Below are 57,671 nucleotides of genomic sequence, written 5' to 3'. Positions count from 1 at the left end.
CCATCCCTCTTGGACTGCTTGCCGCCACCGTCTCCGCGGCTACCTCGTTCGGTCCGCTGGTCAGCCCTTCCGAACTGTCGGCCGAGCTGGAGCAAGTCAAGCCGATAATACTGGACATCCGCGGAGACGATTACGCCAAGGGGCATATTCCAGGGGCGATCTCGGCTCCCTACGGGCTGTTTCGTGGACCCAAGGACAACCCGGGGCAGATGCTGGAGGTCAGCGTGCTGGAGGAACGTTTCGAATCGCTCGGCCTGTCGCTCGACAAGCCGGTGGTCATCGTACCGGAAGGCAAGACCGATACGGACTTTGGTGCGGCAGCGCGTGTCTACTGGACACTGAAATCATCGGGGTTTGCCGATCTGTCGATTCTCAACGGCGGGGCCATGGCCTGGGAGTCCGCCGGCCTGGCTACCAGTGCCGATCCGGTGGTGCCACAAGTCACCGAGCTTGATATCCACTTTTCAGATCAGTGGACGGCCGATACCGAAGAGGTCAGCGCCGTGACCCGCGGCGAAGTCGATGCCTTGCTGCTGGATGCCAGGCCTGACGACTTCTATGAGGGGCGCAAGAGCCATGCAGCGGCAGCTCGCCCGGGTACCTTGCCTGGCGCAGAGAATCACGCGTACACCGCGTTCTTCAGCGATGGGGCGTCTGCCATGTCGGAGATTCCGGATTCTGCCGGCTTGCGTGAGCAGCTGGGCATCGAAGACGGGGAAGAGGTTGTATCATTCTGCAATACGGGTCACTGGGCCGCAACCAACTGGTTTGCTCTGTCAGAGGTGGCCGGTATCGACAACGTCAAGTTGTACCCGGGCTCCATGGTTGAATATTCCAATACAGACCACGAGATGGCCAACACGCCCGGTGTCGTCGAGAATTTCCTGAACAAGCTCAAGGGGAACTGATCAACGCCGGAATTCGAGCAGGGAGGATAGGCGTGGGTCATCCGATATTGAAACGCGGCAGTCTGCTGGTCATGGCAGTGCTGCTGGTGCTGGCAGTTGCCATCTTTGCCGGTGTTCGCTACGGCCTGATGCTGATGATCGGCCTCGGCTTCGGTCTGGCGCTGGAGGGCCTGCGGTTCGGTTTTGCCGGACCCTGGCGAGCCATGATCCTGCGTCGTGACCCCTCAGGCCTGCTGGCACAGCTATTGGCCATCGGTGTCGTGGCGACGGTGGCCCTGCCACTGATCGATGCCAGTGGGGGCGAGCTGGTCGGTGCCGAAGCGCCCGTGGGATGGGCCATGGTTGGTGGCGCATTCGTGTTCGGCGTGGCCATGCAGATTGTATTGGGCTGCGGTTCAGGGACTCTGGTCAACGCCGGCTCCGGCAATCCCGTCGGACTGCTGGCATTGCCATTCTTCGCCATCGGTAGTTTTGCCGGTGCCTATCATCTGCTCGACTGGACCGCGCTGGGCGCCTTGCCCATCGTCCGTTTTACCGGTTGGAGCGGAGTGGCGATCACGCTGACGGCGCTGGCCGGACTTGCCTTTTTCTTCCTTCGTCAGGCGGATCCCGAGCACCGCCGCATACCGCGTCGATACCTGGTAGCTGCGCTTGTGATTGCGGCACTGGCCATCGCCAATCTGGCCGTTGCCGGGCAACCCTGGGGTGTCGTGTATGGTCTCGGTCTCTGGGCGGCAAAAGGGGCCACGGCCGCGGGAATGGACCTGTCAGGCTCGAGCTTCTGGGCCGCATCGGATTCGATTGCACGCGTGCAATCGAGTCTGCTGACCGATTACACCTCTCTGACCAACATCGGCATCATGACCGGCGCCTTCCTGGTCGCCAGCTGGCGTAGCGGTGGTCTGTCACAGGGCATGCCGCGATTACCTTTGCGCGCCTGGTTTGCCACCATCGTTGCGGGGTTTCTGCTCGGTTACTCCTCGCGTCTGGCGTTCGGCTGTAATGTCGGTGCGTTCTTCTCCGGCATATCGACGGGCAGCCTGCACGGCTGGGTCTGGTTCATTGCCGCGTTCATCGGTTCGATACAGGGAGTCCGACTGCGGCCGTTGCTCGGACTGGAGGCACGCGCATGACACGACGAACAACGGCTGGCATTGCCATGGTCATGCTGATTCTGCTGGTCGGCGCCGATCTGATCTCGGCACCCCCCAATCCCTACCAGCAGCCAGCCATCGTTGCGCTGGGCTCCGGAGCCGCCAGTGCCGGTGGGTTCTGCGGGGCTCTGCCCGAGTAGTGACAGTGGTCCCCGGCTGTAGTGTCCACAGAGGCGCTGCGCCGGTATGCCCCGGAATCAGCTTCTCCCTCTGCGCAGTTCCCGATTTCTCTGCAGCACATCCAGTCCCTGTTGTTTGAGCCACCAGGGCAAATCGATCAGTATCCAGTTTTCTGCCAGTTTGTCGCCTTCACGTCGGTAGATATCCACGACTTGCATTTGCGTATGTCTGGCTCCACCTGGCAAGCCCAGCCAACCACCCAGCGGGCTGTTGCTGAGATTGGGCCAACCGAAGAAGCAGGCAAAATGGCCCTCGGCAAAGCGACAGACATGGCCTTCGAATTTCTTGTCGCCAAGTTGTTCGCGGAAGGGCAACTGGTGCTGTTCCTGATAGCGTGGGATGGTGTAGCTGGCGCCGATACCTGCCGGGCCATACCAGAGCATGTCCGAATGCCAGGTTCTGGCAAGAATCTCCGGAGGGCAATCCATGGCGCCGCTGTCGTTCAGCTCACTCAGGTCCTTCACCATGGCGTTGATCAGGTCCAGTGTCTGTCTGCTCTCCCGGGGGTTGGCATCCTCATGCAGCAGGCCGTCGTGGTAGCGTGGGCCCGGATAGTTGTAGTAGACTCCGGTGGAGGGTGGCAAGGGATTGACACCGGCTTGCATCATCAGACCAATCAAATCCACGAACAGGCCCGTCTGGCTGATCCTGCCATCCTGCACGCAGCTGAACTCGGCGTAGCGAAGGTTGGCAATGCGGCGCGTAGCCGGTATGTCCAGGAAATCCGCGTCGAAGAGCCCCATGAAGTTGCCAGCACTCATGACCCACACCTCGCCGTCATGCATATTCTCCCCGGCGATGAAGAAGTCCTCGCGTCGTTGCAGCTGATTGAACGATTGCATCAGGGGCTGCCAGAAGGTTTGCGCGGCCGATTCGCTGCTGCTCTGCTCGCGAAACGGATAGACCCCGCGCCAGCGATAAGGATCGCTGGTGTACTCGGCCAGAACCCGAGCCACCGTTGAAGCGGTGGCCGTTTCCATCGCTTGCATGTAACGACGAACACATAGCTTTGCCGGCTGGAATCGGCTCATGACAGTCTCCTGGATTGGATGGGCACTGTGGGTCAGTGGGAAAGGCGATGCAAGGGGATGGCTATTCCATTCGCACCTGGAGTCGAAATATGGATTGTTTTGCATACGAATGCAAAAACTTCTTGCGTTAATCGGTTGTATGGGCGTATGGTTTTGCAAACGTATGCAAAAACCTTGTGTGGCTGAGAGGGAACGGACCTGACCATGGCCGAAATCGAATTACGTAACCTCTGCAAGCGGTGGGGTAGCTTTGTCGGTGTCGACAATTTCAACCTGACCATTGCCGATCGTGAATTCCTCGTACTGCTGGGGCCTTCCGGCTGTGGGAAGACGACCACCATGCGCATGATCGCAGGGCTGGAGGATGTCAGTTCCGGAGAAATTCGCGTTGACGGCAAACTGATCAACGATCTGGAGCCCAAGGACCGGGACGTGGCGATGGTGTTTCAGTCCTACGCGCTGTATCCGAACATGAATGTCTACGAGAACATCCGGTTTCCGCTCAAGGTGCGCAAGATTGACCCCGCCAGTCACGACGAGCGAGTCAGGCGAGCATCCGCGATGGTCGAACTGGATGATTTCCTCCAACGCAAACCTGCAGAGTTGTCCGGTGGTCAGCGTCAACGGGTCGCACTGGCACGCGCCGTGGTACGTGAGCCCAATGCCTTTCTGATGGACGAGCCGCTGTCCAATCTGGATGCGAAGCTGCGCGTTTCCACGCGGGCCCAGATCAAGAATCTCTGTCATGAGCTGGCAGTGACAACCATCTACGTCACTCACGACCAGATCGAGGCCATGACACTGGCCGATCGCGTGGTGGTGATGCAGGCAGGGGTAGTACAACAGGTGGGTACGCCGACGGAGATATACGACAACCCGAGCAATGCCTTTGTTGCCAGTTTCATCGGCTCACCTGCCATGAATCTGATCGATGGTCGGGTGGAAGGAGGCGTTTTCAAGGCCAGCCATATGGCAGTCCCTGTCGATGGCGCGCAGGATGGTCCGATAACGCTCGGTTTTCGCGCCGAAGACGCCAGCCTTGCCGAGGACGGTAGTGGTCAGATCAATGCCCCCGTGTACACGCTGGAGCTGTTGGGCGACGCCACCATGATCTCGGTACGCATCGACGGTGTGCTGGTGTCGGTCAAGGCCGACAAGAACTATCGAGCAGAGATCGGCGATCCGGTGTCGATTGTCATCGAGCCTCGATTCTGTCATCTGTTCGATGCCAGGACCGGCGCCCGTCTATCGAAGCAGTTGTAAGTAGTCCTGAATCAAGGATTGGTGCGGGCGGCAAGCCATCACCATGACCATCAACCTGGAGACAAAACCATGCTCTTGAGAAAACTGATCGTTGCCACCTCCCTGATCCTGTCCGCAAATGCAGCCTATGCGGGCTGCGGTGCGACAGCCGGGCGTGTCAATATCGTCGGCAACGAGTTTCCCGCCATTCACACCGTCGTCAATGCCGCCAAGGCCTGCGCTGACGACAATGTCAGCGTCAGTGCCAATCTCACCGCCGATCATCAGAAAATCAATCTGGCCGGGCTGCAGGGTAATCCGGCCGAGTACACCTCGGCGATCATCGCGAATTCCTCCATTGTGGCGCTCATCAATGAAGACGTGATCCGGCCATTGGATGATCTGGTAGCCAAGTACGGCCAGAACATCCCGAAGAGCAATCTTATCACTGTAGATGGAAAGATCATGGCCGTGGCATTCATGGCCAATGCTCAGCATCTGGTCTACCGCAAGGACGTACTGGCCGAGGTCGGTGTGGAACCACCTGAAACCTATGAAGAGCTGCTGGCCGCGGCGGAATTGATTCGCGAAAAGGGCATCATGCAGAACCCGGTAGGAGGCGCCTTTGCATCGGGCTGGAATCTGGCCACCGAGTTCGTGAATATGTATCTCGGTACCGGCGGTGAATTCTACAAGCCGGGAACCGCGGAAGTCACCATCAACAATCCACAAGGTGTGGCTGCACTGGAGATGATGAAAGCCCTGTCCGAATACATGAATCCCGATTTCCTGACTCATGACTCCAATGCCACGGGTGCCGAGGTCGAGGCCGGGAATGTGGCTCTGATGAATATGTGGGGTTCACGAGTGGGCGTGTTGATGGACGAAGATGGCGCCGAGGAGGTTGTCTACAGCAATGTGGCGGTAGGAGGGCCCATGACGGTAGCCGGCGGTAGTGTGCCAGCCACGACCTTGTGGTGGGACGGCTGGACCGTGGCGAAGAATATCAGCGATGAAGATGCGGAAGCCACATTTCTGGCATTGATGACTGGCACGAGTCCCGACATCCTCAATGATGAAACCATGGCGCAGGCCGTATGGATGATCGACGGTTATGAACCCGCTCCCGTCAATGAAGGCGTCTTCGCCGCCATTCAGGCCCAGGCCAAGCCTTATCCCATGCTGCCCTACATGGGACTGTTGCACACCGCGCTGGGTGACAATCTGTCGGATTATCTGCAAGGCAAGGAAAGCGCCGAGGAAGCATTGGCTGATATAGAGGCCACGTATACCACTGCTGCAAAAGAGAAGGGTTTTCTGAACTAGTCCGCCGTCGTCGGAGCGGTATTTCGTACCGCTCCAGACGATGCCTTCTTGCATCCCCCGGATAGGAACTGATGAAACACAAGACGTTTTTCTGGTTCGTGCTTCCTTCATCACTGGCCATGCTGTTGTTCATCTTCGTACCGATCGTGTCTGTACTGGTGCAGTCGGTATACGTCGATCATGAGCAAGTCATCAAGGAAGTCGAGAACTGTGGCCCTTTCGGGTGCACGACAACGACGGCGGTTGATCAGGAAGCCACCCAGGCATTGCAACAGGCGAGTCCGCTGGGGCGTTTTGCCGGTCTGGATACCTATCTGGATCGCAGCCACCTGGCCCTTGATGAAGTCGGCGCGGCCTGGAACAGCTCGAACGGCATGGCCGAGTTCTACGCCAAGGTGGTCAATCTGCCGTTCTACAAGGCCATGAGCTTTACACTGGCCTATACATTCATCGTCACGCCATTGGTCATCGTCTTCGGTTTCATCATTGCCGTTGCCGTCAACAGCGCAACCCGGAAGATACGGGGACCACTGATCTTCTTTTCTCTGTTGCCGATGATGGTAACGCCTCTGGTGGGTTCTTTGATCATCTTCTGGATGGTGGATGCGCGCGGTGTCATCGGAGCAGCCTTGCAGTATCTGGCTGGCGATCCCGATCTGTCAGTGAAGGCCTCGACGCCACTGACCTGGGTCATGCTGATGGTGTATGGCGTCTGGCATTCGGCTCCGTTTGCTTTCATTGTCTATTACGCCGGCTTGCAGACGGTCAACAGCGATACGCTGGAATCGGCCATGATCGATGGCGCCAGCCGCTGGGAGCAGATCCGCTACGTGATCATTCCGCACCTGCTTCCCTTGACGACGTTCATTGCTCTCATGCAGTTGATGGACAACTTCCGGGTGTTTGAACCGATTGTCAGTTTCTCGGCATCAGCGCACGCCACCTCCTTGTCCTGGGCCATCTACAACGACCTGGGCGGTGAAACGCGCCAGCTGAGCTCGGCAGCCGCAACCTCGGTGCTGACGATTCTCGGTATCGCCATTCTGTTGACGCCGGTGCTGGTACGCACCTGGCGTGACTTTTCACGCAAGTAGGGGGTCTCATGACTGCGCTGACGCAAAGAAGATCCACCGCTCTCAACGTATTGCTGATCGGCATTCTGGTGGCCTGGATGTTGATGGCGGCCTTTCCGTTCCTGTGGACCTTGTGGGGCTCCTTCAAGGTCGAGGGTGACTTCTTCTCCAAGGCCGATTGGATGAACGCGCTGACAGGACCTCTGACACAGACTGAAACGGGTAGCACGTTCACCGGCGCGGGCTATCACGGTGCCTGGGTCAGGGAAGCCTTCGGTCTGGCCGCAATCAATACGGTCATCGTGTGCCTGTTCGTCGTGACCATCTCGCTGACATTCGGCACCCTGGGTGGGTATGCCTTGTCCAGATCCACCTACCGCTATACCTTCTGGTTTCTGATCATTGCGCTGATCTTTCGCGCCATGCCGCCCATCACGCTTGTGTCGGGCTATCTGCCGGTCTTCTTTCAGTGGAACATGTGGGGCAAGCTGTCGACCGCCATCATCGTGCTGGTGGCCATCAATCAGCCTTTCACTCTCTGGATGTTGCACTCGTTCTTCAAGAACATACCCAAGGACCTGGATGAGAGCGCCATGGTTGATGGCTGCAATCGTTTTCAGGCCTTTCGTCACGTGATCGTGCCGGTGATGTGGCCCGGGGTGATCACGACCGGTCTGTTCTCCTTTCTGCTGGCCTACAACGATTTTGCGGTGACCGCCATGATTCTGTCCAAGGAGAATCAGACCATGGTGCCCAAGATTGCCAGCTTTCTGGGGACCACCCAGACCAAGGGCAATGTGATGTTTGCGGTCGCTGCGGTGGTGTCGGTCACCGCGCCGCTGTTCGTCATGATCATGGTTTTTCAACGTCAGATCGTCTCCGGCCTGACCGCCGGTGCCGTCAAGGGGTAGCAATACAGATGAAAGGAACAAGACCGGAACAGGCTGTCTTGAGTCGTGATACCGACATGAGCAAGACCGATCAGACCCGGCAAGTGATCGAGGGCATGGTGGATGGCCTGAATGATCACCGAATCGGCGATATCGGTGAGTTCTTCAGCGAGACCTTCCGCTGGATGGGTAATGCAGGTTGTGGAACCAAGACCGGTTTACGCGAGTTCCAGACGAACTGGCAGCAGCCTTTCCAGGCAGCGTTTTCCGACAAGGTCTGTGTCGATGAGGCACGTTTGTACATGGGGGAGTGGGCCGCTGCCTTTGGTCGCCAGGAGGCGGTACACAGTGGTGATTTCATGGGAGTACCCGCCAGTGGCAAGAAGGTCGAGATTCGTTACATGGACTTCTGGAAGGTCGTCGATGGAAAGATCGTCGACAACTGGGTCATGGTGGATTTCCCGCATGTTCTGGCGCAGCTGGGCAAGGATGTCTTTGATGGCGAAGGCTGGGAGGCGTATGACCGAGGCGAGCGTACCGCGCCGCGAGTCAGCCGCTGATCGGGCTGGTGTTGTAGCAAGTATTTCATTGGTCATGAAGCTCCGCGAGGGGCTTGAATCGGGAAAACAGTATGACGATCGAGTTTTTGAAGCGTGGCAAACCTCAGGATGAGCGCGCCGAGGATGATGCCAGGGTCAGACAAATCGTGGAAACCACGCTGGCAGATATCGAGGCGCGCGGTGACGTTGCAGTGCGCGAACTGGCCGAAAGGTTCGACAAGGATTCGCGCGACAGCTATCGGCTCGGTGATGAGGAAATACAAGAGCTGATCGCTCAGGTGGCACCGGGCGACATTGAAGACATCAAGTATGCACAGGCGCAGGTACGTCGGTTTGCCGAGGCACAGCGAGCCTCCATGAGCGATATCGAAGTGGAGACATTGCCTGGGGTGGTTCTGGGGCACAAGAACATACCGGTACAGTCGGTGGGGTGCTACGTGCCTGCCGGAAAATTTCCGATGGTGGCCTCGGCACATATGTCGGTGCTGACTGCCTCGGTGGCGGGAGTGCCGCGAATCGCTGCGACGACCGCACCGTTTCAGGGGAAACCCAACCCCGCGGTCATTGCCGCCATGCACATGGCTGGTGCCCATGAGATCTATGTGCTGGGTGGCATGCAGGGAGTGGGCGCTCTGGCGCTGGGTACGGAAACCATAGAGCCGGTGCACATGCTGGTGGGGCCGGGCAATGCATTCGTCGCCGAAGCCAAGAGGCAATTGTTCGGACGCGTAGGGATCGATCTGTTTGCCGGTCCCACGGAAACCATGGTCATCGCCGACGAAACCGTGGATGCCGAACTCTGCGCAACCGATCTGCTGGGGCAGGCCGAGCATGGCTATAATTCGCCGGCAGTGCTGTTGACCAACTCCCGGAAGCTGGCCGAAGAGACACTTGTCGAGATCGACAGACTCCTGCAGATACTGCCCACCGCAGAGACCGCCTCCGTCAGCTGGCGTGACTATGGCGAAGTGATCCTGTGCGACAGCTACGAGGAAATGCTGCAGGTGGCGGATGATGTCGCCAGCGAACATGTGCAGGTGATGACCGAGCGTGACGACTGGTTCCTCGAGAACATGACCTGTTATGGCGCTCTGTTCCTGGGGCCGCGTACCAATGTCGCCAACGGTGACAAGGTCATCGGTACCAATCACACCCTGCCGACCAAAAAAGCCGGGCGCTATACCGGTGGCTTGTGGGTAGGCAAGTTTCTGAAGACTCACAGCTATCAACGCGTGACGAGCGATGCTGCTGCTGCCGAGATGGGAGCCTATTGTTCGCGTCTTTGCATGCTGGAAGGCTTTGTCGGGCATGCCGAGCAGGCCAATGTACGTGTTCGACGCTATGGCGGGATCAATGTGCCGTACGGTGGTTCGGCACCAGGCAATGACGTGCGGGAGTGACTCGCATTGAATCGTAATCAGGCAAACAAGGCACAGGTCCTGGACTATTGGGCTGCGACCGATTCTGCCTCCGTCGAGGATTTGGCTGCCGTTACCGCAAGGTATCTGCCGGAGAACTTTCGCTGGAAAGGTCCGGCACCGCTGGGAGAGATCAAGGGCCCCACCGCACTGGCCGAACAGGTACTGATACCCCTGAAGCAGGCCATACCGGATCTGACGCGCCAGACGCACCTGTTCATGGGCGGGCAGTCGGTCGATCATGTGGGTGAAGATGCCAGGGATGCTTACTGGGTTGCCGGTAGTGGTTACCTGAACGGGACGGCCACCGGCGAATTTCTGGGGATCCCTGCCACCGAGCGTCCCTTGCGCATTCGCTGGATCGAGTTCATACGTTTCAGTGGTGATGAGATGGTGGAGTCGCAGCTCATCTACGATTTCGTGGACTGGTTCGAACAGGTGGGTATGCCAGTGCTACCACCGTCGCGTGGTATTGCACACGTTTATCCAGCCGCGACCGGCTTCGACAGCGTGCTCAGGGATGCGCAGCCTGCGCAGGATACCGAGCTGACCTTGCAGTTGGGTCACAAGTTGCTCTACGGCGGTTTGAACGGCTTCGATCAGGACAATCTGTCCAGTATGGGAATGGCAGATTACTTTCACCCCAATCTCAAATGGTATGGACCCGGTGGTATCGGCGCCTGTCTGTCGTTCAGTGAATTCGAGCAATGGCATCAGCAACCCTGGCTTGTTGCATTCCCGGATCGGAAAGTCGTCGGCCTGGAGTCCCTGTTTGCGGAAGGTCGCTTGCTGGCCTGTTCCGGCGTGGCCGGAGTGCGAGCAACCCACACAGGTCCCTATCTTGGTCAGCCGGCCACGGGTGCGTCGCTGGAGATTTCGGGCATCGATTTCTGGTTGCGTTCCGGCGAGCAATTCACGGAGAACTGGGTGTTTGTCGACATGATCGACCTGTTTGCGCAGATGGGTATCGACCTGTTCGCGCGCATGGCATCGTTGAGGGACAGGAACGGAAGTCGCGGCTGAATGAAGGACAATAGAGACTCGACAATACAGAACCCGATATAGTCACATGACGAAACTGCCTACTACTCCAAGCTTCAGACTCGATGGCCGACGCGCACTGGTCACGGGCGCCTCATCCGGTATTGGCCAGGGATGCGCGGTGGCGCTGGCAGAGGCCGGTGCGCATGTCGTGCTGGCTGCGCGCGGCATCGAACGGCTCGAGAAAACGGTCGAGGCGCTGCGTGCACAGGGCCATGCCTGTGAAGCGCTGGCGCTCGATGTGGCCGATGTCGACGCCGTGCAACAGGCCGTCAGTCGTCAAGAACCGTTCGAGATCCTTGTCAACAGCGCTGGTCTGGCCATTCACGGTCCGGCACTGGAGACCCGGCTGGACGACTTCGATACAGTGATGAATGTCAATCTGCGCGGTGCCTACTTTCTTGCCCAGGCGGTTGCACAGAGACTGATGGAGACGGACAAGCCGGGTTCACTCATCACGATATCCTCACAAATGGCGCACGTGGGTGGCATTGATCGTTCGGTCTATTGTGCATCGAAGTTCGCGGTGGAGGGTTTTACCAAGGCCATGGCCATCGAATGGGGCCGCTCTGGCATACGCATCAACACGATCTGTCCGACCTTCGTGCGTACGCCCCTGACAGAGCAGACCTTCGATCAGCCTGAACGGGTACGCTGGATCGAAGAGAAGATCAAGCTCGGCAGAACCGGAGTCGTGGAAGACATCATGGGGTCGGTATTGTATCTGGCCTCTGATGCGTCGGCACTGGTGACCGGTACGGCACTGATGGTTGATGGTGGCTGGACGGCAGATTGATGGCTGGCGAGAAAATCACGTCCTCTCAAGTGGCCAGGCTGGCAGGCGTCAGTCAGTCAGCGGTGTCCCGGGTATTCACACCCGGTGCCAGTGTGTCACCGAAAACCGCAGACAAGGTACGGGCCGCTGCAAATGAGCTTGGCTACCGACCGAATGTGCTGGCACGTTCGCTCATTACCGGCAAATCCCGGATCATCGGTCTGGTCGTGTCCTATCTGAACAATCAGTTCTATCCCGAGGTGCTGGAGAAGCTGTCCAATGGCCTGCAAGCCAAGGGTTATCATGTCCTGGTCTTCATGGCAGCACAGACAGCCGGCAACATCGATGAAGTTCTGGAGGAAATCCTGGACTACCAGGCAGATGGCATTGTGCTGGCTTCCGTGGCCATGTCCTCCGAGTTGGCGCTGCGCAGTCATGCAGCGGGTGTGCCTGTGGTGCTGTTCAATCGCACTCAGGATAACGATCTGCTGTCATCCATCACCGCCGACAATGTCGCAGGCGGACGCAAGGTGGCTGATCATCTGGTGCAGGCCGGGTATCAGCGCATTGCCTACATCGCCGGCTGGGAAGGGGCATCCACGCAACGGGATCGCGAGACAGGATTCCGCGAAGGCCTGGCCGCGGCCGGTGTTCAGCTCTTCGCCCGCGAAGAAGGTGATTTTCATTTCGAACAGGCCAAGCTGGCGGCGCGACGCATGTTTTCCGTTGACGATCGACCGGATGCCGTGTTCGTCTGCAACGACCACATGGCGTTTGCCGTCATGGACGTATTGCGCGATGAAATGCAACTGCGCGTACCGGAAGACGTTGCCGTGGTGGGCTACGACGATGTTCCCGCTGCCGCCTGGGGGGCTTACAAGCTGACCACGGTGAGGCAGCCTGCCAACCGCATGGTCGAAGAGACCATCACCACGCTGCTGACTCAGATTGAACACGACGATACGCCACCTCGGCGACTGTCGATCGATGGCCCGCTGGTGGTACGCAGCACCAGCGTCAAACCCTGACAAGAGAGAATCCACATGCAAGGCTTTGACCCCCGGTTCAAGGACTTTCCTGACTACATCATCGGCATCACCCGGGAGATCTGGGAAGATCGTGGCATCGCCACGCTGCACCAGTATTACTCGCCGGATATCATCGTGCGTTCGCCTGCATCGGTCGTGGAGGGGAACCAGGGCGTCATCGCCGCCACGCTGGCGACCTTGGCGGAGTTTCCCGATCGTACCTTGCTGGGCGAAGATGTCATCTGGAGCGGTAGCCCCGAGCAGGGCATGCTGTCATCGCATCGCCTGTTCTCCACGGCGACGCATCGGGGCGACGGTGTCTATGGCAAGGCCAGTGGCAAACAGCTTCGCTACCGCATCATTGCCGACTGCCACGCCATCGACAATCAGATCGATGATGAATGGCTGATACGTGATCAGGGGGCCATTGTTCGACAGCTGGGATGGCAGCCGGCAGACTTCGCTCGCGATCAGATTCTTCGCGAGGGCGGGCCCGACAACTGTGCTCCGCTGTTCTCCGACAGGATCGACAAGCCCGGCCCCTATACAGGGAAGGGGAATGATAACGAATGGGGGCAGCGCTATGCCGATCTGCTCGAGCGCCTCATGGCGGCGGATCTTGCCGCCATACCTGCCGAGTACGATCGCGCCTGTCAGCTGGAATACCCGGGAGGTATCACCGGTCATTCGCATGTCGATGCCGATCATTTCTGGACCTCTCTGCGAGCCAGTTTTCCCGATGCCGAATTTCGTATCGAGCATCAGATTGGGCGTGATGACCCGATGATGCCGCCACGCGCCGCGATTCGCTGGAGCCTGCAGGGCAAGCACGATGGTTGGGGTGGCTTTGGGGCCCCCAGTGGCGCAGATGTCTACATCATGGGGGCCTGTCACGCCGAGTTTGGTCCCTGGGGGCTGCGCCGGGAATATGTGCTGTTCGATGAAACCGCGATCTGGAAACAGATCGTCCTGAAAACCGGGTAGGAAGAGATGACACCTGAACAAATGGAAGCACGAATCGTCAGATACGGTGAATTGCAACCGTGTCGCACGGCCTTCATCGATGCGCACACACCGGGCTCTGATCAGAAAGAGAACTTCACCATCATCGGCAGAGGTGTCTCCGAAAGTCCCGATCAGCATGTGCACGTCAAGGAGACACCCGGCTTCAATATCGGTGCTGCCGGTCAGCCACCCAAGTGTCGCAATTCCCTGCACACCCACCGTACCGCCGAGGTGTTTTTCGTGCTCAAGGGACGTTGGCGTTTTTTCTGGGGGCGTCATGGCAATGCTGGAGAGGTGACGCTGGAGGAGGGTGATATCTTCGATATTCCCACCGGCATCTTTCGTGGCTTCGAGAATATCGGTACCGATTACGGCATGATCATGGCCGTGCTTGGCGGCGATGATGCCGGTGGTGGTGTGCTCTGGGCACCGCAGGTGATCGAGGATGCCACTGCTCACGGACTGATTCTGGGTGACAACGGCGTGCTCTACGACCGCAAGCAAGGGCAGCAGTTGCCTGATGGTGTGCAGCCGATGCCATTGATGAGTGAAGAGGAACTGGCGAAGATCAGCGAGCCGGGTGTGCAGGATGTGGTGGGGCAGTATGTTGCTCGTTATCATGACATGATGGCCTTGTCAGCGGCTTCGCCTTGTCAGGTCATCGGGGCGCAGGCGCTGATCAGGGATCGCCCGGGGTTCGAGGTCGACTTCCTCAGCCGTGATTCACAGGACGGCACGATGCGCAGCAGTGAACGCCACGAGATCCTGATGATCATGCGCGGTCACTGGCGTCTGAGTTGGGAGGGGGGTAGCAGTGTGCTCAATCCCGGGGATACCTGTGCCGTGCCACCGGGTCTGCCGCATGCCATCGTGCCCAGCATGAGCGGTGAAGCCAGTCTTTTTCGAGTACGCAATACCGATGATCCCGCAGGAATGACAGGTAGACTCTCATGAAGAAATTGCCGGTGACACATGTAGGATCCTTGCCGCGTAGCCAGGAGGTCGTGGACTTCATCTTTGCTCGCGAGCATGGCAGGGAGTATGATCAGTCAGCTTTCGATCGTTGCATGCGCGACGCTGTCTCGGCAACCGTCAAACGACAGGTCGACGCAGGTGTTGATATCGTATCCGATGGTGAGACCAGCAAGATCAGCTACGCGACCTATGTCAAGGATCGCTACAGCGGATTTTCCGGTGATAGCGAGCGCAATGCACCCGGCGATCTCAAGCTCTTTCCCGGGTTCCTGAAACGCCTGGCCGATGAAGGCGGCACGCCGCAGTACGCACGTCCCATGTGCACGGGAGAAGTCGTGTCAAAGGGGCAAGGCGAGTTGCAAAAGGATATCGACAACCTGACATCCGCGATGCGTGAGCATGGTGCCAGCGAAGGCTTCATGAATGCGGCATCTCCCGGCGTGATTTCCCTGTTTCTGCAAAACAGTTATTATCCCGATCGCGAACGCTATCTGGCGGCGCTGGCCGATGTGATGAAGGCGGAGTACGAGACAATCGTCGCGTCCGGCTTGACCCTGCAGCTGGATTGTCCCGATCTGGCGCTGTCTCGGCATATGCTCTTCAGCGATCTGAGTGATGCCGAGTTTCTGAAGATTGCTCATCTGCATGTGGAAGCGCTCAATCATGCACTGCGTGATGTCGACCCTGCCAGAGTGAGAGTACATATCTGCTGGGGCAATTATGAAGGCCCTCATGTCTGTGATGTGGACATGGCGACGGTCTTTCCGGTACTGATGGAAACAAGAGCAAGGCATGTATTGTTCGAGACCGCCAATCCGCGCCATGGTCACGAGTGGACTGTCTTTCGCGATCGCAGAAACGAGATTCCGGAGGACAAGATTCTGGTACCGGGTGTCGTTGATACCACAACCAACTTTGTCGAACACCCACGCCTGGTCGCGGAACGGCTGACGCGTTTCGTTGATATCGTGGGTGCCGAGCGAGTATTCGCCGGCTCGGATTGTGGCTTTGGCACCTTTGCAGGCTTTGGTGCTGTCGATCCGGATATTGCCTATGCCAAGCTCGGCGCCCTGTCCGAAGGGGCTGCTCTGGCGAGGTCGGAGGCTTGACACCGCTTCTGCTGTTGCCCGGCATGATGTGCGATGCTCGACTGTATCGTCATCAGATCGAACGGTTCTCGACACAGCGAACGGTACAGTTCGGCCCGTTGACCTTGCATGAGGATGTACAGAGTCTGGCCTCCGACATTCTGCGCAAGGCACCCACCGAGTTCGCTCTGTGCGGACTCAGCATGGGCGGCATCGTGGCGATGGAAGTGCAGCGCCAGACACCCGAACGGGTACGTGGTCTTGCCCTGTTGGATACCAACCCCCTTGCGGAACTGGACAGCGTGAAGCGGATACGAGGACCGCAGATGGACAAGGTGCGTGCCGGTCGCCTGCTCGAGGTCATGCGCGACGAGATGAAGCCGAATTACCTGGCAGAGGGCGACAGCAGAGATGACATCCTGCAACTGTGCGTACAGATGGCTCTGGATCTGGGCGATGAAGTCTTCATCCGACAATCTCTTGCGCTACGTGAGCGACCGGACCAGTGCGATACCCTGCGGGCTGTTGCGGTGCCCACCCTGATTCTCTGCGGCAAGGAGGATCGATTGTGTCCACCTGACAGACATCGTGCCATGCACGACATGGTGCGAGGGTCGACGCTGGCCATTATCGAACATGCCGGGCATCTGCCAGTGCTGGAGCAACCAGCAAAGACCAATGCCTTCCTGCAAGCCTGGTTGCAGGCGTGTGATTCCAGCGAGCTGGCGATCGGCTGCGGATCCAGCGCATCAGCCAGCACCTAACCACCAATACGGATTCAAGTCATGTCAGATCAGGAACTGTCGCCAACGCTGCTGGAATTGCTCAGGCAAGTGGATACACCTACCGTGTGCAATGCCATCGAGGTAGCTCAGGGGCGCCGTGGGTTCGACAACTACACCAAGGGGACGATGCATGCGTCCGACCCGACTGCGCCCGCGATGGTCGGCTTCGCGCGTACTGCCCGCATAGCCGGGCTGGAACCGCCGACAGAGTCGAAGGAGGTGATCCGAGAACGACGCCTGGATTATTTTCGACACATGGCTGGCGGGCCACGACCCGCTGTTGCCGTCATTGAAGACATGGACTATCCGCACTGTGTCAGCGCCTGGTGGGGAGAGGTTCATACCACGGTACACAAGGGACTGGGGCTGGATGGGGCATTGACCAACGGCGTCATGCGCGATCTTGGCGATCTGCAGCCGGGTTTTCCGGTGGTAGCGGGTTCGATCGGACCGAGTCATGCCTTCGTGCATGTCACGGAGTTCGGTACGCCGGTTCAGGTCATGGGCATTCGCGTCGCAGCCGGTGATCTGATCCATGCGGACCGTCATGGTGCGCTGGTGATTCCACCTGAGGTCATTGCGAAGCTGGAGGCTGCCATTCGCACCATGCAGGGCAGCGAGCACCTGATACTCGGGCCTGCTCGTGAACCCGGCTTCAATATCGAGAAACTGGAAAAGGCGTGGCGGGAGTTCGAAGAGGCTCGTACCTGATTGATTCGCGGCGCTTCGGACATGGAAGCGACAGTGTTGATGCACCAGTGAGGTAGAGCTTGACGCATTCCAGCCTCAGCGTGGCAGGCTGGAATGCGCCATGGCGTTTTGGTCAGGGCAATGGGGATACGGTGCCGTCACTGGTGAAGATGTGACCGGCGGGGATCTCGGTGCCGGCGGGCACTGCTGCACCCAGATCCACGATGGAGCCCTCACCGATATTTGCTCCTTCACCGATGCTGGCTTGTCGACCTATCAGAACACGGTCAGCGATTGTCACCTGGGAGCCGATGCTTGCATTGTTCATGATCAGGGAATTGCTGCCGATGTCGGTATAGCCGCCGATGGACACGGCGCGTTCTATGGTGGTGTAGTTTCCGACCGAGACGACAAAATCGACGGTAACGGCATTGTCGATGACCACGCCATCACCGGCATTGAATCCGCCGTTGATCCTGACCTTGTTGCCGATGGTCACGTTGTCTCCGATAACACCCCCATCATCCCAACGGCTGTCATTACCGATCTTGAACCGGTCACCAGCTTGCGTGCTTTCGCCGATCTCCACGCGTGCCCCGATGGTTGCGTCGTCACCCAGTTTGCGAATCGAGATTCTGGCTTTCTGGCCCAGGGTCAGATTATCGCCCAGGCGCATGAAGTCGATGCCGAGTCCGCCATTGACGTTGGCATTCCGGTGGAGTCGTGCATTCTTGCCGATGGAAGCCGCGAAGACTCTGGCGCCTGGCAGTACGACGGAGCCTTCGCCCAGAATGGCTTCCGCCTCCGGAGCACCCAGTGTGGCGCGATCAACATGCGAGTTGGCCCCAAGAAAAACCCGGTTCAAGCTTGATTGGACGACGGTGCTTCCGGCGCCGACGCTGCTGACATCGGCCACAGTTGATTTGACCAGCTTGCTGCCGCTGGCAACGCGGCTGTCACAACTGAGTGAGCCGCCAACGATGACCGCGTCGGTAGCGACCAGGCTGTCATCAAAACCGTCTCCATCACTGTCGACATAGCCGGAGTCCGGCTCGTCCGGGGCGCAATTGGCAGCAACGATGCCAGGTGCCAGGAGAAGCGGAGAGACTGCAATCAGGGCTGCAAGACCATGATGCTTCAGGCAACAGTGAGCAAGCCGATTGCTCGACACCTTCTGTCGCGAGCTGCTCTCGTGAGTGTGATTTTCAATGGATCCGTTCATGAAATCATGTCCCGTGAAGATGGAACATCGATGGTAGCGCAGCTCGACGCAGGCTCAATCACAGCCATCGACCGTGTCCGTGACTGTTTGGAGAGAGTCTGTTTCCGAGCGATTGCCCGGTGACCGAGTGTCAGAGTTGTCCTGTGCCGCTTTCAGATGATCGATTCAGACTGAGTCCGCGTGTATGCCGGTGATTGCGCTATGCTGACGGCATGAAACGAACTCTTGCAGGACAAGCTGTCATACCCGGCGGCACTGACGTCTTGAAGCTCTATCAGGGCAAGGACGATTGCACCATTGTCATCTCCGGCAAGGGCGAATTGATGTCCACGCGCAAGCATGCATCCGAAGATGCACTCGGTACGCTACCCTGCGGCATGCTCGAGCAGACGGATGAAGTCCGTGTGCTGATCGGTGGGCTGGGGATGGGGTTCACACTGGCAGCCGTGCTGGCGGCAACCGGTGCAAGGTCCACCGTGGTGGTGGCCGAACTGGTTCCGGAGGTCGTTGAGTGGAACCGGGGTGCTCTGGGTCGATATTCCGGCTACCCGCTCGACGATGAGAGAACCCGGGTGTATCACGGCGATGTGTGCGACCTGCTGCGTCGTGCCGATCAACAGCATGATGTCATCGCCCTGGATATCGACAATGGGCCGGAGGCATTCAGTTCCAGCAGTAACAACTGGCTCTATTCTGCCGAAGGCATCGCTTGCGCCAGCGCGCGTCTGAGTCCCGGTGGGGTGCTGGCATACTGGTCTGCAACACCTGACCCCGGCTTTCGAGGGAAATTGCGCAAGTGCGGCTTGCAGGTGACGGAGAAGTCTGTGTTCGCGCATGGCAGCAAGGGCACAAGACACACCATCTGGCTTGCCAGGCAGTGACGATTCGGCAAGGAATCGAGGTCAGGCGCGCTTTTCCCATGTTCGATGGGGTCCCTGCCTGCGGAGCACGCTGCCGCAGGACAGGGCAGTCTTCATGAACTCCCGACTTTGAACCACGCTGGCGATGGTCGGGTTGACTGCTTGTTCAGGCAGATCGGGTGTCGATCAGTCCTGTACGAAATCCTGACGCATTGGTGTGAATGTATCGATCAGCACGCCGGGCTTCAGACAGCGACAACCGTGCATGACATTGGGTTCCTTGTACATGGTGTCACCGGCCTTGACCACCCTGGTTTCATCACCGATCGTGAATTCGAATTCACCTGACAGCACATAGGTGAGTTGTTCATGCGGGTGATTGTGCATGGCACCGACAGCACCTTCTTCGAAATGCACTTCCACGGACATCATGTTGTCCGAGTGGGCCAGAACCTTGCGACTCACGCCGTCGCCCAGATCTTCCAGTGTCACTTTGTCATTGTGTACGAACATTGTCTTCTCTCTGCGTAGGTCGGCCAACTGACATGGCCGTTCAGGAGCCGCGTCCCGGATGGGACGAGAGCGCGGTCCTGTCTTCATGAATGGGTCGGCTTACTTTTCCAGTTTCAGAAAGTAATCGAAGATCTCCGGAACATTACCATCTCCCATACCCGCGTCGAAAGCCGCCTGCAGATTGGCTGAGGTGCCCTCGGCAATCTGGGCACGTGTGCCCAGGTCCTTGGCCATCTCGAGAAAATAGCCCAGATCCTTGTTGGCATTGGCGATGGAGAATCCCAGATCGCTGACGCCATCGACCGCGTAGTTCTTGCAGAATTGCATGAACGGAGAATTGGACGGGCCCGTTGACATGATCTCGAAGAGTTGCTGACGATCAACACCTGCTCGGTCCGCCACGGCGAAGGCCTGAGACATGGTGCAGACGGTGGTCATGCCCATGAAGTTGTTGATCAGTTTGGTGGTATGACCAGCGCCCAGAGCACCCAGATAGAAGATGTTCTCGCCTTGCACGTCGAGTACCGGCTTCACCTTGTCAAAGACCTCCTTGTCACCCGCTGCCATGATGTTGAGCAGACCGTCCTTGGCATGCGCCGGTGTGCGTCCGAGAGGGGCATCGACCATGCCTGCGCCTTTGCTGGCAAGGTCTGCGCCGATCTTGCGCGTGGATGCGGGAATCGACGTGCCGAAGTCGATCAGCACACTGCCTTCCTTGATGCCGGCGAGAATACCGTCTTCGGCGTAAACCAGTTTCTCCACCACCTCGGAAGTGGTGAGACAGAGCATGACGATATCACTGGCCGCGGCAAGCTCGGCGGCGGAGGTCGCCTCGGTTGCGTTACCTCGAGCAACCACAGCGGCAACTGCATCCTTGTTGAGGTCCATGACATTCAGCTCGAAGCCGTTCTTTTGCAGGCACTCAACCATGTTGCTGCCCATGAGGCCGAGGCCGATGAAACCGATGACTGGCTTCGCCATAATCTGACTCCTGTATGTGTTTGGTAAACTGGTATGGTAGATTTCGTGTTGAGAGTATACACGTGTTTGCAGACAAGTCACCCGCCAATGCGTGCCGCACACCTTGCCAGCCCCTGAATTCGGACCGGTGGCTGGTCGATACAGGGCGAACCCTGGCAATGCCGTCAGCTGACCGGCTATCGGTGAGATTCAAACCCACTCCCCAAGCGATGTTTGCGCACCACTGCGGCCTGAATCCCGAATGACATGACCGATGTGCGAGTCGAGTCTCGTCTTTCTTTCTCAACATTCTTGACACAGTACAGAATTGGTCATAGTATAAATCCATGAACATATCCGAGACCAACCACGATCAACATCCGGTTGACTTGTCAAAGGCACTCAAGAGCGCCGGGTTACAGGTGACTGCCCAGCGTTTGGCGGTCTACAGGGCAGTGTGTTCATCGCCTCATGCGATTGCTGACGATATCTGCAAGGCAGTGCGGCTGGAGCTCGGCGTCATTTCGCGGCAGGCCGTCTACGACGCGCTCAATGTGATGTCCGAGCATGGAATCATCCGGCGGATTCAACCGGCAGGCTCCGCAGCCCGCTACGAGCATCGTGTCGACAATCACCATCACCTCGCATGCCGTCGTTGCGGAAATCTGATTGATATCGATTGCGCAGTGGGTGAGGCACCTTGTCTGATAGCCGAGCACGATCATGGCTACAAGATCGATGAAGCGGAAGTGACCTACTGGGGCATCTGTCCCGATTGCCAGAAGACTGCAGACAGCAAGGCATGATGGAACGTAGTAACACATTCAAAGTCAATCACATTTCTTCAAACCAACCCACGACCTAGAACCAGGAGACTTTTATGGACAGTGATATCGGAGGGGGATGTCCCTTCGCCCACGGCGGTAACACCTCTCAGGAAAATCCGGTAACCAAATGGTGGCCGAATGCGCTGAATCTGGACATCCTTCATCAACGCGGCGCCCGTGTTGATCCGATGGATCCGGATTATGACCACCGCAAGGCGGTAAAGGCGCTGGATCATGAAGCAGTGAAGGCCGACATGAAGGCCCTGCTGACAGACAGTCAGGACTGGTGGCCAGCTGACTGGGGTCACTATGGTGGCCTGATGATTCGTCTGGCCTGGCATTCGGCCGGTTCCTACCGTATGGGAGACGGACGTGGTGGCGCCGGAAGCGGCAATATCCGTTTTGCCCCACTGAACTCCTGGCCCGATAATGCAAGCCTGGACAAGGCGCGTCGTCTGCTCTGGCCCATGAAGAAGAAGTACGGCAATGCACTGTCCTGGGCCGACCTGATCATTCTGGCTGGCACCATGTCCTACGAATCCTTTGGCTTGAAGACGTTTGGTTTCGGTTTCGGTCGTTCGGACATCTGGGGACCCGAAACGGATATCAACTGGGGACTGGAAACCGAGTGGCTTGCCGACAGTGCACAGCGCTACGGCAATCTGGAAGAGCCATCCACCATGTACAACCCTCTGGCGGCAGTCCACATGGGTCTGATCTACGTGAACCCCGAAGGTGTGAATGGCAAGCCTGACCCTGCTCTCACGGCAAAGCATGTGCGTGAAACCTTCGCTCGCATGGCGATGAATGATGAGGAAACGGTTGCGTTGACAGCCGGTGGACACACGGTCGGCAAGGCCCATGGTATGGGCGACATCCAGAATATCGGTGCCGATCCTGAAGGTGAAGGCGTCAACATGCAGGGATTTGGTTGGGCCAATGCCGGTCACGATGCCAAGGCGGCCAATGCGTTTACCTCGGGTATCGAAGGTGCCTGGACCTACAATCCCACGAAGTGGGACATGGGTTATTTCGACTATCTGTTCAACTACGAATGGGAACTGACCAAGTCACCGGCCGGTGCACACCAGTGGAAGCCAGTCGACATGCCGGAGGACAAGAAGCCGCTGAATGCTTCTGATTCATCGCTTCGTCAGGAACCCATGATGACCGATGCCGACATGGCAATGAAGGTTGATCCGATCTACAACGAGATCTGCCAGAAATTCATGGCAGATCCGCAGTACTTCGCCGATACCTTCGCACGTGCCTGGTTCAAGCTGACACATCGTGACATGGGGCCGAAGGCGAACTACCTCGGGCCAGATGTGCCTGCCGAAGACCTCGTCTGGCAGGACCCGGTTCCCGCGGGCTCCACTGCCTACGATGTTGACGCAGTCAAGGCGAAAATTGCTGCCAGTGGTCTGTCTGCGACAGACATGATAGCGACAGCCTGGGACAGTGCTCGTACTTACCGCGGCTCTGACAAGCGCGGCGGTGCAAACGGTGCTCGCATCCGTCTGGCTCCGCAGAAAGACTGGGTAGCCAACGAACCAGAGCGTCTCGGTCGTGTACTTCAGGCGCTGGAGCAGATTGCTGCCGATACCGGTGCGTCTGTGGCTGATGTCATTGTGCTGGCCGGTAATGTCGGACTGGAGCAATCCATCAAGGCAGCAGGTCAGGATGTGGCCGTCCCGTTCACTCCAGGTCGTGGAGATGCCACGGACGAGATGACTGATGCAGACAGCTTTTCGGTTCTCGAGCCACTGGCTGATGGCTTCCGCAACTTCCAGAAGGAGAAATACGCGGTAGGTCCTGAAGAGCTGCTGCTCGACAGGGCACAACTGCTGGGTCTGACGGCTGCGGAAATGACCGTGCTTCTGGGTGGCATGCGTGTGCTGGGTGTCAATCACGGTGGTTCGAAACACGGTGTATTCACTGACAGGGAAGGGCAATTGACGAACGACTTTTTCGTCAACCTGACCGACATGAGCAACAGCTGGCACCCGGTGGAATCCGATGATACCTACGAGATTCGGGATCGCAAGTCTGGCACTGTCAAGTGGACAGCCACCAGTGCGGATCTGGTGTTCGGTTCCAACTCGATTCTGCGTTCCTATGCCGAGGTGTACGCTCAGGACGACAACACGCAGAAGTTCGTTCGTGACTTCGTCGCTGCATGGACCAAGGTCATGAATGCTGATCGTTTCGATCTGCAGGACTGATCTGCATGACTGATCTGCAGGACTGATCTGGAAGGAATGGGCTGCCCGATCAGGGTGGCTCTTTCCAGAAGGTTTGACGTACAGGGAGGAGCTGCTTGTGGTTCAGGCGGCTCTTCCCTTTTTTGTTTTCTGATGTTCTGGAAACCTGCTGCCATTGCCATTGCCATTGCCATTGCCATTGCCATTGCCATTGCCATTGCCATTGCCATTGCCATTGCCATTGCCATTGCGGTCGCGCATCGCATTGTCTTGGCACATTGCGCCCAGCCAACCAGTCAACCCCTCGCGTTGCGGTGTCGTGTTGTCGCAAGCTGCATGCATTGACTCAAACATTCACCTCTGCTGCCGATAGTACCCACTGCGGGATTGACTCAGGGGCAGGGTGTTGAGCGGTATTTCACTGGTTTACATGACACAGCGCGCGGGCGAGGGCTTCAGGCGAGTCCGGGTGCTCAGGCTGTTGGGTAGTGTCTGCCTGTTCGGGTTGGCCGTGTAAGCCGTCATGCGTGACAACTGTAAACTCTCCGCGCTGCAACCTGCCGTTGAGAGCCTCGAGCATCGCCTTGCTGAACTGACGCGCGTTCACCAGCCTCTCTGGGTTTACGATTTCGACGAGGCCAGTATTGTCTGGGCCAATGCGGGAGCTTTGTCGTTGTGGCAGGCGGAATCGAATCAGGAGCTCAGTGAGCGCGACCTGGCGACAGGCATGACGCCAGTCGTGATGATGCGTCTGCAACAGTATCGCCAGGATTTCATTCGCGATGAGACTGCTCGATTCCGGGAGTACTGGACGCTGTACCCGAATGGGGATCCACAGCCAGTGGAAGTCCTGTTCAGTGCCTTTCGGCGGGATGACGGTCGCATGTCGATGTTCTGCGAAGCACAGGGTCTGGAGCGATTGGACAATGATGCGCTCAGAAGCTCGCAGGCCTTGATGCATACTTCGGTGATGATCACTCTCTACAGTGCCTCGGGGGAGCCCTTGTATCGAAATCCGGCGGCTCGTGCCTCGGTACGTGCCAGTGATGAAAAACTGCAGGATCACTTCAGCGAGCAGAGCGCCATGCAGCGGCTCGTCAGATCACGTGAGCCGGAAGTGAACCTTGTCGCCAGCGTCAACGTCGGCAATGGCAGTCGCTGGCACGATATCTCGGCACGACGCTGCCTGGATGCCGTCTCGGGGGAGTCTGCCTGGTTGATCAGTGAGGTGGACGTGTCGCAGCTGAAAGCCACCCAGGAGCGAGCTCACTTTCTGGCAGAGCATGACACATTGACCGGTTTGCCCAACCGAAATCACGTGTCGGTCGTGCTGGAACAGCGCATCGTGCAGATGAACGCACGAGGGGAGCAGGGCGCGCTGATCTTCATCGATCTGGATCACTTCAAGGATATCAACGATTCGCTGGGTCATGAGGCGGGTGATGGCTTGCTGGTGGAAATCGCGCGCCGACTCAGATGTCTGGTTGGTGATACCGATAGTATTGCTCGGCTCGGCGGCGATGAATTTCTGCTGTTGATGGGGCCGCTCACGGACAAGCAGAGCGTCGAGGGGCGAATTCGCGAGTTGAAGCACTGTCTGTCGGAGCCCATGGAACTGCGAGGTAGAAGTGTGCGTGTGACCGCCTCCATCGGTGTGAGTCTGTTTCCGGCTGACGGCAGCAACATCAATGAGCTGATGCGGCGCGCCGACCTGGCGATGTATCACGTCAAGGAACTGGGGCGTAATGAGGTTGCCTATTTCACGGATGAGATGAGTGAGGCGGTGGATAGACGCATCAATCTGGAATCGGAACTGATGGTTGCCTTGCAGGAAGAGCAATTCTCGGTCTGTTTCCAGCCACGAGTCGACGTTCAGACCGGAGCGATTCGTGGCGCAGAGGCATTGGTGCGCTGGCTCCATCCGGAGCGCGGCATGGTCAGTCCCGCAGATTTCGTCCCGGCCTGCGAGGATTCAGGTCTGATTGGCGAGCTGGGCAAGTTCGTGCTGACGCAAGCCGTATTGGCACAACGTCAATGGCTTGATAGCGGACACCGTCTCAAGGTTTCGGTCAATCTGTCTCCGGTGCAGTTTGTCGAGGAAACGCTTGTTGAAGACTTCATCGAGATTGTGCACGTCAATGGAGGCGACCCGCGGTTACTGGAACTCGAGATTACCGAGTCGGTGTTGCTGGGAAACGATCAGGCGACCGTGGGAAAGTTGCAGTCATTGGTGAATCATGGGTTTCGCATCGCCATCGATGATTTCGGTACGGGATACTCGAACCTTTCCTACCTGCACCGCTATCCGATCAGCTGCCTGAAAATCGACCGTTCGTTCATCGCCCAACTCGATTCCGCACAGCCGATCATCGAACTGATCATTTCCATGGCTCGGTTGTTCGACCTCGATGTTGTTGCCGAAGGGGTGGAAACGGCGTCGCAGTTGCAGGCCCTGAAAGCGCACGATTGCCAGGAATATCAAGGCTTTTTCTACGCTGGGGCGGTGGCACCCAGTGTGCTTGCAGCCATGCTCGATTGTGATGGGGAGGTTGCGGCCTAGGAAAAACCGGGAGTCCCCCCGCTCAGCGGGGGTGAAGGGTTATTCGAGTGCCATGGAAAACATTCGCCCCAAACCGATGACTGCTTCAAGCAAATCCTTTTCTAGCAGTGTCTTCCTGATTCTTCCTTCGGCTCCCTTCCGGAACAAGGCGCCGTGCGGCAATACGACAGCCATGCGGCCGATCCTGGGTTTCATCGACTGGATCATGTGCTGGACCCAGGCCATGTCACCGTTCCCCTTCGGTGGGACCCCGGCGATGTTGCGCCCATGCGGGTCGTTTACCCAGAGGTCAGCGCCCCATCCCTTCAAGGAGAAGGGAGGATTGGCAATGACGCAGTCATATGTCTGCAGGCCGTCGGCATCGAAGAAGGCGGGGACCGCAAGGTGTCGCCACGAGCCACGTGGAAATCTTCTACACCGTGCAGGAACATGTTCATCCGGGCTATGGATGAGGAGGTCAGGTTCTTCTCCTGTCCGTAGAGTTTGAGCGTTCTGAAATCTTCGCCTGCTTCCTTGAGATGTTCGACCGACTCGATGAGCATGCCACCCGTACCGCAGGCCGGGTCGTAGATACTCTCCCTCTCGTGAGGATCAATGATGAGCCCCATCAGGTGAACCACCGAGCGAGGTGTGTAGAACTCACCGGCCTTCCTGTTGGTGAGGTCGGCAAAGTGCTTGATGAGGTATTCGTAGGCCTGGCCAAGCATATCCCGGGCAACCAGCTTTGTAGAGAGCGTGTATTGCGAGAAATGCTCGACCAGATCGGTGAGGAGTCGGTCGGGAAGCTTCTCCTTGTTCGACCATTGTGCGTCCCCGAAAATCCCGTAGAGGTGTTCCTGGTTTGCGGCCTCGATTTCGCGGAGGCAGGTCTCGATTTTCAGTCCGATATTCGAGGTTGTCTCGCGAACGTCATCCCAATGGCAACCCTCCGGTATGGTGAACCTGTGAAATTCAGGCAAAGCGGCGTATTCCTCGTCCCCATCTGACTCCTCCAGAGCACTCTGGTACTCCTCGTCGTAGACGTCCGAGATACGCTTGAAGAAGAGCATCGGGAAGATGTCGGCCTTGAAGTCCGACGCCCCGATCGGCCCCTTCAAGATCCATGCGGCCTTGGAGAGGTATTGTTCGAGTTGTGAGAGGTTGAGTTTTGCCTGCATGGGGTATGTCTATCGCGAGCATTGGCGGTTCCGATGGAACTCACCGGCGCGAATGCCGGAGAAAACCTTGAAAGCATATATGCTATTTTTCTCTATCGCCAGTGCAGCTTGACAATAACTCGGACAGACACAGTGACAATAACTCGCGTTGGAATGATGCCTATTGAATGATGATGCTGATTCAGGCTGTAGAGAAGCTGCTCATTGCGCTTTGATACTTTACTGGTAAATTCTCTGTAACGAAGCCAGACTAACTATATAAGTGGTTTATGGAAGTATAACTACATGTGGTTATACTTTCCTAAAAAGCCTATACTCCACGAATGGATGAAATACGAAACCCATTTGCCCCCGGAGCCGGGAGTCAACCACCAGAACTTGCCGGCCGTGGTGAGATCATTCGCGACGCTGACATTGCTCTACAGCGAGCACTAAGAGGCAGGCATGCCCAATCTCTGATGCTGTTGGGTTTGCGTGGAACGGGTAAGACCGTACTATTGAATCGTTTTGAAGAGCTTGCTATCTCCCACGACATGCAGAGCTCTTTCATTGAAGCGCCTGATGACAGCAGTCTCGAAGAGTTGCTGTATCCCAGAATGCACCAAGTGCTGCGGAAACTATCCTTGGTTGAAAGCGCAAAGGAGCAGGCGTTCAAGGCTATGCGTGGGCTGAGAAGCTTTGCCAGTGCCTTCAAGATCAAGATAGGAGATGTTTCCATTGCGGTCGACCCAGCGGCTGGAGTTGCAGACTCGGGCTCGCTTGAACAGGATCTTACCGAGATGTTCGTTCTTATCGGCCAAGCCGCGCAAGCTGCAGGTACCGGCTGGGTGCTGCTGATAGATGAAGTGCAGTACCTCAGTGATCGAGAATTGCCTGCGGTCATTGTCGCCATGCATCGACTCAACCAGTTGAATCTGCCAGTGGTTTTCTTCGGTGCGGGTCTGCCACAGTTGGCAGCTTTGAGCGGGAATGCAAAGTCCTATGCTGAGAGATTGTTCAATTTTTCGACCATTGGTCCTCTGGATGCTGATGCGGCGCGAATGGCCGTGCAACAGCCCATCGAAGAGGAAGAGGAGTCGATCGAAAGCGATGCGCTGGACAGGATTCTACTGGAAACATCGGGCTACCCTTATTTTCTTCAAGAATGGGCCTATCAATCCTGGAATGCGGCTGATGAATCACCCATCTCTCTGGATGATGTCAAAGAGGCTGCGGCGAACGCTGAGCGACGCCTGGACGACAGTTTTTTCCGAGTGCGTCTGGATCGCCTGACGCCCAAAGAGCGTGACTATGCCATTGCGATGGCCAGGTTGGGGCAGGGGCCTTATCGCTCAGCTGATGTTGCAGAACAACTGGGCGAGAGCGTTCAATCACTAGGTCCCAGACGCGCTCAGATAATCAGCAAGGGGATGATATACAGCCCTGCACATGGCGATGTCGACTTCACTGTGCCAACGTTCGATGCATTTCTGCGAAGAGTTTACCCCGAAGAGTAATGGTGGGCCCGGCAGGACTCGAACCTGCGACCAAGGGATTCACTTGTACCGAGCATTTCTGCACGGAGCGGACTATCTCATCACCCTCAATCGAAGTGACTGGTGGGGCGCGGGACGCTCTAGCCTGTTATCAAGAACACTGAAGTTCTCAGGTAGTCTCTGCACCTTCCAGAAGTGTACTTCTGGCTTGGCTCAGGATTGCCATCAGCCTCAGCTATTCGCCGAGCTGTTAAGGTTTCCCTGAATTCATCCCGTTCATTCCATGTTTTACAACATGGACGCACCATTTAGATGAGTCCCCTGCTCTAACCAACTGAGCTACAGGCCCACAAGGGCGCTATTCTAACTCATGCAAGTGTATAAGTGTGTCGCTTTTCGCGAGGTGAGGACGGGTGAGCGTGTGGATGGTGGCCGATCGGAGGTACCTGGACGAGTTGCCAGAAGTGCAGGGCCGTAAGGGGCATCAGAGTAAGGCTGTTTACTCGTCTAAACACTTTCCCGTGACGCAGGTCTCACGAGCACCGAAACCGTTTACTCGTCTAAAACGCTATTTCGCGAAACAGGCCACAGCCATTCGCCGACCTCGATTGCTGTCCACTCGTGTGTTCATCAGGGGAAACTCACTGCCAGCTCGCTTTCGCCCAGCTGTTCGCAAGCACACAACACCTAGCCCCAGCAAACCCGGCACACCCGGAACACCCGGCGCACCCAGCGCACCCGGCGCACCCAGCACACCCAGCACACCCAGCACACCCAGCACACCCAGCACACCCAGCACACTAAGCCATTCATCACGCCAGCCGACCAAATATCACCAGCTCATTTTCCAGACGAAAAAAAACGCGGCCCCCTCTGCAACAAACAGAGCGAGCCGCGCTTTTCACGAAAAGCCTACTCCTGGTTGTCCAGAAAGCTTCGCAGCTGCTCTGAACGGGTAGGGTGGCGCAGCTTGCGCAGAGCCTTGGCTTCGATCTGGCGGATACGCTCGCGGGTGACGTCGAACTGCTTGCCGACTTCTTCCAGCGTGTGATCCGTGTTCATGTCGATACCGAAGCGCATGCGCAGTACCTTGGCTTCGCGCGGGGTGAGGCTGGCCAGCACTTCATGGGTGGTTTCACCCAGGCCGAGGCCGGTGGCGGTTTCAACCGGAGACAGGATATTGTTGTCTTCGATGAAGTCACCCAGATGGCTGTCCTCGTCATCACCGATCGGTGTTTCCATGGAGATGGGCTCCTTGGCGATCTTCAACACCTTGCGGATCTTGTCTTCGGGCATTTCCATCTTCTCGGCCAGCTCTTCAGGCGTGGCCTCACGACCCATGACCTGCAGCATCTGGCGAGAAATACGGTTCAGCTTGTTGATGGTTTCGATCATGTGTACCGGAATACGGATGGTACGAGCCTGATCCGCAATGGAGCGGGTGATGGCCTGACGAATCCACCAGGTGGCATAGGTGGAGAACTTGTAACCGCGACGATATTCGAACTTGTCAACAGCCTTCATCAGGCCGATGTTGCCTTCCTGGATGAGGTCGAGGAACTGCAGTCCGCGATTGGTGTACTTCTTGGCAATCGAGATGACGAGTCGCAGGTTGGCTTCCACCATTTCCTTCTTGGCGCGGCGAGCCTTTGCTTCACCGATGGACATCTTGCGGTTGATTTCCTTGATGTCCGTGATGGGCAGCAGGCTGCTGACACAGATCTGCTGGATGCGGGTCTGCAGCAGTTCGATCTCGGTACGGCGCTCTTCCAGGGCCTTGGCATAAGGCTTCTTCACCTTGATGACGGAATCCAGCCACTCGGGGTCGGTCTCGTGACCCGGAAAGCTCTGGATGAAAGCGCTGCGTGGCATCTTGCACTGCTTGACGCAGAGATCCCGAATCTGGCGTTCCAGAGAGCGAATGCGATCCACCTGACCACGCAGACCACTGACCAGTGTGACCACGAAGGCAGGGGCGTACTTGAATTCGAGGAAGATTTCGGACACGGCTTCCATCTCGGCCTTGCCGGCGGCATCCTGGATGCCACCCGCAGCATCAATGGCTTTCAGGGCCTTGCCGTAGGCTTTCTGCATTGCCATCATGCGGCGCTGGATTTCTTCCATGTCCGGCCCGGTATCGACCGGCTCGTCATCGTCATCATCGTCGGAAGGTGGCTTGGCTACCTTGATTTCGTCAGAGGTCTCCATGAAATTGACGATGATGTCGGTGAAGCGCAGCTGTTCTTCCTGAAATTGCTGGTAACGTTCGAGCAGCAGATTGATGGATTCGGGGTAGGTACCCAGAGCGCGCAGCACCTGCTTGAGGCCGTCTTCGATGCGCTTGGCAATCTCGATCTCGCCTTCTCGGGTCAGCAGCTCGACCGTGCCCATCTCGCGCATGTACATGCGAACCGGGTCGGTGGTCCGGCCGAATTCGCCGTCTACAGTGGCCAGAACGGCGGCTGCCTCGTCGGCTGCATCGTCGTCGGCACTGGAGTTCTTGTCAGACAGGATAAGGGAGTCTGCTTCTGGCGCGACTTCACCGACCGAGATGCCCATATCGGCGATCATGGCGATGATTTCCTCGACCTGTTCCGGGTCGACTATTCCTTCAGGAAGGTGGTCATTGACTTCGGCATAGGTCAGGAATCCCTGCTCTTTGCCTTTTGAAATGAGTTCTTTCAGGCTGGACTGTTGCGACTTGTCCATTGCAATGCGAGCGGTCATAGAGTACCTGCGGTCAGCGTAACCCCTTATTATACTCGGAGGGGCGCCAATTGGTAGTAGGGAAGGTCGTTTCCGACGTATTTCTGGTAAAAAAAGTGGGGTTATTCCGCCTCATGCGTCCACTGGGATCGAACATATTGCCGACTGCTTCAATTTAAAGGTGCCGCCTCGCTTATACTGCGGCCCCCGGTAACGCGTATTGGGCGATGCCAGGGACGTTATCGCAGCACTGCAACCCGCCCGACCAACCACAGGAGATCGTTTTCGCATGACCACTCGTCGCGAACTTGCAAATGCCGTCAGAGCCCTGAGCATGGACGCCGTCCAGAAGGCCAATTCCGGACATCCGGGGGCACCCATGGGAATGGCCGATCTGGCAGAGGTGCTGTGGAACGACTTCCTGCGACATAACCCCTCCAACCCGAACTGGGTTGACCGAGATCGCTTCGTGCTCTCCAACGGCCATGCATCCATGCTGCTGTATTCGCTGCTGCATCTGACAGGTTACGACCTGCCGATCGAGGAACTGAAGAATTTTCGCCAATTGCACTCGAAAACCCCGGGTCACCCCGAATATGGCTATGCGCCGGGCATCGAGACCACCACTGGCCCACTGGGGCAGGGTATCGCCAATGCCGTGGGCATGGCATTGGCCGAACGGACTCTGGCCGCGCAGTTCAACACCGACAAGCACACTATCATCGACCACCACACCTGGGTATTCCTGGGCGATGGCTGTCTGATGGAAGGTATCTCGCACGAGGCCTGCTCACTGGCGGGAACCCTGGGTCTGGGCAAGCTGATTGCCGTCTACGACGATAACGGCATCTCCATTGACGGCGAGGTAGAGGGCTGGTTCACGGATGACACCCCCAAACGTTTCGAATCCTATGGCTGGCATGTCATTCCAGGTATAGATGGACACGATGCGGATGCCATCAAGGCCGCGATCGAAGCGGCAAAGGCCGAAACCGGCAAGCCGACACTGATCTGCGCACGCACCACCATCGGCTTCGGCTCACCCAACAAGGCGGGCAAGGAAAGCAGTCATGGTGCGCCACTGGGCGATGACGAGATCAAGCTGGCCAAGGCGGAACTGGGCTGGACGCACGGTGCCTTCGAGGTTCCCGACGAGGTGTATGAAGGCTGGAATGCCTGTGATGCGGGCAGTGAGCTGGAGGCGGCCTGGGACAAGCTGTTCGACGAATACGCCGCAGCGAACCCCGAGCTGGCTGCAGAATTCGCGCGTCGCATGGCGGGCGATCTGCCCGAGAGCTGGGCAGCCGATTCGCAGGCGTTCATCCAGCAGGTGATCGACAAGGGTGAGTCGATCGCTTCGCGCAAGGCGTCGCAGAACACACTCAATGGCTACGGCCCTCTGTTGCCCGAGCTGCTGGGCGGATCGGCCGATCTGGCCGGGTCGAACCTGACCCTGTGGAGCGGTTCGAAGGTGGTACACGATGATCCTGCCGGCAACTACATCAACTACGGCGTTCGCGAATTCGCCATGACGGCCATGAGCAATGGCATCAGTCTGCATGGTGGTTTTCTGCCGTACACCGCTACCTTCCTGATGTTCTCGGAATATGCTCGCAATGCGCTGCGCATGTGTTCCCTGATGAAGCTGCCCAACATTTTCGTCTACACACACGATTCCATCGGCCTGGGCGAGGATGGACCGACGCATCAGCCGGTCGAGCAGACTGCAACACTGCGATTGATGCCCAACATGGCGCTGTGGCGTCCGTGTGACGCGGTGGAATCCGCCGTGGCGTGGAAACAGGCCATCGAACGCAAGGAGGGGCCGACGAGTCTCGTCTTCACCCGTCAGGCCCTGCCACATCAGTCACGCACCCAGCAGCAGGTGGCAGACATCGCTCGTGGCGGTTATATCCTGCATGAGCCGGATGCTGCACCGGCGGCGGTGATCATCGCTACCGGCTCGGAAGTCGGCATGGCAATGGACGCCGCGCAGGCGCTGGCCGAGCAGGGTACGCCGGTGCGGGTTGTCTCCATGCCAAGCACGGATCATTTCGATGCGCAGGACCAGGCCTATCGGGACGCTGTGCTTCCGCCGGCGCTCAAGGCGCGCATGGCCGTCGAAGCGGGAACCACACATCTGTGGGCCAGATACGTGGGCCTGGAAGGTGATGTGATGGGTATTGATACTTTTGGTGAGTCCGGACCTGCTGCCGAGGTGTTCAAGCACTTCGGATTGACTGCGGATGCGCTGGCCGAAAGAGTGAAGGCGCTGGTTGCCGCGGTTGCCTGAACAAATCAGAGTCGAGTGGCGTGCATGTTGGTGTCACAACATGCACGTACAGTGGCCTGACGATCGGCATGTCGGACGTCAGGTTTTTCAGAAGAACAAATGGAAATTCAACAGGGGTAACTCCAGATGACAGTCAAGATTGCAATCAATGGATACGGCCGCATCGGTCGAAACGTGCTCAGGGCCATTCACGAACAGGGACGCAGCAGTGAGTTCGATGTCGTGGCGATCAACGACCTGGGGGATGCCGAAACCAACGCTCACCTGACGCAATACGATACGGCGCATGGTCGTTTCCCCGGTGAAGTCAAGGTCGAAGGGGATGAGATCGTCATCAATGGCGACCGCGTCAAGGTCTTCGCCGAGCGTGATCCGTCGAAACTGCCCTGGGGTGAGCTTGGCGTCGACGTCGTGCTGGAATGCACCGGTCTGTTCAAGAACCGGGAGAAGGCCGGTATGCACCTGACGGCGGGTGCAAAGAAAGTCATCATCTCGGCGCCCGGATCGGCAGATATCGATGCCACGGTTGTCTTTGGCGTCAATGAAGGTGTACTGAAAGCGTCCGACCAGATCATCTCCAATGCCTCGTGCACCACCAACTGCCTGGCTCCCATGGCCAAGGCACTGAACGAGTCTCTGGGTATCGTCAATGGCCTGATGACAACCATTCATGCGTATACCAACGATCAGGTGCTGACCGACGTCTATCACTCCGATCTGCGTCGTGCACGGTCCGCCACCATGTCCATGATCCCCACCAGCACGGGTGCTGCCAAGGCGGTTGGTCTGGTATTGCCGGAGCTGAATGGCAAGCTGGATGGTTTCGCCATGCGTGTACCGACCATCAATGTCTCCATCGTCGACCTGACCTTCACGGCGGGGCGCGACACGACCGTGGACGAGATCAACAGCATCATGCAGAAAGCGGCAGATGGCAAGGTTCTGGCCTACAACGATGCCCCCCTGGTGTCCGTCGATTTCAATCACACCTCCACCTCCTCGAACTTCGATTCCGGCATGACTCGCGTCATGGATGGCAATCTGGTCAAGGTGTGCAGCTGGTATGACAATGAATGGGGCTTCTCCTGCCGCATGCTCGACACCACTCTGGCAGCGATGAACGCCTGATGATGAAGCTACTCAAGGAGCTGCCTCTGGCGGGTCAGAGGGTGCTGGTACGTCAGGATCTCAACGTTCCGCTGAAGGATGGCGTCATTACCTCGGATGCACGCATCCGAGCCTCTGTGCCAACGTTGCAGTACGCGATCGAGGCCGGAGCACGGGTACTGGTCATGTCACATCTCGGGCGTCCCGTTGAAGGGGAGCCCGATAGCGAATCGTCACTGGGTCCGGTGGCCCAGCGACTGAGCGAGCTGCTGGGACAGCCGGTACGGCTGGTCACCGACTACCTCGACGTGGAGCCGCAAGTGGGCGAGGGCGAAGTCGTGCTGCTGGAAAATGTCCGCTTCAACGTCGGTGAAAAGGCCGATGACGATGAACTGGGCAGACGGTATGCCTCTCTGTGTGATGTGTATGCCATGGATGCCTTCGGCACCGCGCATCGTGCCCAGGCCTCCACTCACAGCGTCGGTCTGCATGCTCCTGTTGCCTGTGCGGGACCCTTGCTGGCAGCCGAGCTCGACGCCTTGAATGCTGCTCTGGACAATCCGCGCAGACCTCTGGTGGCGATTGTTGGCGGTTCCAAGGTTTCCACCAAGCTGCAGGTGCTGGAATCACTCACGGACAAGGTCGATCAGCTGATCGTGGGTGGCGGTATTGCCAACACCTTCATTGCCGCGGCCGGGCATGAAGTGGGCAAGTCGCTGTTCGAAAAGGACCTGGTCAGTGATGCGGCGAACCTCATGCGTCGGGCGGAGGCTCGAGGGGCTGCCATTCCGGTGCCCAGCGATGTCGTCTGTGCCCCCGAACTGGCAGAGGGCGTACCGGTCAGTACGCGGGCCACGGATGCGGTGCAGCCGGATGACCGGATTCTCGATATCGGCCCTGAAACTGCAGCGTCTTATGCCGCTATCCTGCGCAATGCCGGAACAATTGTCTGGAACGGTCCGGTTGGTGTGTTCGAGTTGGATGCGTTCGGTGCGGGCACCCGTGTCGTCTCCGAAGCGGTTGCTGCCTCCTCGGCGTTCTCGATTGCCGGCGGTGGCGACACTCTGGCTGCCGTGGACAAGTATGGCATCGAAGATCAGGTGTCCTATATCTCGACCGGTGGTGGTGCCTTTCTCGAGTTCATCGAGGGCAAGACGCTGCCGGCAGTCGCGATGCTCAATTCCCGCAGTACGTGAGGACGGTTTCTCACTGACATTTCCATTGGCTTTTTGTTGAAATACTACACAGGACGAATGTTATGACCGATACGGTTTCTTTACTGGGCGATGAGGCGGAATACCTGCTTGATCACACCTGCAAGGGACTTCCCAAGGAATTGGTACAGTTGCCCGGCCCTGATTATGTCAGCCGTGTCATCGGTGTCAGCGACCGTGGTCCGGGCACCATGCGCGCCATGCAGCAGTTGTTCAACACCGGCCGTCTGGCAGGCACCGGTTACATGTCCATGTTGCCTGTCGATCAGGGCGTCGAGCACTCGGCCGGCGCGTCCTTCGCGCCAAACCCGATCTATTTCGATCCTGCCAACATTGTCGAGCTGGCCATTGAAGGTGGATGCAACTGTGTTGCCTCGACGCTGGGTGTACTGGGGTCGGTCTCGCGTCGCTATGCGCATCGCATTCCGTTCATGGTGAAGCTCAATCACAACGAGACGCTGACCTATCCCGCCATCTACGAGCAGACTCTGTTTGCCCAGGTGGAGCAGGCATTCGATCTGGGAGCCCTGTCGGTGGGTGCCACCATCTACTATGGTTCACCGGATTCTCGACGTCAGATCCAGGAAATCTCGGAAGCCTTTCATCGGGCTCACGAGCTGGGCATGGTGACCGTGCTGTGGGCTTATCTGCGAAATTCGTCCTTCAAGAAGGATGGTGTGGATTACCACGTCTCAGCCGATCTGACGGGGCAGGCCAATCATCTGGCAGCCACGATTCAGGCCGATATCGTCAAGCAGAAGCAGGCCGAGAACAACGGTGGCTACAATGCGGTCAATTTCGGCAACACGCATCCGAAAGTCTATTCCGATCTGACAACCGATCATCCGGTCGATCTGGTCCGTTATCAGGTAGCCAACTGCTACATGGGTCGTGCCGGGCTGATCAATTCCGGTGGCGGTTCAGGCGACAACGATCTGGAGCAGGCAGTACGCACGGCGGTCATCAACAAGCGTGCCGGTGGCATGGGCATGATCTCCGGTCGCAAGGCCTTCCAGAAGGACATGAAGGACGGTGTGGCATTGCTGCACGCCATTCAGGATGCATACCTCGACGAACGCGTCACGGTTGCCTGATCAGGCCTTGTCACTGATTCCAGTGCAGTAAAGCGGCGACTCGCTACGGCGGGTCGCCCTCGCTCCAGCTTCGGAGCCGATCAGCTGGTCAGACGGCTGACTGCTTCACGGTAACGCAGCAGGGTGCCCTCGATGACCTCTGCAGGCACTTCCGGACCCGGAGGCGTCTTGTCCCAGTCCAGAGTTTCCAGCCAATCTCTCACGAATTGCTTGTCATAGCTTGGCGGACTGATACCCGGCTTCCAGGTGGCGGCTTCCCAGAATCGCGAAGAATCGGGCGTCAGGATTTCATCCATCAATACCAGATTGCCCTGAGCATCCTGACCGAATTCGAATTTGGTGTCTGCGATGATGATGCCGCGCTCCAGGGCGTGACGAGCAGCATCCTTGTACAAGGCCAGGCTGACGCGACGAATGTCCTCGGCCAGTTCCCGGCCTATGGTGGCCACCATGGTGTCGAAACTGATGTTCTCGTCGTGATCGCCCAGCTCCGCCTTGGTCGCCGGTGTGAAGATCACCTCGGGCAGTTGGTCTGCCTGCCGCAAACCGGTGGGCAGGGTATGGCCACATACCATGCCGGTATTCTGGTAGTCCTTCCAGCCGGAGCCGATGATATAGCCGCGAACCACCGCTTCCACCGGTACGGCCTTGAGGCGTTTGACGATCATGCAGCGGCCTTCGGCCTGGGCGCGCTCGGCTGGATCCGGCAGGATGTCTTCCAGCGGAATATTGGCCAGGTGATTGGGCACCATGGCTCTGACCCGGTCGAACCAGAACATGGCCAGTTGGGTCAACAATTTGCCCTTGCCCGGTATCACATTGGGCATGATGACATCGAAGGCCGATACCCGGTCAGTGGCGATGATCAGCCAGTGAGCATCGTCGATCACGTAGATATCACGCACCTTGCCACGATATTGCAGCTTCAGAGAGCTGATCGTCGTGGTATGCAGGCCTTGATCAGTGGAATGTACGCTCATGCTCTGGAGGTTTTTGGCAAGCTTGGAAAGAGGCTCCAGTATACTGCGCTACAAGGACAACATTCTCTAGAAGTGGCTATGACGGATATCAAGGTAGGGGTATTGATGGGCAGCAGCAGTGACTGGCCCGTCATGCAGCGTGCAGTCGAATTGCTGGAAGAATTCGGTGTTGCGCATGAGAAACGGGTGGTGTCTGCGCATCGCATGGCCGATGAAATGTTCCACTATGCCGAGCAGGCAGCCGGTAGAGGCCTGAGTTGCATCATTGCCGGAGCCGGTGGAGCTGCTCACCTGCCGGGCATGCTGGCTGCCAAGACCACGGTCCCCGTACTCGGGGTACCGGTGCCGAGCCGCCACCTGAACGGTCTGGACTCCCTGTACTCCATCGTTCAGATGCCCCGGGGTGTTCCGGTGGCCACCTTTGCCATCGGTGAGGCAGGTGCGGCAAATGCTGCCCTGTTTGCCGTGGCCATGCTGGCCGTCGGCGATCCACAGCTGGCAGCCCGTCTGCAGGCTTTCAGAGCGGCGCAGCAAGCCAAGGCGGAAGCCATGACGCTGCCACCCGAGCAGGTCTGATCATGAGCGGGCAAACAGGAATGGAGCCGCTGGCTCCGGGTGCGACTGTCGGTGTGGTGGGTGGTGGGCAACTGGGTCGCTACTTCGTTCTGGAAGCGCGACGACTGGGCTTTCATACCTGGGTGCTCGACCCGGACGAGAATGCCCCGGCCATGCAGTTGGCTGAGCATCGCCTGGTCGCGGCCTATGATGACCAGCAGGCACTGGAAACACTCGGCGCTGCCTGCGATGCGGTAACGGTGGAATTCGAGAATGTGCCAGCGGCAAGTCTGCAGCAGTTGGCACAGCATTGCCGCGTGGCCCCGGGTGCCGACAGCATCCGCATCGCGCAGGATCGCATACTGGAAAAACGGACAGCGGAAGAACATGGCTTGCAGCCGGTTCCTTATGCGCCCCTGCAGCAACGTGGTGACATCGGCCCGGCGGTCGCTTCGGTGGGCTTGCCCGCCATTATCAAGACGGCGCGGCTCGGGTATGACGGCAAGGGTCAGGTGGTATGTAACACAGAGGCGGACGTACTGGCAGCGTTCATTGACCAGGGAGAAGTGGCGTGTGTGCTGGAGCGCCGTATCGCACTCGATGCGGAAGTGTCCGTGGTTCTGGCGCGTGGCTACGATGGCGAAACCGCTGTTTTCCCGGTAGCGCAGAATGTACACGTCAACGGCATTCTGCATACCTCTACCGTACCGGCAAGCGTGGAAGAGTCGGTCGTCGAACGTGCGCGACGCATGGCCTTGACCCTGGCCGACGGTCTGGATTATCACGGTGTTCTGGCCGTCGAATTCTTCATCGATGCCGATGCCCAGGTGCTGTTCAACGAGATGGCACCCCGTCCGCACAACAGCGGGCATTACACGCTGGATGCCACTGTATGCTCGCAATTCGAGCAGCAATTGCGTGCCCTGTGTGGTCTGCCACTGGGGAGTTCCGCACTGCTGTCACCGGTATGCATGCTGAACCTTCTGGGCGATACCTGGACGGCGGGTGAGCCTGACTGGCAGACACTGTTCCGGCGAGACGGCGTGCACCTGCATCTGTATGGCAAGTCGGAAGCCCGGCCCGGACGCAAGATGGGCCATGTCAACTGTCTGGCAGACAGTGCATCTGACGGAGAAGCGCTGGCAGATCTCGTCAACCGGGAGTTGTAGCATTCCGCTCGAAAAGCATGCGTGTGGGCATCGACCTGCATGCTCGCCCTGCGGTTTTTCGGCCTGCCTGTGATCCCGATATCACAGGCAGGCGACAGAATCGATAAGCGGAATTTCATCCGACTCTGATCTCATCTTCTGCTCTGGTACGAAACTGGCAAGTGTAGCGTTGACATTTGCCTCGGGTCCATTGGCCTGCGAAGAACAGATAACAAGATGAGCATTACTCAACTATCCACGCGATCCAACGATCATTCGTCGAGCTTCATCCCAACGGCGGTTGAATCGCTCACCAATCAGAGTAAGGCACTGTCCACCATCGCCCAGAGGCTGGGCACCGAATTCGATGATGCGGTCAGTCTGATTCTCAGTTGCAAGGGGCGAGTGATCGTTTCGGGGATGGGCAAGTCCGGCATCGTGGGCAAGAAGATCGCCGCGACGTTTGCCTCGACCGGTACGCCCAGTTTCTACGTTCATCCGGGGGAGGCCATTCACGGCGACCTGGGAATGATCACCGCCGAGGATCTCATTGTCCTGATTTCCTACAGTGGCGAGACCGAGGAGGTCGTCAAGCTGATGCCTTCGCTGAAATACTTCGGCAACAAGATCATCGGCATGGTGGGGTCTGACAATACAACTCTGGGAAAGCAGGCTGATGTGACCCTGCGAGTGGATATCGAAAGGGAGGCCTGTCCGAACAATCTGGCGCCAACCACATCGGCATTGGCCATCATGGCCCTGGGGGATGCGCTGGCAGTCTGCCTGATACGCGCACGCGATTTCAAGCCTTCGGATTTTGCACAGTTCCACCCGGGTGGCATGCTGGGTCGTCGATTGCTGTCCCGGGTGGTCGATACCATGCTGACCGAAAACCTGCCATTGATCGGTCCGGAGGAAACGGTGCGAGAGGCCATCTTCTGCATGACATCGGGTCGGCTCGGATTGTGCATCATCGTCGAGAACGATCGATTGCTGGGAATTCTCACCGATGGTGATCTGCGCCGCGCATTGATCATGGACCCCACGATGCTGGACAAGCGCGTACGGGATTTCATGACACCGGTGCCGGTGACCATCTCGGCGGATGCCATGGTCAGTGAGGCTGAAACGCTCATGCGCAAGTACAAGATACGAGCGCTGATCGTGACCGGTGCCCGGGAAGGGGAGGAGGACCAGGTGTGTGGTCTGATCGAGATCTTTGCCAACAACAAGGGCTGAGTCCTATGAAACAGGCAACACGACATGAACTGCGATGGGTGGCGCTTGTCCTGCCTCTGTTGCTGGGTGCCTGTGCCAGTGGGCGTGATACGGGTCCGGCCCTGGCCGCCGCGTATGCTGGTGATGTCAATCAGCTGCTGGTTACAGCGGAATCGAATGATCAACTGACAGTCAAGGGCGTGGGGCGCGTCAGCATTGGCCGCAGCTACCTCGCGGCAAGCGGTCGCACGTGTCGCAGACTCAACCGGCTGGATGGCACGCCCTTGCCGCTGAGAAGCTGCCAGAACGAATCGGGGCAGTGGTATACCACTCGCAGTATTTCGGCGTCGGGGGCAATGGAGATGTCGGCTGCAGAGATGTCGGTGGAATCTCGCGGTGAGAGCGTGGGAATGGAGTTGAAACAGGGGGAGTCGCTCTGGGCCTTTGCCTCGCGGGTGACGGGTAATCCTCTGAACTGGAAGCGCATAGCGTCAGACAATGAACTGTCGGATGCCGACAATGTCTGGCCCGGTCAGCTACTGCAGGTGGAGCATTCACTCCTGAAGGACGCCCCGTAACATGTCGCGAGAGGTCTCGCTGCAAACCGCTGGCAAGGGGACAGACTTCGATTCCGTGGCCGGTCAGGGCCAGGAAGACGCACGACAGGCCGAGGTTCCGTTTTCCGGCAAGCAGCTGCAATGGTCGGACATCAAGGGCGCGCTGACAACGCAATCCAGGGTCATTCATGCCCTGATCATGCGCGAGACGCTCAGCCGATACGGTGACCACAAGCTGGGCTTCATGTGGGCCATTCTCGAACCGCTGTTGATGGTCACGATGATTGCCAGCGTGCTGTCGGTCCTGCGCAATGACTCGCCGGGCGGTATGCCTCTGGTGCCGTTCATGATTACCGGCTTCGTACCGTTCTTCATGTTCAGGAACACGATGAACCAGCTCAAGGGGGCCGTCGCCTCCAATCGCACGCTACTGGGTTTTCCACAGGTAACCACCTTCGACGTGATCATTGCACGTGCACTGCTTGAAGGCGGGGTATTGCTGTCGGTATTCGTCTTCATTCTCAGCATGGCCTATCTGATCGGCTTCGAGTTCCGGGTCGAGAATCCGCTGGGTGTACTGGGCGTCTGCCTCTGTCTGTTGTTGCTGGGCAGTGGCATCGGCTTCATTCTTGCAACCCTGATACCTGTCGTCCCTTCGGTAGGGCAGGTATCCAATCTGATCTTCGGTCGTCCGTTGATGGTGAGTTCCGGGCTGTTCTTCACGGCAGATTCGGTCCCCGAGCCCTTTCGTGGCTGGCTGTTGTACAACCCGATTCTCAATCTGATGGAATTGATGCGTACCTATTTCTTCTACGAATTCGAAAGCAATCACGGCAGCTGGTTCTATGCCGGCAGCTGGGTTGTCGGCACCTTCACCTTCGGTCTGTTGATCCACCAGGCGCTCAAGCGCCGTGCCATTGTCGGTCTGTAGAGATCATCGAGTTCATTCATGATCAGACTGCAGAACGTCAACAAGCGCTACAAGACGGCGGCCGGAATACGTACCATTCTGGACAACGTCAGCATCACATTCCCCAAGGGGCACAGTGTTGGCATACTGGGCATGAACGGGGCGGGCAAATCGACCCTGATCCGCATCATCGGCGACGCCGAACCTGCCGACTCCGGGCGCATCATTCGAGATTGCAAGGTGTCCTGGCCGCTGGGTTTCACCGGTGGTTTCCAGTCGAACATGACGGCGCGCGAGAATGCTCGATTCGTGGCACGGATCTACGGCGAGAGTACCGAATACGTGGAGCAGTTCACCGAGGAATTTGCCGAACTGGGCAAGTACTTCGATGTGCCGCTGCGCAGTTACTCTGCCGGCATGCGGGGCAGATTTGCCTTCTCTGTCAGCCTGGCCTGCAATTTCGAATATTACCTGGTGGATGAAGCACTGGAAACCGGCGATGCCAGATACCGGGAGAAGTTTCGTCGTGCCTTCGAAGAGCGACGGGAGCAGGCATCGATGATTCTGGTATCCCATAACGAACAGACCATTCGCCGGAACTGCGACATGGCGGCCATTCTGTATGAGGGCAAGATAGACATGTATGACGACCTGAAGGAAGCCATGCGCTTCTACAAGCTATTACAGACCAGAGCAGCCTGAAAATTCATGAACGCTATCCTGCGAAGCCTGTTGACCGTTGTCGGAGTGCCTACGCTCCTGGCCATCGTGTACTTCGGTTTCATCGCCTCCGATGTCTATGTGTCGGAAGCTCGGTTCGCCATCACCTCGGCCAAGGGGACCGGGGGAGCAACCGGGCTTGAAGCCATCATCAGTACGCCGATCGTCTCATCGGGCGGCAAGGAAGGTCTGGTTGTCACCGATTACACGCACTCGCAGGACATGATGCTGAAGGTGCAGAAGGAACTGGATATTCGCTCGCATTTCAGCGATTCGTCCATTGATGCATTGTCCCGATTGTCAGACGATGCCACGCTGGAGGAGATGCTCGACTATTTCCGTCGACATGTGCATGTCATGCGTGATTCCCAGAGCGATGTCATTACCTTGACAACCCGCGCCTATGATCCCGAGATGGCAAGAGAGATTGCCGAGCTGGTCATCGGTCTGAGTGAGCAGTTGGTCAATGACATGTCCAGTCGCATTGAGGAGGATGCGCTCAAGACCGCACGCGATGAAGTGGCCCTGGCAGAAGAGAAGGTCAAGCAGGCCAGCGCATCAGTCGCCGCTTTTCGGCGCAACAGTTCATCACTCAATCCGGCCGCCGAATCCAGTGCCTTGCTGGGTATCGTGTCCGGTCTGGAAACTCGTCTGATCGAGGCCCGGACCCTGCTCAGCGAGAAGTCGGCCTATATGCGCGATGACTCACCGGATGTCATCAGCCTGAAGAACAAGATCCGTGCACTGTCCCGACAGATGGCGCTGGAGAAAGGGCGCCTGGCAGGCGAGAGTGATTTCGAAATGGGTGGCCTGATCGAAACCTATCAACCGCTGATTCTCGATCAGGAACTGGCCCGGCAGCAATACGCATCCGCCCTGAGTTCCCTGGAGCTGGCAAGGATCGAGGCTCAGCGCAAGAAGCAGTATCTGGTGACTTTCATCCAACCGAGCCTGCCCGATGAGGCGGTGGAGCCGCATCGTCTCAATCGCATTCTGACGGTCATGATCTTCTCGTTTCTCGCCTATCTGCTCGGTGGATTGTTGTGGTCGGCCCTGAAGGACCATATCGGTCGATAGATCCTGGTCTCTGCATGACTTGCCAGGGCCTTGTGAGCCACGGCTCGTATCCGGTGTTGTCGTTTACCGGCATGCATATTGCGAAACAGAACACATTGAGGATTCAGGGGCGATCGCAGCACCCTGAACGAAACCAATCGATGCCCAAGGCGTATACGTGAACAGACTCCATAAACTCTCTGCACTTTTCCTGTTGCTGTCGATGCTGCAGGTGTCCAACTCGCAGGCGCAGTCACTGGATGCCGCCGGCACTCAGGTGGAGCAGGCGGACCTGTCGGCAGTCGGACTGCTCAACGAACAGCAACATCAGAATGCCTTGCTGAGTCATGATCTTCCGGCACCGTTCGGTAGCAATCTGTTTACCGGCGGATTCAGCGATAGTCGGGAAGACGGTCTCAACCCCGGTTATGTGATTCAGCCCGGTGACCGGGTCAGTGTCAGGATCTGGGGAGCCATCGAGTTCAATGAAAGTCTGGAGGTGGATCCTCGTGGCAACATCTTCCTGCCATCGGTCGGACCCATCATGGTTGGTGGAGTCAAGAACAAGGATCTGAACGCGCGCGTCTCGCAGGCGGTGGGCACGGTGTTCATCGACAACGTCAAGGTCTACACCAGTCTGGACAGTTCTCAGCCAGTCGCCGTATTTGTCACCGGTAATGTCATCGCGCCCGGACGCTATGCCGGCATACCGTCCAATTCGATTCTGTACTACATCGACAAGGCAGGGGGAATCGATCCCGACAAGGGGAGCTATAGAAAGATCGAACTGTTGCGCGCCGGCCGGGTGATCGAGAAAGTCGATCTGTATCGCTTCATCCGTGATGGCAAGCTGGCAAATGTACAGTTTCAGGATGGCGATACGATTCTGATCAAGGAGCGGGGAGATGCCGTGTCGGTGTCCGGCGATGTCGTGGATACCGCCCTGTTCGAGATGGTCGGTAAACAGGCCAGCGGTCAGGAAGTCATGAACATGGCTCGCTTGCTGCCCGGCGTCAGCTATGCCGGTATTTCGGGAATACGCAATAACAAGCCGTACTCTGCCTATATGCCGATTGCCGAGTTCAAGAACGTCACCGTATCGGACGGGGATCTCATCAGTTTTCGGGCAGACCAGCATGATAGCGTCATCGTCGTGGATGTCGAAGGTTCGCATATGGGGCCTTCCCGATTCGCCGTTCCTCGCAACACGCATCTGCAGGAGTTGCTTGACTTCATCGAGGTGGATCCACAGTTGACCGACTTGAAGGCCATCTCGTTGAAGCGTCAGAGCGTTGCCATGAGACAGAAGGAAGCGCTGCAGGAAAGCCTGAAACGTCTGGAGGCCAGATACCTGACTGCCTCGTCGCAAACCGATGAGGAATCTGCAATACGAGCCCAGGAGGCGCAATTGATCAGCCAGTTCGTGATGAACGCGCGACAGGCTGAACCCAGTGGTCGCATGGTCGTTGCCCGAAAGGGGAAAATTGCGAACATCCTGCTACAGTCCGGGGACACCATTACCATTCCCGGTGTGTCGGATTCGGTATTGCTCAGTGGCGAAGTGCTCGTTTCGCAGGCCATACTGTTCGAAAAGGGACTGCGGGCGCTGGACTACATCAACCGATCCGGTGGTTTCAGTCAACAGGCACTGACGAATCGTCTGGTCGTGTTGCACGCCAATGGGGAAGTGAGTAGTGGCAAGAACCCGGTCATTCTGGCAGGCGACGAGATCATCGTGCTGCCCAAGGTGCCGGTGAAGAACCTGCAACTCGCGTCAACCATCGTTGACATTCTCTACAAGATTGCCATTGCAGCTTCGGTTGCAGTACAACTATAGGTCAGGAAACAAACGCACATGAATGGCACGTCTGCGGTTTACAGTGAAGGCAAGGAGTCAGAGTACGCCATCTCGCTGTTTCAATTCTGGGACAAGGACATCCCCGAGGCTGTAGCAGAGCTGACCCGGGGCGTTGCCCAGGTGAACGCAGCTCTGAATTATCAGCTCTTTGATGACGTCGGTGCTGCCGAATTCATCCGGGTGGAGTATGGCAGCGAGATTCTCAAACTGTACAGAAGCTGCGTGATTCCGGCCATGCGTGCCGATCTGTTCCGCTACTGCTTTCTTGCACGGTGTGGTGGTATCTACATCGATGCCGATTTTCCGGCTGTATCCAGTCTCGAACCCATGGTGCAGGCCGATTGGAAAGGTTGCCTCTATCGGCGGGAGAGAGGCCTGACCAACAGCATGATGTATTTCCGGGATGCCAGAAACCCACTGGCCGAGAAATTTCTCGAAGAAGCCCTGTATAACGTCTCGAATCGCACCTCCAACAATGTCTGGCAGGTGACCGGTCCTCATGTCCTTCAGACCGTGCACGCCGATGAGCGTTACCAGGACCTGTTCGACGGCATTCACTACGTTGATGAAGAGGAATTTGCCCGATACTTCGAGCTGGCGCGCAGTCTGGATTACAAGAGTGATGACAAGCACTGGCTGGTGGCCCGACAGAAGGGCCTGGACATCTTTCGCGATTGACCGGTTCTTGCCGCTGCGGATCTGCTCGGTGCCGATGTGACCCTTGGAGCAGATCTCGCTGGCTGGCGGCTTCAGGACTGATCGTAGCGCACGATCAGTCGATATGCAGAAGGTCGAGCAGTTTTCTCAGACTGTCCAGTTCCACGGTGAAGTCGGACAGGCGCCGCCTGTCTGCACTGGCATGATAGCGTTCACTGCCACCAGATGAAGGCAGTTCGGCATCGGCACCGCAGTAATGCACGGCGTGTCGCAAGGCTGTCAATTCGCTGGTAAGCCAATAGCAGGGCGCAATGTGATCACGATACAGCTCGATGATCGTGGTACCGGGTTCGCAGAAGACACAGTTGGTGAAACCCGCCCCGTGAGCACCGATCACGACAGCGGCTGCGTTGAACAGCCGTGCTTGCTGCCTGACGGCAAGACCCTCCAGGTTGACGCTGCGAAAGCCTCTTGTCTGCAGGAAAGCCACTAATGACTCTTCATTCTCGATCGAGCGACCTGTGGCGGTCTTTCTGCTGATATGGAGACGATCGTCATGAGTATTGGCTACCTTGTCGAGAAATGCCGATTTGAGGAAAGCAGGAGTCCACGGGGCCTGAGCCTTGCCCAGCGTATTGCTGCCGAAAACCGGCAGGAAGAGCTCATCGCAATGCAGGAAAGTGTCAAGCTTGCTGAAATGCAGTCGGCTGTCATCGATGCCGAACTGCCCGAGAGTCTCCTTCTGGAATTCGTGCTGCAGGGGATTGATCAGAAAATGATCGATGCTCTCCAGAGCAATGCCACTTTGCTGGAGCACATGCAGACGTGGCAGGATGTCATTCATCCAGTGGTAGTAGTTGCCCGAGTTCCGATTGCCCAGCACACAGGTTCTTCCGGACAAGCACTGGGCAGGGCGGCTGTCCAATGCGCAGTGAACCACATCGGGGAGTCCTCTGGAGGCATCGGCAATCAAGTAGCCCTGCTTGTCCCAGACCGCCGTATTGAATCCGTCGAACCACAGCCTTGCATCCGGCAGTTGAAAGGTATACGCCGCAGAAGAGTTCAGTTGTGTCTGTGACAGTTCATGAATGCTTGTCTCATGCAGACTGGTCGGCGGGGAGACTGGTCGTGATTCCGCTTCATGCGCCATCAGGCAGTTCAGGTTCTTCGATTGCGTGCTGTGCAGTGTCGACAGGGACTTGTCACTGAAGTACTGATCTCTGACGGAACTCGGCAGCCTGTACCGGTGACACAGGGCAGCCTCGTCAAGTCGGTTTCTGCCATGCAGGGATTTTCCCAGAATCTTCAAGGCTGCGCCGCTGCTGGGCATCTTCTTCAGCGTCCTGATGGCAAACTCCTCGGCGGTCTCCCATAACTGCTGGCGCAGGGCGATTTCACCGATCTCACGGTACAGGGCGTGAGCATAGTGCACATCGGCAGGTGCCTTGCGACAGCCGTCAAAGGCGCTGTCACCCAGGCGTTGCTGCTCTTCGGCTGCTGTCTTCAGCTGGTTCAGGGCCAGCAGTAATGCAGGCTTGCCTCGCATCAGGAGGCAACCGAGTGTGTCTGCATCAATCCATCGAGATAAACCAGCAAGTCGTCGATATCCAGATCAGGGCTCTGGTTACGGCGATCGGCAAGACTGGCCACTTTGCGCAACTGATCTTTCCTGTTGGCCTGCTGGTCAGTCGACTTGTCGGCAAAGTAGGCATGATAGTCGAGTTCAGCCAGCTCAGCGAGAGCCCAGTAGCAGGGCACGACGTAGTTGTCGAAGAGTTCCACCACGGTCGTGCCTCTCTGGCAGAATGCGATGTTGCTCAGTCCCGCACCGTGAGGGGCGACAACCAGGTTGGCGGCGGACAGTAGCCGTGCCTGTTCCGGAACCGACATGGACTCCAGTGTGATGCTGCGAATTCCTCGCTGTTGCAGTTCGCTGATCAGTCTCTCTTCCTGCAGGGGGGATCGTATACCTCGGGCCGCGCGAGAAATGTACAGCTTGAGCCTGTTGCCAGGCGCTGCGGCATTGATGAATGCCGATTTCAGCCACTGTGGTACCCACTGCGCCATGCCCAGTCCGAGACCATTGTAGAAGTGATCTCCGCGGTCGTGCTTGAGAAAGGGAACCAGCAGCTTTCGACTACGGGTGAGGCCATCGCTCCAGGGAGCCAGCAACTTGTCCTCGGGGATGCCCAGGTGCTGCAAGGTATTGCGCTGGAAGTCAGAGTGACAACAAACGACAAAGTAGTCGATGCTGTCCAGAGCAATGCCCGCTTTTGCCAGCACGGCCAGCTTCGGCAACACGTCCATCATCCAGTGATAGTAGATGGAGGAGCTTCTGGCATCCAGAAAACAGACGGTACCCTGAATAGATCGCTCAGGGCGCTGTCTTGCAATGGCCGCGATCAGGTGCGCATTGCCCTTCACATGCTCTTGCAGCAGTTTCTGTCTGCTGTCCACAACGGCTGTATTGAACCCATCGAACCAGAATGCGCCGTTGTCCATGACGCTGACGAAGCTGCCTCGAGACTCGGTCTGCGTCACCCTGAATTCCGGACGACTGCGCGGATCGGCATTGGATGCCGGGGCCTGCAATTTGATGTGTTCGCTACGGTGAGTGGTCAGGTGCTGGCAATTTGACGCCCTGCGTGCACTGACGAAACGTGACTTGTTGCTGTCCGCATCGAAGTAACGTATTTCGGCTGATTCCGGTACGACACCGCGGCGGCAGGCTGTCGCCGCGTCGGTATCTCCCATGGCCTCATAGACTGGTGCGATGGCATGCAGTACAGGACTGGCTCCGGGCTGGAGTGAGTAGGCGCGGAAAAGGGTGGCCAGTGCCGATTCATGGTGTTGCAGTCTGGCCAGCCTGTTGCCTTCATCCACCAGACATTTCTGAAGCTCTCTTGTTGCGCGGTCGCAGGTACCTTCGGGGTCGATACGGATAGCTGTCATGGCTCCCTGGCCAGTGATGAACCTTGTTGCTGATTTACCTACACAAGGCATGCCAGCGAGGAGCGCAAGGCCGATCCGGTGGCACGCTCCATGCAGAAACACATCAATGAATCCCGGTGGCTCGACAGGACCAGAGCGCAAGCCGGTGACTTCGGTTTCCTTGGCAAACACGGGACAGTACCATGATTTCCAGCAGGTATTCAGAGAGTCTACATGGTGGCATTGACCTGGCAGGTAGCTTCCGATGAGATTGCTATTCCTGTTGCAGAAAGAGGCCTGGTTCGTCGAGCACCAGCAAGCCTGGTATCGCCTTGAGGACATGAACGAGGTTGGCCTTGCTCTGAGTGGACTTGCACTGAACATGGTCAACCAGCATGAGCTGATAGAGCAGCCTCATCAGGCAGGTACGGCCAGGGTGACTCAGGCGGATGATCGCCGCTTGTCGGTTCAGTTGAGCAGTCCCGATCATCAGATCATTGCCACTGTTGACGTCGTACTTGATGAGAATACGCTGCTCAATGTCGACTGGAACACCAAGCCGTACAGAGATGGCTGGGTGAGTTCCGATGCCACGATAACCCTGGACAATGTGGGGGCCATGTATCTGGATGCCTATCTGCCGGCACGCAGCGACTCTGACGGCAAGATGTTGACCATTTCGAATCAGGTTACCGGCAACAGCCTGGAGGTGTGGGTAGCGCGAGATCAGAAGACGCGTATTCCACTGGTTCAGAATGGTAGCAAGGGCAAGGTCAGTCTGAACCTGCATTGTGAGCCCGAACTTATCGATCAGACCACGGATCCACGACAGCTGGGCTTTGTCATGATCTCCGAAGAGGCGTCACCCGTCTGATCTCGACAGTCACCGTCTGCCGGTGCTCGAGGGCAAGCCGTCAGTCACTGGCCGCTGTCGCTGCGTTGCAACGCATGCAAACCCTATACAGAAAACAAGGATCGAAAGTCAATGCATCCGAATGATGTCAAGATAACCAGGCTGACACGCAATCTGATCAATCTTTCAGAAGAGGTTGCGGCATACAGTGTATCGGAAGCCAGACGATACAAGGCCGGCATGGAGGATGCTCGCAAGGCCGCCTTGATGTCAGTGCAGGAAGAGCCCAAGGCAAAGAAGCGTGGGCGCGCGGCAGTGGTGTCCTGGGATCTGGCCCACAATCCGGCCGGTCGAGCCTATGTGCTTTACCAGTTGCTCAAGAAGGACTGGAATGTCGACCTCATCGGTCCCATGTGGCCACGCTACGGGACCTCCCTCTGGGGACCTCTGGCGAACGCCGACATGCGCATTCGCAGTTTCCATTGTGCCGACATATCCGAGTTCGTGCCGAAGGCGGAAGCCCTGGCGGCCGGACAACACTATGACATTGTCTATGTCTGCAAGCCGCGTCTGCCGTCTCTGTATCTGGGAGCCCTGATCAAGGAGGCCTGTGACTGTCCTCTGGTTCTGGATGTCGATGACTTCGAGCTGTCGTTCTTCAGGAATGAGGAATATGCAAGTGTGGATGATCTGAAATCCGATCTGCACGCCGCATTGCATCTTCCCTTCGAAGAGCTTGGCACCCGCTATGCGCAGACTCTGATTCCCGCTGCAGATGCCATCACTGTATCCAATGTCGCCTTGCGCTCCCGCTTTGGTGGTCACATGATCCGCCATGCGCGGGATGAATTGCAATTCAGGAACTCGTCGGAGAAGAGGGCTGCGGCACGACAGAAGCTCGGCATTGCCGAGACCGATTTTGCGCTGCTGTTCATCGGAACGCCGCGTCCGCACAAGGGCGTGCTGGAAGTGACCCGCGCACTGGATGAGCTGGATGATCCGGATATGGTCTTTCATATCGTGGGTAGCATCACGGATGCCTCGTTGAAGGAAAGACTGGCGAGCTACTCCCGGGCGAGAGTCGTGTTGCACCCGAACTGCTCGTTCGATGAACTGCCCGAGCTGTTGGCAGGTGCCGATCTCGTTCCATTGATTCAGGACGTCGATCATGCGATCAGCCAGTACCAGATTCCGGCGAAGGTCTCGGACGCTCTGTCTCTGGGTGTTCCCGTGATTGCGACCCGGACACCACCGCTGGAAGACCTGATTGCAAGTGGTGCCATCCGCGAGACGGATAACGAAGGCCTGCGCAATACCATCGCCGGCATCAAGGCCGCATGGGTCAAGGAAGGGGGGAGAACATCGCCGGACATCGTGAATCAGGAACGCCGCAGCTTTTTGAGTGAGCTGGGTCTGGCTGTGAATCGAACGCGCCTGGACCAGGCCATCAGTGAAGCTCGAGACACCTGTGAGCGCCGGACGGCAGCATCCGAACCGGAGTCGGTTGTTTCCCTGTTCTCCGCCAGGAAATCCGTTGATGACGAGCGCGGCATGCCGGCGGCGCTTGCCGAACTGGTGGACATCTTCCGCAATCACTATCGTGGGCTGCGTGGCGAGGTGTTCAGATCTGCAAGAGAGCGTCGAGGCGAACTCGCGTCAACTGATGTGGCGTCTGGAGCGGCTGGAAAGACGAGTCGCTTTCCGTCCCTCATTCGCTCACGATCAAGCAGTTATGACATTGCCTTCTTCTGGAAACAGAATGACAGCAACATCTACGGCAGACGTTCCGACATGATCGCCAAGGAGTTCGCGCGATCGGGTCGCATCAGGAAGATGGTGCACTTCGATGCCCCGGTGTCGACTCCGTCGATGAACGATCAGTTCGAGAATCCGAAACTGGTGAAGAACGGACAACAACAACTGATCATGACCAATCTCATCGATCGGCAGATGGGGATCTACGACACCAGCATCGTACGCCACCGAACACATGTCTTTTCCAGACAGCCGAGACCTGCACGACTGCTGGGGCAGGAAGTCCATTCCAAGGGTTCCTACGTGCGTTTCGTGAATGAGCAGCTGGAAGAGCATGGAATGCGGGCACGCAATACGGTCGCCTGGTTCTGTCCGGTCATATGGGATGCACCGGAGCTGATCGAAAAGGTCGGTTTCGGTGGGGTCATTGCGGATCTGATCGACGATCAGCGTGCCTGGGATGGCACGCCGACATTCAAGCGTCAGCTGGAGAAAAGCTATCATGACACGCTCGGCAGTGCTGATCTCGTGTTTGCCAATTGTGATTCGCTGGCGGAAGCCATGCAGGAGCACGCCAGCGACAGGATTCATGTCGTGGCAAACGGGGCAGAGAGGTTCGACCGCTTTCCGGATGCGCCAGTGCCTGATTCGCTCAAGGATATCAAGGGTCCGGTAGTCGGCTATGTCGGCAATCTGAGAGACCGGATCGACTGGACCTTGTTGCATGAAGTCGTGGCCGCGATGCCGGATGTCTCTTTCGTGTTCTTCGGACCATCCAGCGACAACCCCAATGCCGACAGTCTGGCAAAGCATGACAATGTGCACGTACCGGGTGTCGTGCGCTATGACGAGCTGGCCTTTCATCTGAAGTCTCTGGATGTGGGCATCGTCCCTCATCTGAACAATCAGTTGACCGAGCGCATGAACCCACTGAAAGTCTACAACTACTTTGCGGCAGGTCTGCCGATTGTCTCGTCTGAGGTTGCGAATCTGGAAAGCCTGGGTAGCGCCTTGAAGACAGCCACCACTGCAGCCGAGTTCGTTCTGGCAATCAGGGAGTCTCTGGAGAATCCTGTCGATACCCGTTCCGCGCAGTGGCAGTCCACCATGGATACCATTGCCTGGGAGAGCAGGGTGGGTGAAATTCTCGACATCATGGATCAATCCTTGCACCGCAAGTTACGCAAGTCTGCCTGAACTGTCCGTCCATGAAAACGCGTTGCCGGCAGACCGGTTTCGACCATTGTGGTCAGCCTGTCTGCCAATCCATCGATAAACCCTGATCGGAAGATCCCGGGTCGGACGCCTGCCGATCCAATGCTGGAGAAAAGAAAATGCTGTGGTGTGATGATTATCTGTTTGTGCACTACCCGAAAACTGCCGGTAAGACCCTGACGCGCTTTTTCGTGCAGGCCTGGCCCCGCCCCATATCGGGCTATATATCCAGAGGGCAGGTCAATGAGCTGGCTGATTGCGAACTGGAGAAGACCGGTATCGTGGTAGGTCGAGGTCATGAGAATCTGGCACAGTCCGATGAAATCGTGGCGGAACAGGGCGGCGATATCCGTACCATGAAGGGGATCTTCTGCTGCATTCGCAACCCCTATGACCTGATGGTGTCCAACTACCACTTCATGAGGCAGACTTACAAGGCGAACAAGGAGCGACCCAATTTCGTCATCGCACACGAAAACGATTTCGTCAATTTCTGCGAAAAGGTAGGTGTGAGCTCGCCGAAGAACTGGATGACCATCGATGGCAAGCAGCCGGACAATCTGCAGATAATCCGTTTCGAGCAGATGAATGATGACTTGAACCGGTACTCGGAGAAATTCGGTTTCGACATGCCGGTGCTCGGGCATCTTAATGCGTCGAAACGTGCCCATTACAGCGAATACATGTGCGAGCGCTCCGAGCAGGCCATCGCCACGAAATTTTCCTACTGGTTCGATGAAGGATATTACGAGCGCGAGACATTCGGAGACAACGCCCAACTGAAGACTGCCTGATATCCCTGACATGGTGGCTGCAACATCCCCGTCCGACTCGCTGCCGGAGGCACCGATTACAGGTCTCATCGAAAGGGTCGAAGGCAACAGGGTTCACGGCTGGGCCTTTGACAGTGCCCGACCGGACCAGGCGGTCCAGGTCGGCGTGCGTGCGGGTCGTACCTGCATCGGCTCAGGGGTGGCGGATCGGCTGCGCACGGATCTGCAGCGAGCAGGTTTCGGACAAGGCTGCCATGGGTTCAGCATCGAGGTTCGGATTCCCTTCTACAGTGGTCAACGTATAGAGCTGGAATTGTTCGATACGACATCCGGCTCGGTGATCGCGGCCGTGCCGTTCACACTGCATTGCCGTGACCCCCTGGCTGTGCAAGCCGAAGAGCTGGATTCGAGGAGTCTGCATGGCCTCGCGCCTCGGCGCAGGAGTCGCAATCGACGCCGGCTCGATGCGGTGGTGTCCCCGGTACTCAAACCGATCCGGCGAATCCGCAAACACTATCAGGCACGGGCCGAACCGCGCTTGCCCGCTGGTGCGCAGGCAAAACTGGCGAGGCTGGATTCCTGCAGCATCACCACGCTGGCCAGTCTGGAGCACTGGCCATTGTTGAGCTTGCCGGAGTTCGACCCGGAGAACCGCGAGACCAGCGTCAGCATCATCATTCCCGCCCACAATCAGTTTCAGCTGACATACCAGTGCCTGACATCTCTGGTGCTATCCGGTGACAGGGCCAATGTGGAAATCATCGTGGTGGATGATGCGTCTACCGATGCAACCAGCGCCATGGAATCCCGCGTGCTCAACCTGCGTGTCATCCGCAATGAACAGAACCTGGGTTTCCTCCACAGCTGCAACAAGGCAGCATCCATGGCTCGGGGCAACCATATCGTGTTTCTCAACAACGATACCGAAGTCGAGGCAGGCTGGATCGACCGAATGCTCGAGGTCTTCGAGCGCTTCAGCGGGGTAGGTGCGGTCGGTGCGAAGCTGATCTATCCCGATGGCAGTTTGCAGGATGCCGGTGGCATCGTGTGGGACAGCGGTACCCCCTGGAACGTCGGCCATGGCAGGCAGAGTGATGATCCCGAATTCAATTATGTGCGTGAGGTGGATTACCTGACCGGTGCTGCATTGATGGTGTCGCGTGATGCCTGGAATGCCGTGGGCGGGTTCAGTGAACAGTACGCGCCCGCCTACTATGAAGATACCGACCTGTCATTCAAGCTCAGGGCAGCTGGTTATCGGACCCTGTATTGTCCGCAAGCCACGGTCGTGCACTATGAAGGGCGCAGTCATGGTACTGATACCGCCAGTGGCGTAAAGCAGCATCAGCTTGTCAATGCCGAGCATTTCAAGGCGACCTGGAAAGCGCAGTTTGCGGGGCGGGGTACCGAAGGTGTCAATCTGGGCCGGCACAAGGACAGGAATCGTGGGCTGCGCGTGCTGATGGTGGACAACGGCTTTCCACGTCTCGGGCAGGATGCGGGCAGTTACGCGGCGATTCAGGAGCTCAAGCTCCTGCTGGCGCTGGGCTGCAAGGTTACCTTCCTGCCGCACAACCTTCTGCACCTCGGGGTGCATGTGAATTACCTGCAACAGTTGGGAGTCGAGTGTGTGCATGCGCCGTTTCACCGATCCATCCAGAAGTTCATGGAACGCCGGGCAGCCGAATTCGATGCGGTCTATGTAACGCGCTATGTCGTTGCGGAAAAGATCATCCCTCTGGTTCGGCAGTACAGTGAGGCGCGCATCATCTTCAACAATGCCGATCTGCACTTTCTGCGGGAAATGCGAACGGCCTGGGTCAGCGGTCAGGAGGACCTTTCCGCGGCTGAGGAAACGCGTCGACGAGAGCTGGCTGTCATGAAGTCGGCCGACGCGGTGCTCTCGTACAGTGATGTCGAGATCGAGATCATCGCCTCTCACATACTCGACAGGCACAAGCTGTTCCGCTGTCCCTGGGTATTGCAAGCCGAGTCGTCCGGCAAGCCCGTGGGCAAGCGCAGTGGAATCACGTTTCTGGGAGGCTTCGGTCACCCTCCTAACAGGGAGGCCGTGACCTGGTTTGTCGAGCATGTCATGCCATTGCTGATGGCGAGAAGGCCTACCCTGAGATTCCATGTCTGGGGCAGCCACATGCCAGAGGACAGTGGTTGGGACAGGCAGGAGGGGGTGGTACTGGAAGGCTATGCGAAGTCGCTGGACGATGTGTTTACAGAGACACTTGCATTTGTCGCCCCGCTGCAGGCAGGTGCGGGCATCAAGGGCAAGGTTCTGGACAGCCTCGCCTACGGAGTGCCGACAGTGTTGTCACCGGTGGCAGCGGAGGCTACGGGTCTGGTCGATGGTCGCAGTACCCTGATTGCGCATTCCCCGGAACAGTGGGTCAGTCATATCGAGCGTCTGCTGGATGATCAGGCTCTGTGGGAAGACATTCGTGCCAATGCAGTGGAACTCAGGGACAGGTGCTATTCCCGGGCGTCAGGTGTGGCGGCGATGCAAGGCGTGTTCGACAATCTGAAACTGGATACCACCGTCGCAGGACAACAGGTAGAAAAACGATGAGCCAGACTGCCAGAAGAAGATCGGTGATCGTGCATTACCATCTTTTCAAGAATGCCGGGACATCTGTCGAGAGACTGCTGCAGCTGTCCCTGGGGGACACCTGGGCCTCATGGGACAAGCCGGAGTCGGGTGCCAAGATATCGGGCCAGGAACTGCAACAGTGGCTGGAAGCGAACCCGAGGATCAGAGCCGTTTCATCACATCAGTTGGTTCCGCCGGTGCCGCAGGGCAGCTTTCACGTCACTCCTGTGGTATTCCTGCGTGAACCCTTGTCGAGAGTACGGTCAGCCTGGTTGTTCGAATGGCAGAAGCAACAAGGTCTGAGTGAACCCAAGGGTTCATTGACCGACTACATCGAGGAGAAATTCAAGCAGAAGAATACCAGCGTGATTGCCAACTTCCAGGTGTCCAGACTGAGCAATCTTGCCTACGATGATGTCAGGCAGCGTCTGCATCGATACAACCACGACCTGCTGCCGGCTGCCTGTGGATTCATTGATTCCTTGCCCTTTGTCGGCCTGGTTGATCGATTCACGGAATCTC

General features: G+C 57.5%; 52 protein-coding genes (2 of these 52 cut by a window edge). 41 read left to right on the top strand and 11 right to left on the bottom strand.

The genetic code is table 11. The features are described from left to right. The 3 genes in view from ACUNV4_RS14900 to ACUNV4_RS14890 are tightly spaced (at most 32 nt apart) and all read left to right on the top strand, a layout consistent with a single transcriptional unit that may run on beyond the window. Positions 1–908 carry the 3' portion of a sulfurtransferase gene (locus ACUNV4_RS14900; protein WP_430879370.1) on the top strand. 25 nt of this gene lie to the left of the window's left edge, so the window shows 908 of its 933 coding nt (coding positions 26–933); its start codon lies off the left edge, out of view; the stop codon is at positions 906–908. Between the two features lie 32 nt (positions 909–940). Continuing rightward, positions 941–2,041 (top strand): YeeE/YedE family protein, encoded by a 1,101-nt coding sequence (locus ACUNV4_RS14895; protein ID WP_430879369.1) that lies wholly within the window; start codon positions 941–943, stop codon positions 2,039–2,041. Beyond that, positions 2,038–2,202, top strand: coding sequence for a hypothetical protein (locus tag ACUNV4_RS14890; RefSeq protein WP_430879368.1), 165 nt, complete (start codon positions 2,038–2,040; stop codon positions 2,200–2,202). The genes ACUNV4_RS14895 and ACUNV4_RS14890 overlap by 4 nt, the downstream gene beginning before the upstream one ends. Before the next feature lie 57 nt (positions 2,203–2,259). On the opposite strand, the gene ACUNV4_RS14885 is transcribed toward ACUNV4_RS14890, so the two are convergent. Then, positions 2,260–3,273, bottom strand: a complete 1,014-nt coding sequence (locus tag ACUNV4_RS14885; RefSeq protein ID WP_430879367.1) for a hypothetical protein — start codon at positions 3,271–3,273, stop codon at positions 2,260–2,262. A 204-nt stretch (positions 3,274–3,477) separates the two neighbouring features. Here ACUNV4_RS14885 and ACUNV4_RS14880 point away from each other — a divergent pair, with 204 nt between their 5' ends. The 14 genes from ACUNV4_RS14880 to ACUNV4_RS14815 all read left to right on the top strand — a co-directional run bounded on the left by ACUNV4_RS14880 (position 3,478) and on the right by ACUNV4_RS14815 (position 17,190). Beyond that, the gene (locus ACUNV4_RS14880; protein ID WP_430879366.1) at positions 3,478–4,536 is read left to right on the top strand and encodes an ABC transporter ATP-binding protein; all 1,059 of its coding nucleotides are present in this window, start codon (positions 3,478–3,480) and stop codon (positions 4,534–4,536) included. A gap of 69 nt (positions 4,537–4,605) precedes the next feature. Next, positions 4,606–5,841 (top strand): ABC transporter substrate-binding protein, encoded by a 1,236-nt coding sequence (locus tag ACUNV4_RS14875; RefSeq protein ID WP_430879365.1) that lies wholly within the window; start codon positions 4,606–4,608, stop codon positions 5,839–5,841. Between the two features lie 71 nt (positions 5,842–5,912). Then, on the top strand, positions 5,913–6,935 hold the full coding sequence (locus ACUNV4_RS14870) for a carbohydrate ABC transporter permease (protein WP_430879364.1): 1,023 nt from the start codon (positions 5,913–5,915) through the stop codon (positions 6,933–6,935). Between the two features lie 8 nt (positions 6,936–6,943). Then, the gene (locus ACUNV4_RS14865; RefSeq protein ID WP_430879363.1) at positions 6,944–7,825 is read left to right on the top strand and encodes a carbohydrate ABC transporter permease; all 882 of its coding nucleotides are present in this window, start codon (positions 6,944–6,946) and stop codon (positions 7,823–7,825) included. 8 nt (positions 7,826–7,833) lie between these two features. Further along, positions 7,834–8,364 (top strand): ester cyclase, encoded by a 531-nt coding sequence (locus ACUNV4_RS14860; RefSeq protein WP_430879362.1) that lies wholly within the window; start codon positions 7,834–7,836, stop codon positions 8,362–8,364. 71 nt (positions 8,365–8,435) lie between these two features. Continuing rightward, on the top strand, positions 8,436–9,764 hold the full coding sequence (gene hisD / locus ACUNV4_RS14855) for a histidinol dehydrogenase (protein ID WP_430879361.1): 1,329 nt from the start codon (positions 8,436–8,438) through the stop codon (positions 9,762–9,764). A gap of 6 nt (positions 9,765–9,770) precedes the next feature. Beyond that, entirely contained in the window at positions 9,771–10,805 is a 1,035-nt protein-coding gene (locus tag ACUNV4_RS14850) for an ester cyclase (protein ID WP_430879359.1), read from the top strand. A 46-nt stretch (positions 10,806–10,851) separates the two neighbouring features. Next, positions 10,852–11,619: an SDR family NAD(P)-dependent oxidoreductase gene (locus ACUNV4_RS14845; RefSeq protein WP_430879358.1), complete on the top strand. Its 768-nt coding sequence runs from the start codon at positions 10,852–10,854 to the stop codon at positions 11,617–11,619. Continuing rightward, the gene (locus tag ACUNV4_RS14840) at positions 11,619–12,626 is read left to right on the top strand and encodes a LacI family DNA-binding transcriptional regulator (RefSeq protein WP_430879357.1); all 1,008 of its coding nucleotides are present in this window, start codon (positions 11,619–11,621) and stop codon (positions 12,624–12,626) included. The genes ACUNV4_RS14845 and ACUNV4_RS14840 overlap by 1 nt, the downstream gene beginning before the upstream one ends. A 15-nt stretch (positions 12,627–12,641) precedes the next feature. Beyond that, positions 12,642–13,610: a nuclear transport factor 2 family protein gene (locus ACUNV4_RS14835; protein ID WP_430879356.1), complete on the top strand. Its 969-nt coding sequence runs from the start codon at positions 12,642–12,644 to the stop codon at positions 13,608–13,610. A gap of 6 nt (positions 13,611–13,616) precedes the next feature. Further along, the gene (locus ACUNV4_RS14830) at positions 13,617–14,585 is read left to right on the top strand and encodes a cupin domain-containing protein (protein WP_430879355.1); all 969 of its coding nucleotides are present in this window, start codon (positions 13,617–13,619) and stop codon (positions 14,583–14,585) included. After that, complete coding sequence (locus ACUNV4_RS14825; RefSeq protein ID WP_430879354.1) at positions 14,582–15,715, top strand: cobalamin-independent methionine synthase II family protein; 1,134 nt, start codon at positions 14,582–14,584, stop codon at positions 15,713–15,715. Before ACUNV4_RS14830 ends, ACUNV4_RS14825 begins: the two co-directional genes overlap by 4 nt. Continuing rightward, the gene (locus ACUNV4_RS14820; protein ID WP_430879353.1) at positions 15,712–16,458 is read left to right on the top strand and encodes an alpha/beta fold hydrolase; all 747 of its coding nucleotides are present in this window, start codon (positions 15,712–15,714) and stop codon (positions 16,456–16,458) included. Before ACUNV4_RS14825 ends, ACUNV4_RS14820 begins: the two co-directional genes overlap by 4 nt. Before the next feature lie 21 nt (positions 16,459–16,479). Beyond that, positions 16,480–17,190 carry an RraA family protein gene (locus ACUNV4_RS14815; RefSeq protein WP_430879352.1) on the top strand — a complete coding sequence of 237 codons (711 nt, stop codon included), beginning with the start codon at positions 16,480–16,482 and terminating at the stop codon, positions 17,188–17,190. 112 nt (positions 17,191–17,302) lie between these two features. Here ACUNV4_RS14815 and ACUNV4_RS14810 read toward each other — a convergent pair whose 3' ends face one another. Beyond that, a complete protein-coding gene (locus tag ACUNV4_RS14810; protein ID WP_430879351.1) occupies positions 17,303–18,391 on the bottom strand; it encodes a hypothetical protein in 1,089 nt (362 codons plus the stop codon). Between the two features lie 212 nt (positions 18,392–18,603). Between ACUNV4_RS14810 and ACUNV4_RS14805 the strand changes: the two genes are divergently transcribed. After that, the gene (locus tag ACUNV4_RS14805) at positions 18,604–19,272 is read left to right on the top strand and encodes an MnmC family methyltransferase (protein WP_430879350.1); all 669 of its coding nucleotides are present in this window, start codon (positions 18,604–18,606) and stop codon (positions 19,270–19,272) included. A 165-nt stretch (positions 19,273–19,437) separates the two neighbouring features. On the opposite strand, the gene ACUNV4_RS14800 is transcribed toward ACUNV4_RS14805, so the two are convergent. Further along, the gene (locus ACUNV4_RS14800) at positions 19,438–19,764 is read right to left on the bottom strand and encodes a cupin domain-containing protein (RefSeq protein WP_430879349.1); all 327 of its coding nucleotides are present in this window, start codon (positions 19,762–19,764) and stop codon (positions 19,438–19,440) included. Between the two features lie 99 nt (positions 19,765–19,863). Beyond that, positions 19,864–20,826: an NAD(P)-dependent oxidoreductase gene (locus ACUNV4_RS14795; RefSeq protein ID WP_430879348.1), complete on the bottom strand. Its 963-nt coding sequence runs from the start codon at positions 20,824–20,826 to the stop codon at positions 19,864–19,866. A gap of 245 nt (positions 20,827–21,071) precedes the next feature. Between ACUNV4_RS14795 and ACUNV4_RS14790 the strand changes: the two genes are divergently transcribed. The 4 genes from ACUNV4_RS14790 to ACUNV4_RS14775 all read left to right on the top strand — a co-directional run bounded on the left by ACUNV4_RS14790 (position 21,072) and on the right by ACUNV4_RS14775 (position 26,315). Then, positions 21,072–21,530 (top strand): Fur family transcriptional regulator, encoded by a 459-nt coding sequence (locus ACUNV4_RS14790; protein WP_430879347.1) that lies wholly within the window; start codon positions 21,072–21,074, stop codon positions 21,528–21,530. Positions 21,531–21,604: 74 nt separating this feature from the next. After that, on the top strand, positions 21,605–23,776 hold the full coding sequence (gene katG, locus ACUNV4_RS14785) for a catalase/peroxidase HPI (RefSeq protein ID WP_430879346.1): 2,172 nt from the start codon (positions 21,605–21,607) through the stop codon (positions 23,774–23,776). Between the two features lie 132 nt (positions 23,777–23,908). Continuing rightward, positions 23,909–24,100, top strand: a complete 192-nt coding sequence (locus ACUNV4_RS14780; RefSeq protein ID WP_430879345.1) for a hypothetical protein — start codon at positions 23,909–23,911, stop codon at positions 24,098–24,100. A 178-nt stretch (positions 24,101–24,278) separates the two neighbouring features. After that, positions 24,279–26,315 carry a putative bifunctional diguanylate cyclase/phosphodiesterase gene (locus tag ACUNV4_RS14775; RefSeq protein ID WP_430879344.1) on the top strand — a complete coding sequence of 679 codons (2,037 nt, stop codon included), beginning with the start codon at positions 24,279–24,281 and terminating at the stop codon, positions 26,313–26,315. Positions 26,316–26,354: 39 nt separating this feature from the next. Here ACUNV4_RS14775 and ACUNV4_RS14770 read toward each other — a convergent pair whose 3' ends face one another. Continuing rightward, entirely contained in the window at positions 26,355–26,624 is a 270-nt protein-coding gene (locus ACUNV4_RS14770; protein WP_430879343.1) for an HsdM family class I SAM-dependent methyltransferase, read from the bottom strand. Then, positions 26,621–27,472, bottom strand: coding sequence for a class I SAM-dependent DNA methyltransferase (locus ACUNV4_RS14765; RefSeq protein ID WP_430879342.1), 852 nt, complete (start codon positions 27,470–27,472; stop codon positions 26,621–26,623). Before ACUNV4_RS14765 ends, ACUNV4_RS14770 begins: the two co-directional genes overlap by 4 nt. Before the next feature lie 323 nt (positions 27,473–27,795). Between ACUNV4_RS14765 and ACUNV4_RS14760 the strand changes: the two genes are divergently transcribed. Beyond that, positions 27,796–28,968 (top strand): AAA family ATPase, encoded by a 1,173-nt coding sequence (locus ACUNV4_RS14760; RefSeq protein WP_430879341.1) that lies wholly within the window; start codon positions 27,796–27,798, stop codon positions 28,966–28,968. Positions 28,969–29,515: 547 nt separating this feature from the next. On the opposite strand, the gene ACUNV4_RS14755 is transcribed toward ACUNV4_RS14760, so the two are convergent. Both ACUNV4_RS14755 and rpoD read right to left on the bottom strand, forming a co-directional pair. Next, positions 29,516–29,776, bottom strand: a complete 261-nt coding sequence (locus ACUNV4_RS14755) for a hypothetical protein (RefSeq protein ID WP_430879340.1) — start codon at positions 29,774–29,776, stop codon at positions 29,516–29,518. Positions 29,777–29,859: 83 nt separating this feature from the next. Next, complete coding sequence (gene rpoD, locus ACUNV4_RS14750; RefSeq protein WP_430879606.1) at positions 29,860–31,656, bottom strand: RNA polymerase sigma factor RpoD; 1,797 nt, start codon at positions 31,654–31,656, stop codon at positions 29,860–29,862. A gap of 286 nt (positions 31,657–31,942) precedes the next feature. Here rpoD and tkt point away from each other — a divergent pair, with 286 nt between their 5' ends. The 4 genes from tkt (at position 31,943) to ACUNV4_RS14730 (ending at position 37,361) form a co-directional block, all read left to right on the top strand. After that, the gene (gene tkt / locus ACUNV4_RS14745; RefSeq protein ID WP_430879339.1) at positions 31,943–33,946 is read left to right on the top strand and encodes a transketolase; all 2,004 of its coding nucleotides are present in this window, start codon (positions 31,943–31,945) and stop codon (positions 33,944–33,946) included. Positions 33,947–34,072: 126 nt separating this feature from the next. Further along, complete coding sequence (gene gap, locus ACUNV4_RS14740; RefSeq protein WP_430879338.1) at positions 34,073–35,074, top strand: type I glyceraldehyde-3-phosphate dehydrogenase; 1,002 nt, start codon at positions 34,073–34,075, stop codon at positions 35,072–35,074. A gap of 2 nt (positions 35,075–35,076) precedes the next feature. Further along, the gene (locus ACUNV4_RS14735; RefSeq protein WP_430879605.1) at positions 35,077–36,249 is read left to right on the top strand and encodes a phosphoglycerate kinase; all 1,173 of its coding nucleotides are present in this window, start codon (positions 35,077–35,079) and stop codon (positions 36,247–36,249) included. A gap of 62 nt (positions 36,250–36,311) precedes the next feature. Then, positions 36,312–37,361 (top strand): class I fructose-bisphosphate aldolase, encoded by a 1,050-nt coding sequence (locus tag ACUNV4_RS14730; RefSeq protein ID WP_430879337.1) that lies wholly within the window; start codon positions 36,312–36,314, stop codon positions 37,359–37,361. Between the two features lie 80 nt (positions 37,362–37,441). Here the strand turns inward: ACUNV4_RS14730 and ACUNV4_RS14725 are convergent, their stop codons facing one another. After that, positions 37,442–38,341: a phosphoribosylaminoimidazolesuccinocarboxamide synthase gene (locus tag ACUNV4_RS14725; protein WP_430879336.1), complete on the bottom strand. Its 900-nt coding sequence runs from the start codon at positions 38,339–38,341 to the stop codon at positions 37,442–37,444. Between the two features lie 78 nt (positions 38,342–38,419). Here ACUNV4_RS14725 and purE point away from each other — a divergent pair, with 78 nt between their 5' ends. From purE to ACUNV4_RS14680, 9 genes are all read left to right on the top strand, one after another. Beyond that, positions 38,420–38,917 (top strand): 5-(carboxyamino)imidazole ribonucleotide mutase, encoded by a 498-nt coding sequence (gene purE, locus ACUNV4_RS14720; protein WP_430879335.1) that lies wholly within the window; start codon positions 38,420–38,422, stop codon positions 38,915–38,917. Positions 38,918–38,919: 2 nt separating this feature from the next. After that, positions 38,920–40,065, top strand: coding sequence for a 5-(carboxyamino)imidazole ribonucleotide synthase (locus ACUNV4_RS14715; protein ID WP_430879334.1), 1,146 nt, complete (start codon positions 38,920–38,922; stop codon positions 40,063–40,065). A gap of 216 nt (positions 40,066–40,281) precedes the next feature. Then, positions 40,282–41,283, top strand: a complete 1,002-nt coding sequence (locus ACUNV4_RS14710; RefSeq protein ID WP_430879333.1) for a KpsF/GutQ family sugar-phosphate isomerase — start codon at positions 40,282–40,284, stop codon at positions 41,281–41,283. A 5-nt stretch (positions 41,284–41,288) separates the two neighbouring features. Next, the gene (locus ACUNV4_RS14705) at positions 41,289–41,840 is read left to right on the top strand and encodes a LysM peptidoglycan-binding domain-containing protein (protein ID WP_430879332.1); all 552 of its coding nucleotides are present in this window, start codon (positions 41,289–41,291) and stop codon (positions 41,838–41,840) included. A gap of 1 nt (position 41,841) precedes the next feature. Next, entirely contained in the window at positions 41,842–42,750 is a 909-nt protein-coding gene (locus ACUNV4_RS14700) for an ABC transporter permease (RefSeq protein WP_430879331.1), read from the top strand. A gap of 18 nt (positions 42,751–42,768) precedes the next feature. Then, the gene (locus tag ACUNV4_RS14695) at positions 42,769–43,431 is read left to right on the top strand and encodes an ABC transporter ATP-binding protein (RefSeq protein WP_430879330.1); all 663 of its coding nucleotides are present in this window, start codon (positions 42,769–42,771) and stop codon (positions 43,429–43,431) included. Positions 43,432–43,437: 6 nt separating this feature from the next. Then, positions 43,438–44,526, top strand: a complete 1,089-nt coding sequence (locus ACUNV4_RS14690) for a hypothetical protein (RefSeq protein WP_430879329.1) — start codon at positions 43,438–43,440, stop codon at positions 44,524–44,526. 157 nt (positions 44,527–44,683) lie between these two features. Further along, positions 44,684–46,342, top strand: a complete 1,659-nt coding sequence (locus ACUNV4_RS14685) for a polysaccharide biosynthesis/export family protein (protein WP_430879328.1) — start codon at positions 44,684–44,686, stop codon at positions 46,340–46,342. Positions 46,343–46,360: 18 nt separating this feature from the next. Next, positions 46,361–47,041, top strand: a complete 681-nt coding sequence (locus ACUNV4_RS14680; RefSeq protein ID WP_430879327.1) for a glycosyltransferase — start codon at positions 46,361–46,363, stop codon at positions 47,039–47,041. A 94-nt stretch (positions 47,042–47,135) separates the two neighbouring features. Here ACUNV4_RS14680 and ACUNV4_RS14675 read toward each other — a convergent pair whose 3' ends face one another. Together ACUNV4_RS14675 and ACUNV4_RS14670 are read right to left on the bottom strand one after the other, a co-directional pair. Further along, complete coding sequence (locus tag ACUNV4_RS14675) at positions 47,136–48,566, bottom strand: glycosyltransferase family 61 protein (protein ID WP_430879326.1); 1,431 nt, start codon at positions 48,564–48,566, stop codon at positions 47,136–47,138. Continuing rightward, positions 48,566–49,972 carry a glycosyltransferase family 61 protein gene (locus ACUNV4_RS14670; RefSeq protein WP_430879325.1) on the bottom strand — a complete coding sequence of 469 codons (1,407 nt, stop codon included), beginning with the start codon at positions 49,970–49,972 and terminating at the stop codon, positions 48,566–48,568. The genes ACUNV4_RS14675 and ACUNV4_RS14670 overlap by 1 nt, the downstream gene beginning before the upstream one ends. Positions 49,973–50,216: 244 nt before the next feature. Here ACUNV4_RS14670 and ACUNV4_RS14665 point away from each other — a divergent pair, with 244 nt between their 5' ends. From ACUNV4_RS14665 to ACUNV4_RS14645, 5 genes are all read left to right on the top strand, one after another. Next, positions 50,217–50,825 carry a hypothetical protein gene (locus ACUNV4_RS14665; RefSeq protein ID WP_430879324.1) on the top strand — a complete coding sequence of 203 codons (609 nt, stop codon included), beginning with the start codon at positions 50,217–50,219 and terminating at the stop codon, positions 50,823–50,825. 111 nt (positions 50,826–50,936) lie between these two features. Beyond that, entirely contained in the window at positions 50,937–53,756 is a 2,820-nt protein-coding gene (locus ACUNV4_RS14660; RefSeq protein ID WP_430879323.1) for a glycosyltransferase family 4 protein, read from the top strand. 137 nt (positions 53,757–53,893) lie between these two features. Beyond that, positions 53,894–54,568, top strand: coding sequence for a sulfotransferase domain-containing protein (locus tag ACUNV4_RS14655; RefSeq protein WP_430879322.1), 675 nt, complete (start codon positions 53,894–53,896; stop codon positions 54,566–54,568). Positions 54,569–54,578: 10 nt separating this feature from the next. Continuing rightward, the gene (locus ACUNV4_RS14650) at positions 54,579–57,128 is read left to right on the top strand and encodes a glycosyltransferase (RefSeq protein ID WP_430879321.1); all 2,550 of its coding nucleotides are present in this window, start codon (positions 54,579–54,581) and stop codon (positions 57,126–57,128) included. Next, positions 57,125–57,671 carry the 5' portion of a hypothetical protein gene (locus tag ACUNV4_RS14645; RefSeq protein ID WP_430879320.1) on the top strand. Its footprint extends 278 nt past the window's final position, so 547 of the gene's 825 nt are visible here — the first part of the coding sequence; its start codon is at positions 57,125–57,127; its stop codon lies off the right edge, out of view. Before ACUNV4_RS14650 ends, ACUNV4_RS14645 begins: the two co-directional genes overlap by 4 nt.

It is taken from the genome of Granulosicoccus sp. 3-233, assembly GCF_052681095.1.
This window is presented reverse-complemented; position numbering and strand designations above follow the sequence as displayed.

Bases quoted from the DNA above. Each gene is read 5' to 3' on its own strand.
- ACUNV4_RS14890 (WP_430879368.1), top strand. From the start codon at position 2,038: ATGACACGACGAACAACGGCTGGCATTGCCATGGTCATGCTGATTCTG.
- ACUNV4_RS14885 (WP_430879367.1), bottom strand. From the start codon at position 3,273: ATGAGCCGATTCCAGCCGGCAAAGCTATGTGTTCGTCGTTACATGCAA.
- ACUNV4_RS14880 (WP_430879366.1), top strand. From the start codon at position 3,478: ATGGCCGAAATCGAATTACGTAACCTCTGCAAGCGGTGGGGTAGCTTT.
- ACUNV4_RS14875 (WP_430879365.1), top strand. From the start codon at position 4,606: ATGCTCTTGAGAAAACTGATCGTTGCCACCTCCCTGATCCTGTCCGCA.
- ACUNV4_RS14870 (WP_430879364.1), top strand. From the start codon at position 5,913: ATGAAACACAAGACGTTTTTCTGGTTCGTGCTTCCTTCATCACTGGCC.
- ACUNV4_RS14865 (WP_430879363.1), top strand. From the start codon at position 6,944: ATGACTGCGCTGACGCAAAGAAGATCCACCGCTCTCAACGTATTGCTG.
- ACUNV4_RS14860 (WP_430879362.1), top strand. From the start codon at position 7,834: ATGAAAGGAACAAGACCGGAACAGGCTGTCTTGAGTCGTGATACCGAC.
- hisD (WP_430879361.1), top strand. From the start codon at position 8,436: ATGACGATCGAGTTTTTGAAGCGTGGCAAACCTCAGGATGAGCGCGCC.
- ACUNV4_RS14845 (WP_430879358.1), top strand. From the start codon at position 10,852: ATGACGAAACTGCCTACTACTCCAAGCTTCAGACTCGATGGCCGACGC.
- ACUNV4_RS14840 (WP_430879357.1), top strand. From the start codon at position 11,619: ATGGCTGGCGAGAAAATCACGTCCTCTCAAGTGGCCAGGCTGGCAGGC.
- ACUNV4_RS14835 (WP_430879356.1), top strand. From the start codon at position 12,642: ATGCAAGGCTTTGACCCCCGGTTCAAGGACTTTCCTGACTACATCATC.
- ACUNV4_RS14830 (WP_430879355.1), top strand. From the start codon at position 13,617: ATGACACCTGAACAAATGGAAGCACGAATCGTCAGATACGGTGAATTG.
- ACUNV4_RS14825 (WP_430879354.1), top strand. From the start codon at position 14,582: ATGAAGAAATTGCCGGTGACACATGTAGGATCCTTGCCGCGTAGCCAG.
- ACUNV4_RS14815 (WP_430879352.1), top strand. From the start codon at position 16,480: ATGTCAGATCAGGAACTGTCGCCAACGCTGCTGGAATTGCTCAGGCAA.
- ACUNV4_RS14810 (WP_430879351.1), bottom strand. From the start codon at position 18,391: ATGAACGGATCCATTGAAAATCACACTCACGAGAGCAGCTCGCGACAG.
- ACUNV4_RS14805 (WP_430879350.1), top strand. From the start codon at position 18,604: ATGAAACGAACTCTTGCAGGACAAGCTGTCATACCCGGCGGCACTGAC.
- ACUNV4_RS14800 (WP_430879349.1), bottom strand. From the start codon at position 19,764: ATGTTCGTACACAATGACAAAGTGACACTGGAAGATCTGGGCGACGGC.
- ACUNV4_RS14790 (WP_430879347.1), top strand. From the start codon at position 21,072: ATGAACATATCCGAGACCAACCACGATCAACATCCGGTTGACTTGTCA.
- katG (WP_430879346.1), top strand. From the start codon at position 21,605: ATGGACAGTGATATCGGAGGGGGATGTCCCTTCGCCCACGGCGGTAAC.
- ACUNV4_RS14780 (WP_430879345.1), top strand. From the start codon at position 23,909: ATGTTCTGGAAACCTGCTGCCATTGCCATTGCCATTGCCATTGCCATT.
- ACUNV4_RS14775 (WP_430879344.1), top strand. From the start codon at position 24,279: ATGCGTGACAACTGTAAACTCTCCGCGCTGCAACCTGCCGTTGAGAGC.
- ACUNV4_RS14765 (WP_430879342.1), bottom strand. From the start codon at position 27,472: ATGCAGGCAAAACTCAACCTCTCACAACTCGAACAATACCTCTCCAAG.
- ACUNV4_RS14760 (WP_430879341.1), top strand. From the start codon at position 27,796: ATGGATGAAATACGAAACCCATTTGCCCCCGGAGCCGGGAGTCAACCA.
- rpoD (WP_430879606.1), bottom strand. From the start codon at position 31,656: ATGGACAAGTCGCAACAGTCCAGCCTGAAAGAACTCATTTCAAAAGGC.
- tkt (WP_430879339.1), top strand. From the start codon at position 31,943: ATGACCACTCGTCGCGAACTTGCAAATGCCGTCAGAGCCCTGAGCATG.
- gap (WP_430879338.1), top strand. From the start codon at position 34,073: ATGACAGTCAAGATTGCAATCAATGGATACGGCCGCATCGGTCGAAAC.
- ACUNV4_RS14735 (WP_430879605.1), top strand. From the start codon at position 35,077: ATGAAGCTACTCAAGGAGCTGCCTCTGGCGGGTCAGAGGGTGCTGGTA.
- ACUNV4_RS14730 (WP_430879337.1), top strand. From the start codon at position 36,312: ATGACCGATACGGTTTCTTTACTGGGCGATGAGGCGGAATACCTGCTT.
- ACUNV4_RS14725 (WP_430879336.1), bottom strand. From the start codon at position 38,341: ATGAGCGTACATTCCACTGATCAAGGCCTGCATACCACGACGATCAGC.
- purE (WP_430879335.1), top strand. From the start codon at position 38,420: ATGACGGATATCAAGGTAGGGGTATTGATGGGCAGCAGCAGTGACTGG.
- ACUNV4_RS14715 (WP_430879334.1), top strand. From the start codon at position 38,920: ATGAGCGGGCAAACAGGAATGGAGCCGCTGGCTCCGGGTGCGACTGTC.
- ACUNV4_RS14710 (WP_430879333.1), top strand. From the start codon at position 40,282: ATGAGCATTACTCAACTATCCACGCGATCCAACGATCATTCGTCGAGC.
- ACUNV4_RS14705 (WP_430879332.1), top strand. From the start codon at position 41,289: ATGAAACAGGCAACACGACATGAACTGCGATGGGTGGCGCTTGTCCTG.
- ACUNV4_RS14700 (WP_430879331.1), top strand. From the start codon at position 41,842: ATGTCGCGAGAGGTCTCGCTGCAAACCGCTGGCAAGGGGACAGACTTC.
- ACUNV4_RS14695 (WP_430879330.1), top strand. From the start codon at position 42,769: ATGATCAGACTGCAGAACGTCAACAAGCGCTACAAGACGGCGGCCGGA.
- ACUNV4_RS14690 (WP_430879329.1), top strand. From the start codon at position 43,438: ATGAACGCTATCCTGCGAAGCCTGTTGACCGTTGTCGGAGTGCCTACG.
- ACUNV4_RS14680 (WP_430879327.1), top strand. From the start codon at position 46,361: ATGAATGGCACGTCTGCGGTTTACAGTGAAGGCAAGGAGTCAGAGTAC.
- ACUNV4_RS14675 (WP_430879326.1), bottom strand. From the start codon at position 48,566: ATGCGAGGCAAGCCTGCATTACTGCTGGCCCTGAACCAGCTGAAGACA.
- ACUNV4_RS14670 (WP_430879325.1), bottom strand. From the start codon at position 49,972: ATGACAGCTATCCGTATCGACCCCGAAGGTACCTGCGACCGCGCAACA.
- ACUNV4_RS14665 (WP_430879324.1), top strand. From the start codon at position 50,217: ATGAGATTGCTATTCCTGTTGCAGAAAGAGGCCTGGTTCGTCGAGCAC.
- ACUNV4_RS14660 (WP_430879323.1), top strand. From the start codon at position 50,937: ATGCATCCGAATGATGTCAAGATAACCAGGCTGACACGCAATCTGATC.
- ACUNV4_RS14655 (WP_430879322.1), top strand. From the start codon at position 53,894: ATGCTGTGGTGTGATGATTATCTGTTTGTGCACTACCCGAAAACTGCC.
- ACUNV4_RS14650 (WP_430879321.1), top strand. From the start codon at position 54,579: ATGGTGGCTGCAACATCCCCGTCCGACTCGCTGCCGGAGGCACCGATT.